The organism is Paraburkholderia sp. D1E (assembly GCF_052682275.1).
The window spans coordinates 9,299,969-9,357,639 of the sequence record NZ_JBQYMB010000001.1; the positions used below are offsets into that span (position 1 = coordinate 9,299,969).

Sequence of the window (57,671 nt, forward strand, 5' to 3'; positions counted from 1 at the left end):
CGCACACCACCCAGCGACACTTCCGGACGCGGCATATCGCCGTGCGGGCCGCTGCGGCGCATCACGGCGCGGATGCGCGCTTCGAGTTCGGTGGGTTCGAACGGCTTCAGCATGTAGTCGTCCGCGCCCGAATTCAGGCCTTGCACACGGTCGTTCAACTCGTCGCGCGCGGTGAGGATGATCACCGGCGTATGACGATTGCTCTGACGGAAGCGCGCAAGCAGCGTCATGCCGTCGATACCGGGCAGGCCCAGATCGAGGATCACCAGCTCATGGCGGTTTTGGGTAAGGGCCTGTTCGGCGAAAATGCCGTCATGGACCATGTCGACGGTAAAGCCGGCTTGTTCGAGACTGCTTTGGATGCCGCGTGCGATGGGGCGGTCATCTTCGATCAGAAGGAGTCGCATGGATTTCGCTCAAGTACAATGGTTTTAGGCGTTTGGGCAAGCGGTTCGCCGGGGCGCCTGCTGCACAGGTAACGTGCGGCGTGGCCGTGCCGAACTGGCACGAAGCGGCCACGGAGCAGCTATCGAGCAGCCATGAAGTAGCCATAAAGCGGCCACCGAGCGATCACGAAGTCATGTCCGAGATAACGATTCACGAACTGGAAGCCGCGATCAACTTCTGGCGCGCCCGCTCACCTTCAAGCGGCGACGAACTCGTTCTGTGCAAGGAGGCAAGCGCGCTCTCCAAGCCGTATGCGCTGATGATTGTACAGCGTCAGCACACGCTATCACCGGATCGTTTAGACGGGATTGCCAGGCAAGCGTGGGATTCTTACGTGCGCCTTAATAATAGCCTGTAGAACTGAAGGTTTGAGCGCCAGATTGCCTGCAATGCCCTTTCATTACCACCAGATTGTTCGATGCAGCGTGCTTCGAGGCACCTGATCGCCTGTATTAAGCAGTAATACTGTCGATAAATTGGGCCAATTTGATGTCCCGTTCAGTCAAGCCATTGGCCTCGTGTGTTGACAGTGTGATTTCCACCTTGCTATACACGTTGAACCATTCCGGGTGGTGGTCCATCTCCTGCGCCTTGATCGCCACGCGTGTCATGAAGCCAAATGCTTCGTTGAAGTCGGCGAACGTGAAGTGGCGCTGGATTGCGTCGCGTCCCGCTAAGGCTTGCCAGCCGTTCAGTTCCGCAATCTGCGTAGCGCGTTCTTCGGAAGTCAGTTTATGAATCATGGTGCTACCTCGTTAATCTGAACAGGCGCGCCAGTGGGCGTGCGCACCCGCTATTTTTTCACGGATGCCGTCAGCCTGCAGCCGCCCTGCTCAGTTCAGGCTGTGTTTCAGATGTCGCCGTCGGTTTGCCAGCTTTCCTGCGAGCCGCGCGTGATGACGTGATCGTGCTCGAGCACGTTGCCAGCCGCGAATGCCGGTTCTGCAGCCAGCTTCGCGAGCAGCGGCGCGAAATCGGTTTGCGCGACGCCGAACAATTGCGCGAAGTCGTCGATCACGAAGTAGGTTTTCTGGAACGTATCGATGCGGTAGCGCGTGCGCATCACGCGCTCGAGGTCGAAGCCAAGCCGGTTCGGCGCCGCGCTTTGCTGACTGTAGAGCGTCTCGCCTTTGCTCGACACAATGCCCGCGCCGTAGATCTTCACGCCGTTCGGACTCGCCGCGTCGCGGATCAGGCCGAACTCGACTGTGTACCAATAGAGCCGCGCGAGCAGCGGCAGGGCGCCGGCATCATTGGCGGCGAGCGCGGCGCGGCCGTACGCGTGCATATAGTCTGCGAATACGGGATTGATCAGCAACGGCACGTGGCCGAACAGATCGTGAAAACAGTCCGGCTCCTGCAGATAATCGAGCTGGTCCGGCCGGCGCATCCACCATGTCACCGGAAAGCGTCGATTCGCCAGATGCTCGAAGAACACCTGATCGGGCACGAGTCCGGGCACGGCGACGATTTGCCAGCCCGTCGCGGGCGTCAGCTTTGCGTTGATTTCGTCGAAGGCGGGCACGCGATCGAGCGGCATGCCGATACGGTCGACGCCTGCCAGAAACTCATTGCACACGCGGCCCTTGAGCAACGCGGTCTGGCGTGCATAAAGTTGTTGCCATGCAGCGTGGTCGATTGCGCCATATCGCGCGGTCGGCTGGTCGATCGTGAAATCGGCGCGGGTTTCGAGGCCGGCGTCGAATTGCTCCTTGAGTTTGGCGGTGTTGGCTGTGGACATGTTGATGCGCGCTCTGCGGTGACTGCGGTTGAAACGGTGATGCAAGTGTAGAGCGGCAGGCGTGCGGAAAGGGCGCAATGATGGCGTCACGATGCATCAATATGCAATAATCGTGCATCAATAACGGGTTTAATGCGGATATCGATCATGTTAGAACTCGATCACTTCGATCTCGCGCTGCTGGACGTTCTTCAGCGCTTCGGCCGGGCCACGCATCAGCAATTGGCTGAGCAGGTGCCGCTGTCACCGTCGCAGATTGGGCGGCGTTTACAGCGCTTAGAGCAGGTCGGTGTGGTGGACGGTTATCGCGTCGTGCTGCGGCCGGAAAAACTCGGGCTTGGCGTGACGGCTTTTACCAGTCTGAAGTTGAAGCATCACGGCGATTCGATCATCGAGCAATTCCAGCAACAGATCGAGGTGCTATCGGAAGTACTGGAATGCCACGCGGTGGTCGGTGACGCCGATTATCTGCTGCGCATCGTCGCGCCCGATCTGAATTATCTCTCGACGTTCGTGATGAAAAAGTTGATGCGTGTACCGGGCGTCGACAGCGTGCGCTCCAATATCGTGTTGACCACGTTCAAGCGCAATGGCCCGTTGCCGCTCGGCCATCTGTCGCCGGGGGCGGCCGCCGCTTGATGCGGCGCCTTCCTTGCCTTTCAGGTTTTCAGGGTTTTTAGGGTCGCTGTTCCCGGATTGATGTCGCCGCGACCCATGATGCTTAAGTTTTACGCAGCTTGCTTCGGCTCGCTGTCCGGGCTCAGCAAATCCACGTAAGCCACCGCTACCAGATCCGATTCCGGCACGCCGAGGGTCGCGAACATCGCGTGTGCTTCGGCGTGGCCGCTCTCTTCGTCGTCGTCCTGAGCCAGTACGACTTCGAGCTCGACGAAGTCGCCGAGACCATCGACCCGATCCAGATGAATCCGCGTACGGCCCGTCAGATAGACGTGACGTTCCTTCGTGACGATGCCACGTGTGGTCAGCGCCGTGGCGAGCAGCGCGTGCATGGCTTCAGGGTTGGTCACCGGGCTGCGCGTGTAATACGACGCTTTTGGGCCGTCGCGGTCGTCGCGCTGATAGAAGATCAGTTCGGCCGGTGTGCCGTCATCGAACTGGCGCAGCTTCAGGCGGCCACGCGGCACGTCGTAGAAAAAGTCCTGCTGGCGAAAGATCAGTGGGGCGTCTGGTGCGAGCTTCGCGGCGCGTTCGCGCAGTTGCTCGAAATGCTGGGCGCGGGCTTTGATTTCAATATTGCGTGCCATGTCAGGCTCCTGTCGAAGGATGGCGTGGTCGGCAGCTTCCGGTGTTGCCGGGGCGAAGCTGCCGGGAAGAACAAAGTCAGACGGAACAAAAAAACGACGCGGGGCCGGCGCGTGAGCGCGAACCCCCAATCTAACAAAAAGCGCGTGACGGTGTCGTTTCAGATAACGAGGCCGACGAGGATGGCTTGCCAATGTGACTTGCGAGATCGGCTAGCGCTGACCACCCACGCACGGCGATCGGCAACGGCGACCAGCAGGGACCGCTAGGGATGCCACCCTAAAGAGGCAGTCAGCGACGTATCCATCGGCCGGGCCGGGCCGTACCGCTACGCGGCTGTCATGAGCGTGGCTCATATCGCTCCCGTTTTGCTCGCAGGCACGCGTTGATTCTCGCTCTCAAGTCGCCCATTGCTGCTCGATCAGCTTCAATGCGGCGGCGATCGCCGGTTCGTCCTTGCGTTCCGCCAGCGTGATAAAGCTGAGCTGGGTCGGCACGGTGACGCCTTCGACGATGGTCAACGCGTGCGCATGGGCTTCGGCGATCGCAGTGGCGTCGCGCGCGAGCGTTAGACCGACGCCTGACTTGACCAGATCGAGCATTGACGGCTCCTGATCCACTTCAGCCACCTTAACCGGTTTTGCGCCGGCTTCACCAAAGCAGCGCGTCAACAATCTATTGTGCGCGGACGCGGGTGGCGTCCAGATCCACGGCAGTGCGGCGAGCGAGCGCCAGTCGCGCGCGCCTTTCACACGATCTTTCCAGCCCGCCGGGGCCAGCACGCGGTACTGGAAATGCGTGAGCGTGACGGCGTGAAAGGCAGCGCCGTCGCGGGTATCGTCATCGGATGGAAGGCCGATGTAGTAGCCCACATCCAGTTCGCCCGCGCGAACCTGCTCCAGCACCCAGCCCGACATGCCGTGGCGCAAGGCCGTTTCGATGTGCGGCCAGGTTTCCACCAGTTGCTTGAGAAAGCCGCCGAGGCGCAGAAAGGCTGGGTCGAGAATCGTGCCGATCCGCAATCGGCCGCGCACTTCGTGGCGCAGCGACGCCGCCGCGCGTTGCATGTCGCTCGCGGCGCCCAGCGCACGTTCGGCATAGGGCAGCAGGGCCTGGCCGTCGCGTGTCAGCGAAAGCCCATGCGAGGTCCGCGTGAACAGCGTCACGCCGAGCGTCTCCTGCAAATGCTTGATTTGCAGGCTGACGGCAGGTTGGGTCAGGTGAAGCTGCACCGCGGCACGCGTGAGGTTGCCCTCGCGTGCGACGGTGACGAACGCCCGTAGCAGAGTCAGATCCATATCCTGATATTAGCCCGGCTTATAGCGCAGTTGAGCATTACTCATTGGATTTGTCACCTCGAAGCGCCGTACGCTTGCGTTCATCACGCCGGTTGTGATGGGCGGAAGACATTCATAGGAAGAGGACAGGAAGATGAGCGAGACATATCAGGACGAGACCGTCCGGAGCGAGACGGGTGCACGCGTGCTGACCCATTTCATCAACGGCAAGACTATCGACGGCACGAGCGGCCGTTTTGGCGACGTCTTCAATCCCGCGCTGGGCAGCGTGAGTGCGCGCGTGCCGCTGGCGAGCGTCGCTGAAGTAGACGCGGCGGTCGCTGCCGCCAATGCCGCGTTTCCTGCATGGAGCGAAACCGCGCCGATCAAGCGGGCGCGCGTGCTGTTCAAGTTCAAGGAGTTGCTCGACCGTCACCATGACGAACTGGCGGAGTTGATTACCCGCGAGCACGGCAAGGTGTTTTCGGATGCGAAGGGCGAGGTGATGCGTGGCATCGAGATCGTCGAATTCGCGTGCGGCATTCCAAATCTGCTGAAGACCGATTTCACCGACCAGATTGGCGGCGGCATCGACAATTGGAATCTGCGTCAGCCGCTGGGCGTGGTCGCCGGCATTACGCCGTTCAATTTCCCGATGATGGTGCCGTGCTGGATGTTTCCGGTGGCGATCGCATGCGGCAACACGTTTGTGCTGAAGCCGTCGGAGCGTGATCCGTCTGCTTCGATTCGATTGGCTGAACTGTTCAAAGAGGCGGGTTTGCCGGATGGCGTGTTCAACGTCGTGCATGGCGACAAGGTGGCGGTCGATGCATTGCTCGTGCATCCTGAGGTGAGCGCATTGTCGTTTGTCGGTTCGACGCCGATTGCCGAGTACATCTATACGGAGGGCACGAAGCACGGCAAGCGCGTGCAGGCTTTGGGCGGTGCGAAGAATCATCTCGTGGTGATGCCGGACGCGGATCTCGATCAGGCTGTCGACGCACTGATCGGCGCGGCGTATGGTTCGGCGGGCGAGCGTTGCATGGCGATTTCGGTGGCTGTTGCCGTCGGGCATATCGCCGATGAACTGATCGAGCGACTGACGCCGCGAGTAAAGAGCCTGAAGATTCTGAACGGCATGGAGCCGGAAGCCGAGATGGGGCCGTTGGTGACAGCGGTGCATCGCGAGAAAGTGACTGGTTATATTGATGCCGGTGTTGCCGCTGGTGCGAAGCTGGTAGTGGATGGGCGTGGCCATGAGGTGGCGGGACATGAGAAGGGGTTCTTTCTCGGCGGCACGTTGTTCGATGATGTCTCGACCGATATGAAGATTTACCGTGAAGAGATTTTTGGTCCGGTGCTGTGTGTTGTACGGGTGCCGGATTTTGCTTCTGCTGTTGAGTTGATTAACGCTAACGAGTTTGCTAACGGGGTGTCGTTGTTTACCTCCGACGGCGGGGTGGCTCGCGCTTTTGCGCGGCGGATCGAGATTGGGATGGTTGGCATTAACGTGCCGATTCCTGTGCCGATGGCGTGGCATTCTTTTGGTGGATGGAAGCGGTCTCTTTTTGGTGATCACCATGCCTATGGGGAGGAGGGTGTGCGGTTCTACACGCGGTATAAGAGCATTATGCAGAGGTGGCCCGATAGCATCGGGAAGGGGGCTGAGTTCACTATGCCCGTGGCTAAATAGGTTTGTTGTTTTGCCTGCGGCGGTGGTTTTTTCTTGATCTGGCTTCGGTGGCCTGCCCTTGATTTGGTTGCCTTGCGCGGCACTTATTGTTGTATGCCATATGCCTATGGCGTTGGCCTTTCCTTGAATTGATATTGGTCTATTAGCGTTCGCCCCTGTGCGGGGCGGCACTTACTTTCTTTGCCGCCGCAAAGAAAGATAAGCAAAGAAAGCGGCTCACCCCGTCAGCTTATAAGTGGGTCCCCCGCGCAGTTGCGGTAGTGGTGCATCTGGAATCCGGGCTCTCGCACATTCGGCCGTGATGACAAAGCGCTCTTCAGCTCCCACTCCGCACTGCGTGCGTCGCGGATGGGTCTGCCAGGGAAACCCGGGACTTCGTTGAAGTACGGGGGAGCCATCGGCTTCGCCTCGGCGACGACGGTGTTGCATGGGAAACCGAGGGGGCGTTAAGTGGCGGTAGGGGCCATGGTTTTGCCTCGGCGGAGCATCGAGTGGAGCGCGAGTGTGGAACACAGCAATCGGTTTTATGAGCTGCGCTTCGGCGCGCGCAGCGCCGCCGGAAGAATGACGGCCTTGTCACTCACGCCGAATGTGCGAGGGCACGAATTCCAGATGCACCACTACCGCAACTGCGCGGGGGACCCGCTTATAAGCTGACGGTGTGAGCCGCTTTCTTTGCTTATCTTTCTTTGCGGCGGCAAAGAAAGTAAGTGCCGCCCCGCACAGGGGCAAACGCTAATAGATCACTAACAAAACAAGGAAAGGCCAACGCCGCAGGCATACAGAAACGAGCACCCGGCAGGCAGACAGATCAAGAAAAGGCCAACGCTGCAGGCGTACAGACCGACCAAACGCCGAGCAGGCAAAAAAGCTTAGGAGACTAAACAAATGAGCAACATCGAAAAATCGCCACCGGCAATCCGCCGCCTGGAGGGCGAATTCGACTACATCATAGTAGGCGCCGGCACGGCAGGTTGCGTACTGGCCAACCGCCTATCAGAAGACCCAGAAATACAAGTCCTACTGTTAGAAGCCGGCGGCAAAGACGACTATCATTGGATCCACGTGCCGGTAGGCTACCTCTACTGCATCGGCAATCCCCGCACGGATTGGCTCTACAAAACCCAATCGGAACCGGGCCTGAACGGCCGTTCCCTCTCATACCCACGAGGCAGAGTATTGGGCGGCAGCTCATCTATCAACGGCATGATCTACATGCGCGGCCAGCGCGAGGACTACGACGAATGGGCCCGCGTCACCAACGACAGTTCCTGGTCCTGGAACTCGGTCCTCCCCATCTTCAAACGCAGCGAAGACCACCACGCCGGCGCGTCCGAATCGCATGGAGCAGGCGGCCCATGGCGCGTTGAAAAGCAACGTCTGAAATGGAAGATCCTCGAAGAGTTTTCACACGCTGCGCAACAAGCCGGCATACCCGCCACCGACGACTTCAATCGCGGCGACAACACCGGCGTCGGTTACTTCGACGTCAATCAGAAACGCGGTATCCGTTGGAATGCGTCGAAAGCTTTCTTGCGTCCGGCGCTCAGGCGCCCGAATCTCACTGTCATCACCGGTGCGCACACCCAGCGCGTCGTGTTCGAAGGACGCCGCTGCGCCGGTGTCGAATATCGTGGCGACAACACCGACTTCATCGCCAAAGCCCGCTGTGAAGTAATCCTCAGTTCTGGTGCAGTCAACTCGCCGCAATTGCTCGAACTTTCCGGCATCGGCAATGGCGCACGTCTGCAGAATCTCGGCATCGAGGTCGTGAAGGATCTGCGTGGCGTCGGTGAAAATCTGCAGGACCATCTGCAATTGCGGATGGCGTATAAAGTCGACGGCGTACGCACGCTCAATACCGCCTCCGCGCATTGGTGGGGCAAGCTGATGATTGGCATGCAGTACGCGCTCTTTCAAAGCGGTCCCATGTCGATGTCGCCATCGCAACTCGGCGCATTCGCCAAATCCGATCCGGACGATCGCTCGCTCACGCGCCCCGACCTCGAGTACCACGTGCAGCCGCTGTCGCTCGATCGCTTCGGTGAACCGTTGCATCGCTTCAATGCGTTCACCGCGTCGGTGTGCCAGTTGCGGCCGACCTCGCGCGGCAGCATTCACATTGAATCAGCCGATGCTTCAGCACCGCCGTTGATTGCGCCGAATTATCTGTCCACCGATTACGACCGGCACGTCGCCGCCAACGCATTGCGTCTCACGCGCCGCATTGCCGCGGCACCTGCGCTCGCGCCCTATCGGCCGCAAGAGATTCTGCCTGGTATCCAGTACCAGACCGAAGAAGAACTTCAGCAGGCCGCGGGCGCGGTCGGCACCACGATCTTTCATCCGGTCGGCACCTGCCGTATGGGCACCTCCGACGATCCTGGCGCGGTAGTCGACAACCGCCTGCGAGTTATCGGTGTTGACGGTTTGCGTGTGGTCGATGCGTCGGTCATGCCATTCATTACCTCGGGCAACACCAATTCGCCGACGCTAATGATTGCCGAGCGCGCCAGCGACATGATCCGCGAAGACCGTCGCGCACGCGTGGCCGGCAGCGTTGCGGTTCAGTCAAGCGCTGCGCCGTCCATGTCCGCTATGTGACACGCAGTGTGACAACGGGAGCCGAGTCGCGCGGGGCGTGCCTCGGACTTCCTCCGGCATGCTTCGAGCAAGGTCGAAGCACCCTTCGAGTATTCCCCGGGGCCGTCCCGAGCAAGGGCCAAGACCCACTCGAACACCCCTCCAGCCTGCCTGGGTCCGCCTCAAGCAGTCGTCATCCACTAAGTGCAAATCCCGATGAATGCGCTGCATCATTGGCGCGACAATGGCAGCCATGCTGCGTGCCGCCCCATGGATTACCGTCCGGATTGGTGCAGCACGCCAACGAGCGGCACGGGGTGCCCTCGTCGTAAAAAGTCGCGCAGCCGTTCGCGCGGAAGATCGTAATGCTTCGCCTTACTCCGTATGGAAGGGAACATGATTCTCGGCGATACGATTCTCGAAACGCGCGGTCTCACCCGCGAGTTCAAAGGCTTTATCGCCGTGAACGGGGTGAACCTGCGCGTGCGCCGTGGCTCGATCCATGCGCTGATCGGCCCTAATGGGGCAGGCAAGACCACCTGCTTTAACCTGCTCACCAAATTTCTCGAACCGACAGCGGGCCAGATCGTCTTCAATGGAATCGACATCACCAATGAGCGCCCGGCGCAAATCGCCCGCCGCGGCATCATCCGGTCGTTTCAGATATCGGCGGTATTTCCGCATCTGACCGCATTACAAAACGTGCGTATTGGCTTGCAGCGCGTGCTCGGCACGGCATTTCATTTCTGGAAGAGCGAACGCACGCTGCGCCAACTCGACGACCGGGCGATGGACTTGCTCACCCAGGTCGGACTGACCGATTTCGCCGACGTGCTCACGGTAGAACTGTCCTACGGCCGCAAGCGCGCGCTGGAAATCGCCACCACGCTTGCGATGGAGCCCGAGTTGATGCTGCTCGACGAGCCGACGCAAGGCATGGGCCATGAAGACGTCGATCGTGTCACCGCACTGATCAAGAAAGTATCGAGCGGCCGCACGATCCTGATGGTCGAGCACAACATGAACGTGATCGCCGGTATCTCCGACACCATCACCGTGCTGCAACGGGGTGAAGTGCTCGCCGAAGGGAGCTACGCCGAGGTGTCGAAGAACCCGCTCGTGATGCAAGCCTATATGGGCAGCGCAGACGCGGCGCTCGCTGGAGCCCACGCATGAATACGATTGCGGAGCGCGAAAGCCTCGAAGTGAGTGGCACGGCCGGTGGCGCACCCGCGCTGGAGATTGCAGGTTTGCAGGCCTGGTATGGGGAGTCCCATATCCTGCATGGTGTCGATCTGACGGTGAACCGCGGTGAAGTCGTGACGCTGCTCGGCCGCAACGGCGCAGGCCGTACCACGACGCTGCGCGCGATCATGGGCCTGACCGGTCGCCGCACCGGTTCGATCCGTATCGGCGGACGCGAAACCATCAATCTGCCCACGCATCGCATCGCCCATTGCGGCATCGGTTATTGCCCGGAAGAGCGCGGCATTTTTTCGAGCCTCTCGTGTGAGGAAAATCTGCTGTTGCCGCCGCCCGTCGGCGACAAGGCGCACATGATGTCGGTCGAAGAAATCTATTCGATGTTTCCGAATCTGCAGGAACGCCGCATGAGCCAGGGTACGCGGCTCTCGGGCGGCGAGCAGCAGATGCTGGCGGTCGCGCGCATTCTGCGCACGGGGGCGAGTTTGCTGCTGCTCGACGAAATCTCGGAAGGTCTCGCGCCGGTGATCGTGCAGGCGCTCGCCCGCATGATCATGACGCTCAAGGCGCGCGGCTACACGGTTGTGATGGTCGAACAGAATTTCCGCTTTGCCGCGCCACTCGCCGATCGCTTCTACGTGATGGAGCACGGTGCGATCGTGGAGCACTTCGGGGCCGCTGAGCTCGAAACCAAGATGCCAGTACTGCACGACCTACTGGGCGTATAAAAAGCGTCCGATTGCCTCTGATAACCACAAGCGAAGAAACCAGGAGACAGGAATGAAAAAGAACCCACTCGCGCGGCTTGCCACACTGTGTTTCGCGGTTGCCGCCGGCGCCGCGTTGACGATGAGCAGCGCGCAAGCGGCTGACGATGCGGTGAAGATCGGCTTCATCACCGATCTGTCGGGTCTGTACGCGGACATCGACGGCCAGGGTGGCCTCGAAGCGATCCGCATGGCAATTGCCGATTTCGGCGGCAAGGTCAACGGCAAGCCGATTACGCTGGTCTACGCGGATCACCAGAACAAGGCGGATATTGCCTCCTCGCGGGCGCGTGAATGGTTCGACCGTGACGGCGTCGATATGCTGATCGGCGGCACGAATTCGGCGACCGGTCTGGCGATGAACACGGTGGCGGGCGAGAAGCACAAGGTCTACATCAACGTCGGCGCCGGCGCCGACACGCTCACCAACGAGCAATGCACGCCGTACACGATTCACTACGCGTATGACACGACAGCGCTCGCCAACGGCACGGGTTCGGCGGTGACCAAACAGGGCGGCAAGACGTGGTACTTCCTGACGGCTGACTACGCTTTCGGCAAGGCGCTGGAAAAAGCGACTTCAGACGTCGTGAAAGCGAATGGCGGTCAGGTGCTGGGCGCCGTGCGGGCGCCGCTGTCGGCCTCGGATTTCTCGTCGTTCCTGTTGCAGGCTCAGGCCTCGAAGGCGCAGATTCTCGGCCTCGCGAATGCCGGCGGCGATACGGTCAACTCGATCAAAGCCGCGAAGGAATTCGGTCTGACCAAGACGATGAAGCTGGCTGCGCTCCTGATGTTCATCGACGATGTGCACAGTCTGGGTCTGGAAACGACACAAGGTCTCGTGTTGACGGACAGCTGGTACTGGAACAAGGACGCCGCCACGCGCAAGTGGGCACAGCGCTACTTCGACAAGATGAAGAAGATGCCGTCGAGCCTGCAGGCGGCTGACTACTCGGCGACCATGACCTATCTGAACGCGGTTAAAGCGGTCGGCTCGACCGACACCGACAAGGTGATGGCGCAACTACGGAAAACGAAGATCGACGACTTCTATGCGAAGGGCTACATCCGTCAGGACGGCAGCATGGTCCACGACATGTACCTGATGCAGGTGAAGACGCCGGCCGAATCCAAAGAGCCGTGGGACTACTACAAGATCATGGCGACGATCCCGGGCGAACAGGCATTCACGACCAAGGCACAGACGCGCTGCGCGTTGTGGAAATAAGCGCAGTGATAACCAGCAAACCGTCTATGTTCCCGTCTTGACGGGTAATTCGGGGCGGATTGTTGGTACACAGCCTGGCGGCAAATCGTTTCATATGCCGCGAGCGATCGGTGAATGGCTCGTCGATCGCTCGCCGGCTGGATCGTGCTTAACCGATCTTACCTGGGCGTTGGCTTAAGGGATTAAGGCTTCAATGGAAATCTTTGGCGTTCCGCTACCGGCAATGCTGAGCCAGCTGTTGCTGGGGCTCGTGAACGGCTCGTTCTACGCGATTCTGAGCCTGGGTCTGGCCGTGATCTTCGGCCTGCTCAACGTGATCAATTTCGCGCATGGCGCGTTGTTCATGCTTGGCGCGATGCTCGCGTGGATGGGCCTGTCGTATTTCGGTCTGCCGTACTGGGTGATGCTGGTGCTCGCGCCGCTGATCGTCGGCGTGTTCGGCATGGTGATCGAACGCTCGATGCTGCGCTGGCTGTACAAGCTCGATCACCTCTATGGGCTGCTGCTCACCTTTGGACTCACGCTGGTTGTCGAAGGGGTGTTCCGTTCGGTCTACGGTTCTTCCGGCCAGCCGTACGACGTGCCGTCGGCACTCTCCGGCGCGACCGATCTCGGCTTCATGTACTTGCCGAACTATCGCGCGTGGGTGGTGGTAGCGTCGCTCGTGGTCTGCTTCGCGACGTGGTTCGTGATCGAGAAGACGCGCCTCGGCGCTTACCTGCGCGCGGGCACCGAAAATCCGAAGCTGGTCGAGGCGTTTGGTGTCAACGTGCCGTTGATGATCACGCTCACGTACGGCTTCGGCGTCGCACTGGCAGCGTTCGCCGGCGTGCTTGCCGCGCCTGTGATTCAGGTCTCGCCGTTGATGGGCCAGCCGATGATCATCACTGTGTTCGCGGTGGTCGTGATCGGCGGCATGGGTTCGATCATGGGCTCCATTCTTACCGGCCTGATGCTAGGTGTAATCGAAGGGCTGACGCGCGTGTTTTACCCGGAAGCGTCGGCGACCGTCGTCTTCGTGATCATGGCGCTCGTGTTGCTGGTGCGCCCGGCGGGTCTCTTCGGCAAGGAAAAATGATGCAGAGAAAAATGCTCTATGGTCTGCTGCTGATCGCGCTTCTCGCGGTGCCCGTGCTCGGCATCTATCCGCTATTCGTCATGAAGGTGCTGTGTTTTGCGTTGTTCGCCGCGGCCTTCAATTTGCTGATCGGCTACACCGGTTTGCTTTCGTTCGGTCACGCGATGTTTCTCGCTTCAGCCGGTTACGTCACCGGCTACGCGATGCAGACGCTCGGTTTCTCTCCGGAACTCGGCGTACTGGCCGGCACCGCTGCGGCGACGGTACTCGGGTTGGTGGTCGGCCTGTTTGCGATCCGCCGGCAGGGCATCTACTTCGCGATGGTGACACTGGCGCTCGCGCAAATGGTCTACTTCGTATTTTTGCAGGCGCCGTTCACGCACGGTGAGGACGGCTTGCAAGGCGTACCGCGCGGCAGGCTGTTCGGCTTGCTGGATCTGTCGTCGGACGTGACGCTGTACTTTGTCGTGCTGGCCGTGATGGTGCTGGCATTCCTGCTGATCGTGCGGATCGTGCATTCGCCGTTTGGGCAGGTGCTGGTGGCGATCAAGGAGAACGAGCCGCGCGCCGTGTCGCTTGGTTATGACACCGATCGCTTCAAGCTGCTGGCTTTTATTCTGTCCGCAGGGATCGCCGGTCTGGCGGGCTCGCTCAAGGTGCTGGTGCAAGGCTTCGAGACGCTGAGTGACGCCTACTGGACCATGTCGGGCCTCGTGATCCTGATGACGCTCGTTGGCGGCATGGGCACGCTGTTCGGGCCGCTGCTCGGCGCGGCGCTGATCGTCGCGCTCGAAGACCGGCTCGGCGATATCGGCACGGCGCTGGCTGCATCGACGGGGGTCGAATGGTTCCGGTCGCTAGGTGAATCGGTAACCATCGTCACGGGCCTGATTTTCATTGCCTGTGTGCTGGCGTTCAGACGCGGCATCGTCGGTGAGATCGTCGCACGCGTGCGGCCATTGCGAGCCTGAAACGGCACCGGATTTTAAATTGCTTTGGCATCCGATATAATTCGGCAGCCTTGAAGTCGGCTGGGCGGGTCCTTTATTGTGCGCAGTTGACCCCCGCGACCCAAGCTGCACCAAACGTGCCCCAAATTTGTGCCGCAGTGCACCACTAGGGTAATTGCTAGTTGTAGTCACCCAGGTGCTCGTTTAATCTTCATGCAGTTCTGATGCACCACGAATTTTGCAGGTGGAGAACGAGGAGACAATGAGGCACTCAGTGCCCAGACGAAAGCGCTGTTGGATTGATATCCAGCAGCGCTTTTTATTTGTGCTTTTCGTAATTCGCCATTCAAATCTTCCGCTAATTCGGTGACCCTTTTTTATTCATCGAATCACTCCCGATTTCACTCGTTGCCACCCTGCAAATTGCTTGCAGCGCGGGGCTTTTGTCCGCTAAACTTGCCATTCACCGACCGCTTGGTCGGCGAATAAAATCTGCGCATTTGAATTCAAATGAATAACGGGGTAGATAGGGGAGCGGGATGACGTCGGCATTGCGTTGGATCAGCGCGGCATGGGTCGCCACCGGAGTATCCGCAATATGGAGCGGCCATGCATTCGCTGACGTGAAAATCGGCGTCACGATGTCGGCAACGGGGCCTGCTTCCCACGGCATCTTCAACATGAGCACGAACGATCACGCCGGCCTCGACCAGCGTGGCGCGTGCGATGGTGGCGATCGTCGGCGGCAAGTGGCAGCTGTCCGGCGACTGAGCGCAGACGAAGCGATACGGAATCCCATTAAACAAGGCGCGTGCAGTTGACGCGTCTTTTTTATTGCCCGCGTCTGATGAATCGCGGTGCGTGAAGCGCGTTGGACGAGTGAAGGGCGGGCGGTCAAAGTACCGACAAAGCGGACTGTTTCAGGACAAACCCGTATTCGGGCGACAGTCTATTGACCATGGATGATGCAGAACGCAATACTACTAACATATTAGTGTTTAACGTATAAGAAATCGCAGCAGTGGTTCGCAGCAGGGAGTAGCACCAGAACGGAGAAGGCATTGGCGCTAAGCAGGGAAAACCATGCTTGGCATGCCTGAACCCTATAACTAGATTCAGACACCCGGCCCGTGAGCCGGATTCAGATACGCGCTTCAAAGCGTTTGGAGACTTGCAATGAAAAAGACAAAGCAATGGGTACGCACCGGTATCGCGATGGCGTTGATGTGCGGCGCGGGCGCTGCCTTCGCGCAGGTGAAAATCGGCGTCACGCTATCCACTACGGGGCCGGCTGCATCGCTCGGGATTCCTGAAAAGAACACGATCGCGCTGCTGCCGAAAGAGATTGGCGGCAAGACCGTGCAATACATCATCCTCGATGATGCATCGGACACCGGCAAGGCCGTGCAGAACACGCGCAAGCTGATCGACGAAGACCACGTCGACGCCATCATCGGTTCGACTGTTACGCCAAATTCGCTGGCGATGCTCGACCCCGCGGCCGAAGGCAAGACGCCGGTGATCTCGCTGGCGGCATCAGCCGCGATCATTTCGCCGATGGACGCCAAGCGCGCATGGGCCTTCAAGCCGCCACAAAACGACAGCCTGATGGCTGACGCAATCGCCGACTACATGGAGCGTCACGGCGTGAAGACGGTTGGCTTCATCGGCTTTGCGGATGCGTACGGCGACGGCTGGAACAACGTTTTCACAGCCGCGGCCGCGGCCCATCATCTGAAGATCGTCTCCAATGAACGCTTTAACCGCACCGATGCATCGGTGACCGGCCAGGTGCTGAAGACGATGGGCGCGAACCCGGATGCGGTGCTGATCGCGGGCGCGGGTACGCCGTCGGCGCTGCCGGCCAAGACGCTCAAGGAGCGCGGCTACAAGGGCAAGGTCTACCAGACGCACGGCGTCGCCAACAACGATTTCCTGCGCGTGTGCGGGAAGGATTGCGAAGGCGAGTTCCTGCCGGCTGGCCCGATCCTCGTGGCGGATCAACTGCCGGAATCGAATCCGGTGAAGAAGTCGTCGGAAGCGTACAAGGCAGCGTATGAGAAAGCTTATGGCGCGGGCTCGGTGGCGACCTTCGGCGGTCACGCATGGGATGCCGGCCAGATGCTGCAAGCTGCGATTCCGGTCGCGCTGAAGACCGCTCAGCCGGGCACTGAAGCGTTCCGCGTGGCATTGCGCGGTGCGCTTGAAAACATCAAGGAGTTGCCGGTCTCGCACGGCATCATGAACACCACGACCACCGACCACAACGGCCTCGACAAGCGCGCACGCGTGATCGTGCAGATCGTCGACGGCAAGTGGAAGTTGCAGAACGACTAATAACAAAAGCGATACGCGCCTCTCGCGCAACCTGCGGCACGCCATGCCGCATTGCCATTCTGTTCGATGACAATGGCAACGACCGCCGCGCCATGTTCCGGCGCGGCGGTCGCCTTTTCTGGCATTGCAGGTCAGTGACCGGCCGCGGGTCCGCCGCCACGACTGTTTCCCGGTTTCGATTTCGACGCTTCAGGACGAGGAAGTATGGATCTATCAATTGCGGCGATCCTCGCGCAGGACGGCATCACCACCGGCGCCATCTACGCGCTGCTCGCGCTTGCGCTGGTGCTGGTGTTCTCCGTGACGCGGGTGATCTTTATCCCGCAGGGCGAGTTTGTTTCGTATGGCGCGCTGACGCTCGCCGCATTGCAGACACAGAAATTTCCGGCGACGTGCTGGTTGCTGATGGCGATGGGCGCGGCATGTTTTGTCGTCGAGATTGCGGGGCTGGTGCGGCATCCCGAACGGCGTCGCCACGCGGCGCGCACGCTGGCGATGCTGGTCGGCAAATACCTGCTGTTCCCGATCGCGGTTTACGCGCTCACGCAAGGCGTTTTCCTGCATCCACTGCCGATGCTCGCGCAAATCGCGCTGACGCTGCTGATCGTGATTCCGATGGGGCCGTTCGTCTACCGGCTCGCGTATGAACCGATCGCGGAGGCGACCACGCTGCTGCTGCTGATTGTGGCGGTAGCGGTGCACTTCGCGATGGTCGGCCTCGGGCTCGTGATGTTCGGTGCGGAGGGTTCACGCACCACGGCGTTCTCCGATGCGACCTTCAACCTCGGCACGTTGTCGATTTCCGGACAAAGCCTGTGGGTGGTGGGCACGGCGGTGGTGTTGATCGGCGCGCTGTATCTGTACTTCGATCGCTCGATTTCCGGCAAGGCTTTGCGCGCGACGTCGGTGAACCGGCTCGGCGCACGGCTCGTCGGCATCGGCACGACGCAGGCAGGGCGCCTCGCGTTCACGCTCGCTGCGGGCCTCGGTGCGCTGTGCGGCATCCTTGTCGCACCCTTGACCACCATCTACTACGACTCGGGCTTCCTGATGGGTTTGAAGGGCTTCGTAGGCGCGATTATCGGCGGCCTGGTCAGCTATCCGCTGGCTGCGGCGGGCGCGATCCTGGTCGGTCTGCTGGAGTCGTATTCGTCGTTCTGGGCGAGCGCTTATAAGGAAGTGATCGTGTTCACGCTGATCATTCCGGTGCTGCTATGGCGGAGTCTGGCCAGCCCGCACTCGGAAGAGGAAGAGGAGTGACACGATGAAACGGATCATGCAAAACAAGTTCTTCTGGCTGTTCCTCGTGGTGCTGTTCGCGTTGCCGGTGTTGCCGCATCCGATCCATGTGCCTGAGTACTGGGTGACGCTGCTCAACTACATCGGCCTGTATTCGATCGTCGCGATCGGTCTCGTGCTGCTGACAGGTATCGGCGGGATGACGAGCTTCGGTCAGGCAGCGTTCGTCGGCATCGGCGCGTATGCGACCGCGTATCTGACGACGACTTACGGCGTGTCGCCGTGGCTCGCGCTGATCGCGGGCGTGGTGGTGACGGCATTGATCGCGCTGATGCTGGGGCTCGTGACAATGCGGCTATCCGGCCACTTTCTGCCGCTCGGTACGATCGCGTGGGGGCTCGCGCTGTTCTATCTGTTCGGCAACCTGGAGATGCTTGGCAAGTACGACGGCATTAACGGAATTCCAGTGCTGAATGTTTTTGGCATCAACCTGGAGTCGGGTCGCCATATCTACTACCTGATCTGGGTGGTGGTGCTCGGTGCGGTAATTTCTGTTCAGAATCTGCTTAATAGCCGGCCAGGGCGGGCGATTCGCGCATTGCGCGGCGGCGGCATGATGGCCGAAGCAATGGGCGTCAACACGGCGTGGATGCGCGTGGTGATCTTCGTCTACGCCGCAGTGTTGGCGTCGATTTCGGGGTTCCTTTACGCGCACTTGCAACGCGCGGTGAATCCGACACCGTTTGGTCTGAACCATGGCATCGAGTTCCTGTTCATGGCGGTGGTGGGCGGCGTCTCGCACGTCTGGGGCGCAGTGCTTGGTGCAGCGATTCTGACCATTTTGCAGGACTATCTGCAAACGCTGCTGCCGAAGCTGCTGGGCGAGAACGGTAACTTCGAAGTGATTGTGTTCGGCATTCTGATGGTGCTGTTGCTGCAATACGCTCGCCAAGGTGTCTGGCCGTTTGTCGCGCGGTTTTTCCCGAAGGGGCCACGCGCACATTTATCGGATCATGCGGAGCCTTTGCCGCAGCGCAGCAAGCCGGCCGCGGGCGAAAGCCTTTTGACGGTGAATAAGGCACGCAAGCAGTTCGGCGGGCTGGTCGCGGTGAACGATGTCAGCTTCGAGGTGAAAGCAGGGCAGATCATCGGTTTGATCGGCCCGAACGGCGCGGGCAAATCGACTACCTTCAACCTGGTCACGGGCGTGCTGCAGGCGACGAGCGGCGAAATTACGTTCCGCGGCGAACGTATCGATTCACTGAGTTCACGTGAAATCGTCAAGCGCGGCATTGGCCGCACCTTCCAGCACGTCAAGCTGCTGCCTGGTATGACGGTGCTGGAGAACGTTGCGATCGGCGCGCATCTGCGTGGCCAGGCCGGCGTGTGGCGCAGCGTGGCGCGGCTGAACGGTGCGGAAGAAGCGCGCTTGATGGCCGAAGCGGCTCGCCAGATTCGTCGTGTCGGGCTCGAGCAGCATATGTACGACGAGGCGGGTAGCCTGGCGTTGGGGCAGCAACGAATTCTCGAAATCGCGCGCGCGTTGTGCTGTGACCCGACCCTGCTGCTGCTGGATGAGCCTGCCGCCGGTCTGCGTTATCAGGAAAAGCTGCAACTGGCGGATTTACTGCGCCGCCTCAAAGCCGAAGGTATGAGCGTGCTGCTGGTCGAACACGATATGGATTTCGTGATGAATCTCACCGATCGGTTGGTGGTGATGGAGTTCGGCACGCGCATCGCGGAAGGCTTGCCGCAGGACGTCCAGCAAGACCCGGCTGTGCTCGAAGCTTATCTGGGCGGGGTGGAGTGATGGAGAACACGATGAATGATGCTGCACCGATTCTCGACGTGAATGGGTTGTCGGTCCGCTATGGCAAGGTCGAAGCGCTGCACGGCGCGGCAATCAAGGTGCGGCCCGGCCAGATCGTCTCGGTGATTGGTCCGAACGGTGCGGGCAAGTCCACGTTGCTGAACGCGATCATGGGCGCATTGCCGACCACTGGTCATGCGAAGGGCTCGGTCCTGTATAAAGGTGAAGACGTCAGCGCGGTGCCGGTTGAAAAGCGGGTCGCGCGTGGTATGTGCCTGGTGCCGGAAAAGCGCGAGCTGTTCGCGTCGATGACCGTTGAAGATAATCTGGTCCTCGGCGCGTATCGGCGTAAGCGGGCAGGGGAGCGCAATTTTCTTGATCAACTCGAGCCAGTCTTTACGCTTTTTCCTCGTTTGAAAGAGCGCCGGAAGCAGGCCGCAGGGACGCTATCAGGCGGGGAGCGTCAAATGCTCGCGGTCGGGCGTGCATTGATGGGCAAGCCCGATCTGCTGATGCTCGACGAACCGAGCCTGGGTCTCGCGCCGCTGATCGTGAAGGAAATCTTCCACATTATTAGCGCACTGCGGCAGACCGGCGTCGCGACGCTACTGATCGAGCAGAACGCACGCGCGGCGCTGCAAATTTCTGACTACGGTTACGTGCTTGAAACCGGTGAACTGGCGCTGGAAGGACCCGCGACTGATCTGGCGCAGAATCCGCGTGTGATCGAAACGTATCTGGGGCTGGCTAAAAAAGTGGCTTAGTTCGCCGCTTCTACTCAGCTCGCTGTGGTTCAAAGCGGTGTGTTTCACGTGAAACACACCGCTTTTTTGTTGTCTGGCCATTCGGACGAAATTCGGGCCTAAACCGAACCCGTTATAATTCGCCCATACATTTTCCTCTGAAAGGCTCACGCGATGATCTGGCGTGAGATCCGCGATGCTTTTTCCCACAGAATTTGACGTAATCGTCGTCGGCGGCGGTCATGCGGGCACTGAGGCCGCTTTGGCCTCGGCACGCATGGGCAATACGACCCTCCTGCTGACGCATAACATCGAAACCCTAGGTCAGATGAGCTGCAACCCGTCCATTGGCGGGATTGGCAAGGGCCATCTGGTGAAGGAGGTCGATGCGCTCGGCGGTGCGATGGCGGCTGCGACGGACGAGGGGGGGATCCAGTTCCGCATCCTCAATTCGTCGAAGGGGCCTGCTGTTCGTGCGACGCGCGCGCAGGCGGACCGTCTGTTGTACAAACAGGCGATCCGACATCGGTTGGAGAATCAGCCGAACCTGTGGCTGTTCCAGCAGGCGGTCGACGATCTGATGGTGGAAGGCGACCGTGTCGTCGGTGCCGTGACGCAGGTGGGGATTCGCTTCCGCTCGCGCGCCGTTGTGCTGACGGCTGGGACGTTCCTCGACGGCAAGATTCACGTGGGTTTGAACAACTACACCGGTGGCCGCGCTGGCGATCCGGCAGCGGTGTCGCTGTCTGCGCGCCTCAAGGAATTGAAGCTGCCACAAGGCCGTCTCAAGACCGGAACGCCACCGCGTATCGACGGTCGGACGATCGATTTCTCGAAGCTTGAAGAGCAGCCCGGCGATCTGGATCCGGTGCCGGTTTTCTCATTTCTGGGGCGCGTCGAACAGCATCCGCGCCAAGTGCCGTGCTGGGTCACGCATACGAATGAGCGTACGCACGACATCATCCGTGGTGGTCTCGACCGCTCGCCGATGTATACGGGCGTGATCGAAGGGGTGGGCCCGCGGTATTGCCCGTCGATCGAGGACAAGATTCATCGCTTCGCATCCAAGGAATCGCATCAGATCTTCCTCGAACCGGAAGGGCTGACGACCAACGAGTTCTATCCCAATGGGATTTCCACCAGCCTGCCGTTCGACGTGCAACTGGAACTCGTGCGCTCGATGCGAGGTTTGGAGCAGGCGCATATTCTGCGACCGGGTTATGCGATCGAATACGACTACTTCGATCCGCGTGGGCTGAAGGCATCGCTGGAAACCAAGGCGATCAACGGGCTCTTCTTCGCGGGTCAGATCAATGGCACAACTGGCTATGAAGAGGCCGCTGCGCAAGGTTTGCTGGCGGGGATTAACGCCGGCCTGCAAGTGCAGGGCAAGGATGCATGGTGCCCGCGCCGCGATCAGGCATACCTAGGCGTTTTGGTCGACGATCTGGTGACGCGTGGTGTGTCCGAACCGTATCGCATGTTCACGAGCCGCGCCGAGTACCGTCTAAGCCTCCGCGAAGACAACGCCGATATGCGTCTGACGGAGATGGGCCGCGAACTGGGTATCGTCGACGATGTCCGGTGGGACGCATTCAGCCGCAAGCGCGACGCTGTTTCACGTGAAACAGAGCGCCTCCGTACGTCGTGGGTCAATCCTAAGACGTTATTGGCTGAAGAAGCGACTGCATTGCTCGGCAAGCCGATTGACCACGAATACAGTTTGGCCGATCTGCTCCGCCGCCCGGGCGTGACATATGACGGCGTCTGCGGCTTGCGCGCGGGAGCATGTGCTGCGCCTGAAACGCTGGCCGAAGACGACGTGTTGCGCGCCCAGATCAAGGAGCAGATCGAGATTGGCATCAAGTATCAAGGCTATATCGACCGGCAAGCTGATGAGATCGAGCGCAATGAGTCGCACGAAAGCACGCGTCTGCCGGAGGGTTTGGACTACGCCGAGGTAAGGGGGCTATCGTTCGAGGCGCGTCAGAAGCTGACGCAATTCCGCCCTGAGACTATCGGACAGGCGTCGCGTATTTCCGGTATTACCCCGGCGGCGATCTCCTTGCTGATGGTGCATCTGAAGCGTGGCTTGGGGCGCCGTTCGACGAAACCCGCCGAACCGGGCGCCGACAGCACGCCGGTGACGCAATGACGGTGAGTCTGAAGGGAAGTGGTAGCGAGGCATTGGCGCCGCTGTTAGCAGGCGGCGTCCGCGAACTCGGTCTCGATCTGAGTGACGCGCAACTCGGGAAATTGCTCGACTACGTAGCGCTGCTATCCAAGTGGAATGCTGTCTACAACCTGACGGCGATCCGTGATCCGCGACAAATGCTTATCCAGCACATCCTGGATTCGCTTTCGATCGTGCCGCACCTCGCTACGCGCGGTGCGTCCTCGGTGCTGGACGTGGGCTCTGGCGGCGGTTTGCCTGGTATCGTGCTCGCTATCGTGCTGCCCGACTGGACCGTCACCGTGAACGACATCGTTCACAAGAAGACGGCTTTTCAGGCTCAGGCCAAAGCTGAGCTCGGCCTGGCGAACCTGTCGGTCATCACGGGCCGCGTCGAGACTTTGCAGCCGGGCGCCGAAGTACCCGCAAAGTTCGACGTAATCGTGTCGCGCGCATTCGCAGAGCTCTCGGATTTCGTTACACTGGCCCGTCATCTGGTTGCGGAGCAGGGGGCGATCTGGGCGATGAAGGGTGTGCGTCCGGATGGCGAGATTGAGCGCCTGCCGGCGGGCGCTCACGTGGAACAGATCATTCGGCTGAACGTGCCGTTGCTCGACGCGGAGCGGCATCTGATCAAGGTGCTGGTGGATGCCGATAACTGACGGGCATCGCTAGGCTCGAGGCACGCACCGCATACCAGACGCGCTTTCTACTTTATTCAGCAGCAAAAGGGACACACCAACGATGGCAAAAATCTTCTGCGTTGCGAACCAGAAGGGCGGCGTCGGCAAGACGACGACGGCAGTCAATCTGGCCGCGAGCTTGGCAGCGCAGGGACAGCGAGTCCTTCTCATCGATCTGGACCCGCAGGGCAACGCCACGATGGGCAGCGGCATCGACAAGGCCGCATGCGCGAACACCGTCTATGAAGTGCTCGTGGATGGCGTGTCGGTGGCGGATGCGCGAGTACGCCCGGAAGCCGTCGGCTACGACGTGCTGCCCGCGAACCGGGAACTGGCCGGCGCCGAGGTCGAATTGGTCAGCGTGCAGAGCCGTGAGCGCCAGTTGAAGATTGCCTTGGCGGCAGTCGAAAGCGAATACGACTTTGTGCTGATCGACTGCCCGCCGGCTTTGTCGCTGCTAACGCTCAACGGCCTGTGTGCCGCGCATGGCGTGGTGATTCCGATGCAGTGCGAGTACTTCGCGCTCGAAGGCCTGTCCGATCTGGTCAACACGATCAAGCAGGTGCATGCGAACCTGAATCGCGATCTGAAGGTGATTGGTCTGCTGCGCGTGATGTTCGATCCGCGCATCACATTGCAACAGCAAGTCTCGGATCAGCTGAAAGAACACTTTGGCGACAAGGTGTTCGACGTGGTGATCCCGCGTAACGTGCGCCTTGCCGAGGCGCCTAGCTATGGGTTGCCGGGCGTTGTGTTCGATAAGGCATCGCGCGGTGCGCAGGCGTATGTGCAGTTCGGTGCAGAGATGATTGAGCGGGTGCGCACATTGAATGACGCGCCCCAGGCGTCCTAAGCGGATCGAGGAAGCACGATGAATGCAGTAGCAAGAAAGAAGGGGTTGGGCCGTGGTCTGGAAGCATTGCTTGGTGGCAGTGCGGATATTACAGAGGCCGTGGCGATCGAGGGTGCGCCGAACGTGCTGCCGCTCAGCAAGCTACAGGCCGGCAAGTACCAGCCGCGTACGCGCATGGACGAAGGCGCGTTGCAGGAATTGGCGGCCAGCATCCGTGCCCAAGGGGTGATGCAGCCGATCCTCGTGCGGCCGGTTTCGGTGGATAAGTACGAGATCATTGCCGGCGAGCGGCGTTTCCGCGCCGCGCGCCTTGCCGGCCTCGACGAGGTGCCGGTGCTGGTGAGGGACGTGCCTGATCAGGCCGCCGCGGCGATGGCGCTGATCGAGAATATCCAGCGCGAAGATCTGAATCCGCTAGAAGAAGCACAGGGTATTCAGCGCCTGCTCGACGAGTTTAATTTCACGCATGAGCAGGCAGCTGAATCGGTGGGCCGCTCACGCAGTGCCGTATCGAATCTGCTGCGTTTGCTTAACCTGGCAGCACCGGTGCAGACGATGTTGCTGGCCGGTGATCTGGACATGGGTCATGCACGTGCGCTACTGGCCGTCGATGCTGCGACGCAGATCACGCTGGCCAATCAGGTCGTCAACAAGCGCATGTCGGTACGTGAGACCGAAAAGCTGGTGACGGCGACTACCAAGGCTGCGCCCACGGTGAAGGCGCGTGCGAATCAGGACGGCGGCCGCGACACGCGGCGACTCGAAGAGGAGTTGTCCGATCTGCTTGCCGCCACGGTAAAGATCAAGCTCGGCCGACGCGGCCGCGGCCAGGTGCTGGTGGACTTCGGTGACCTGGACGCGCTGGAAGGCATTCTTGTCCGGTTGCGTGGTAACGCCACGGCGTGATCATGACAAGTTGAGTGTGGAAGGGCGCTGGACATGCTTGCGAATTATCTGGATGGTTGCTAGCAAGCCGTTTGGCGCACTTTGTGCGCTTTCAATGAGGGGTTTGGTTTTATCGGGCTTGCCGGCGTCACGCTCAAGGGGTGGTTTGACGAATTCCCTGATTGATCGGCACACCGTATTAGCGCTGGGTGGATTCCTGATTAAATTCAACGCAAAATAATCAGGAATGCTGAGGTATTGGTCTGTCAGGTCACTTTTGCAGTGAGGCAGCGTTGATTGTGTTGCGCGGGACTTGACTGAGCACAGCCTGGTCAGGCCGCAGCAGCGAAGAAGCGCACGTCGCTAGTTTTTTGTTCTCGATCCGGGCCGCGATGAAACGGTCGGCGCCGCGTGTGAATTGGTCGGACAGAGCAGGGCGGACGTCAGTACGAAGCCGGGCAAACCGACTGTGCTCGAAGTTGGTTACCTGGCCAGAAGCACCGGACCTGACACGGGCGCTGTTATTCGCCATTGAAGAACTCCCTGTACACAAGCGCCGTCCGACCCTTACCCGGCGCCGTCTTGGATGTCTATCAAAGTGGGCAAAAATTGCCGTCTGTTGCATTTTTGAGACGTCCGCAGCAGCGTCGAAACGACGCATCCACGCACTTCAGCCTCCTCGATTCAAGGCGCATGTTTTGCCACTCCCCGGCCGCCTTACATTTGCCGTGTACGGGGCGGTCGAAATCACGCTCCCGCATGGTGAAGGCCGTTTTCACGCAGGTTATTGAACGGCCTAAAGTCTTGAATTGCCTGCAACTATCGCTTACAATCGCCCGGATTTAATTGCACGGCAACCCCGTAAGCGCAGCGTAAGCTCGCGGGCTGGAACAAGACTTTCGGAACACTGCGATGGCGGTTAAAACGTCGAATCAGGCGCCACAGAATGGGCACGACGAACACCGCGCTGAACGCACCGATTCCGTTGCGTCTACCGGTCAGCACGTTACAACTGACGATGCGTGGGATGTCGAGCAACAAGATAACAATATCGTTCCGCTCACGCGGGTCGAGGCTGAAAAGCTGTTTGGCCCGAATGTGAGTCGTCCATCGCGTGTCACGCCTTTCAAGGTCGTGGCGGCGCAAATGGTTTTGTCCCTGGGTGCGACGCTGGTGTGGTGGCTGTTCTACAAGCCGCCGGGCGCTGCTGCGCTGTCCGCGTTCCTGGGGGGAGCGATCTGCTGGGTGCCGAGCGCGCTGTTCGCGGCACGTCTTAGAACGCTGAGCGGCGCCGAAACAGCGATGAGCTGGATGATCGGCGAAGCGCTCAAGATGGGGACAACGATCGCGATGTTTGTAGCCATCGCTTTCTGGTATCACGACGTACGCTGGGTGCCGCTGCTCGTGACTTACCTCATCGCGCTCAAGACTTACTGGATCGCCCTCGCGTGGCGCTAAGGTAGTAGCAAGAGTAAGCAACACAAAATTCAGGCTGGCGCGTAGCGCTGGCGTAAGGAGTGCGGATATGACACGATCCGCACCCGGCGTGTTCCCGCAATACAGAATTGCGGCGGGAACGGCCTAAGACGATTTTCGACAATTTGGGTGGCATTAACGATATGGCAGCTAGCGAAGGCACGCGCGCTCTGGATCCGTCCGAGTACATCGCGCACCACTTGCAGAACTTTTCCACCGCGCACCAGACGTCGATTTTCGACATTCATGTGTGGAATCTGGACACCCTTTTCTGGTCGATCGTTTGTGGTCTGGCCACGATCGCCATCCTGCATCTGGCGGCCCGCAAGGCGACGTCCGGCGTGCCGGGTCGTTTCCAGTGCGCGATCGAAATGCTGGTGGAGATGGTCGAGGATCAATCGAAGTCGATGATCCACGGCTCGCGCACCTTCATCGCCCCGCTGGCACTGACCGTGTTCGTCTGGGTCGCCTTGATGAACTCGCTCGACTTTATCCCCGTCGACCTGCCGGGCCGCGTGATCGGCTGGCTGGGGCTGTCGCAAGTTATCCCCCATCATCGCATCGTGCCGACGGCCGACCTGAACGGTACGCTCGGTATCGCACTCGGCGTGTTCGCGCTGATGATTTACTACAACTTCAAGATCAAGGGCGTAGGCGGCTTCGTGCATGAGCTGCTGTCGGCTCCGTTCGGCGCGCATCCGCTGCTGTGGATTCCGAACCTTGCATTGAACATCATCGAGTTCGTCGCAAAGACGGTTTCGCTCGGCATGCGGCTATTCGGCAACATGTACGCGGGCGAGCTGTTGTTCCTGCTGATTGCCCTGCTCGGCAGCATGTGGGGTTTCGGCGCGGACGCGTCAGTGCTCGGCTTTATCGGCCACGTCATCGCAGGCACGGTTTGGGCGATCTTCCACATCCTGATCGTTCTGCTGCAAGCATTCATTTTCATGATGCTGACGCTGGTGTACATCGGACAGGCACACGACAGCCACTAATCACGGCTTGTTGAACGACGAATTGTTTTAGTTTTGTTTTATTAAATCCCAGTTCCAACCAGTTCCAAAAGACTTTTCACAAAGGAGTGATCATGCAAGCTTTCATCGCCAACATCCAGGGTCTGACCGCCATCGGTATCGGCATCATCATCGGCCTGGGTGCAATCGGCGCCTGTATCGGTATTGGCCTGATGGGCGGCAAGTACATCGAAGCATGTGCTCGTCAGCCGGAATTGATGAACCCGCTGCAAACCAAGATGTTCCTGCTGGCTGGTCTGATCGATGCGGCTTTCCTGATTGGTGTTGGTGTGGCAATGCTGTTCGCGTTCGCGAACCCGCTGCTGTCGAAGCTGGCAGGCTGAGGTTCCTCGGAAGTTTGCGCCTGAGCTATAACTGGTAAAGGCGCAGGGCGGAACGGGCACTTAGGCGCTGATCGAATACAGAATCGATGAGCGCCTTGCCGTTTCACTTTCCGAACTAGCAACGTTTAAGGAAACACCGTGAATCTCAACGCAACCCTGTTTGCGCAAATGGTCGTGTTCCTGATCCTCGCGTGGTTCACGATGAAGTTCGTGTGGCCGCCGTTGATCAACGCCCTCGACGAGCGCTCGAAGAAGATTGCTGACGGTTTGTCTGCCGCTGAAAAGGGCAAGGCTGAACTCGAAGCCGCTCACAAGCGCGTCGACCAGGAACTCGCTCAGGCACGCAACGACGGTCAGCAACGTATTGCTGACGCGGAAAAGCGCGCTGTGACAGTCGCTGACGAAATCAAGGCTCAAGCACAAGCTGAAGCCGCTCGCATCATCGCGCAAGCGAAGGCCGACGCGGACCAGCAAGTCGTGAAGGCACGCGAAACGCTGCGCGGCGAAGTCGCTGCACTCGCCGTGAAGGGCGCTGAACAGATCCTGAAGCGCGAAGTCGACCAGGCAGCCCACGCTGACCTGCTGAATCAACTGAAAGCCGAGCTCTGATCATGGCCGAACTTGCAACCATCGCCCGTCCGTACGCAGAAGCGCTGTTTGGCGTGGCCGAAGCTGGTGACATCGCCGCCTGGTCCACGCTCGTGCAGGAGCTGGCACAGGTTGCGCGTCTGCCCGAAGTGCTGTCGATCGCCTCGAGCCCGAAAGTAAGCCGCGCCCAGGTCAGCGAACTGCTGCTGGTCGCGGTCAAGTCGCCGCTCAAGGACAACGCGCAAGCGAAGAATCTGGTGCAAATGCTGGTGGATAACCATCGCCTGCAATTGCTGCCGGAAATCGCTACGCAGTTCGAAGAGTTGAAGAACGCCCGCGAAGGAGCGGCAGATGTGCTGATCGTCAGCGCATTCCCGCTCGAAGGCGCGCAGTTGAACGAACTCGTCGCAGGTCTCGAACGCAAATTCAAGCGCAAGCTGAAGCCGACGGTCGAAGTCGACTCGTCGCTCATCGGCGGCGTGCGCGTGACGGTCGGCGACGAAGTGCTCGATACCTCGGTCCGCGCGCGGCTTGCCAGCATGCAGACGGCTCTGACGGCCTGAAGCGCATAAAGCGCTGAAGCGGCTGGCACGCAACAGAATTGACTATCAGGAGCGAATAATGCAACTCAATCCCTCTGAGATCAGTGAGCTGATCAAGAGCAGGATCCAGGGCCTTGAAGCGAGCGCAGACGTTCGCAACCAGGGCACCGTGATCTCCGTGACCGACGGTATCGTGCGTATTCACGGCCTGTCGGAAGTGATGCAGGGCGAAATGCTCGAATTTCCGGGCAACACCTTCGGTCTCGCACTGAACCTCGAGCGCGACTCGGTCGGCGCCGTGATTCTGGGTGAGTACGAACACATTTCGGAAGGCGACATCGTCAAGACGACGGGCCGCATTCTCGAAGTGCCGGTGGGTCCGGAACTGCTCGGCCGCGTGGTCGACGCACTCGGCAACCCGATCGACGGCAAGGGCCCGGTCAACGCGAAGAAGACCGACGCAATCGAAAAGATTGCTCCGGGCGTGATCTGGCGTAAGTCGGTTTCGGAGCCGGTTCAAACCGGTCTGAAGTCGATCGACGCGATGGTGCCGGTTGGCCGTGGTCAGCGTGAGCTGATCATCGGCGACCGCCAGTGCGGCAAGACCGCAGTCGCTGTCGACGCGATCATCAACCAGAAGGGCAAGAACCTCTTCTGTATCTACGTCGCGATCGGCCAGAAGGCTTCGTCGATCATGAACGTAGTGCGCAAGCTGGAAGAAACCGGCGCACTGGAATACACGATCGTCGTGGCCGCTTCGGCTTCGGAATCGGCTGCAATGCAGTACCTCGCGCCGTACGCCGGCTGCACGATGGGCGAATACTTCCGCGACCGCGGTCAAGATGCGCTGATCGTTTATGACGATTTGACCAAGCAAGCTTGGGCATACCGTCAGATCTCGCTGTTGCTGCGCCGCCCGCCGGGCCGCGAAGCTTACCCGGGTGACGTGTTCTATCTGCACTCGCGTCTCCTGGAACGTGCTGCTCGCGTCTCGGAAGAGTACGTCGAGAAGTTCACGAACGGCGAAGTGAAGGGCAAGAGCGGTTCGCTGACGGCACTGCCGGTCATTGAAACGCAAGCAGGCGACGTGACCGCATTCGTTCCGACGAACGTGATCTCGATTACCGACGGCCAGATCTTCCTGGAAACCGATCTCTTCAACGCAGGTATCCGCCCGGCAATTAACGCCGGCGTGTCGGTCTCGCGCGTTGGTGGTGCGGCTCAAACCAAGGTCGTGAAGAAGTTGTCGGGCGGTATTCGTACCGACCTCGCACAGTACCGTGAACTCGCAGCGTTCGCGCAGTTCGCATCGGACCTCGACGAGGCGACTCGTAAGCAGCTGGAGCGCGGCCGCCGCGTGACGGAGCTGCTGAAGCAGCCGCAGTATCAACCGCTGCAAGTATGGGAACTGGCGATCGCGCTGTTCGCTGCGAACAACGGTTACCTCGACGATCTGGAAGTTGCGCAAGTGCTGCCGTTTGAAAAGGGCCTGCGCGAATACCTGAAGTCGAGCCACGCTGACCTGGTCAAGCGCATCGAAGATACCAAGGAACTCTCGAAGGACGACGAAGCCCTGCTGCATACGGCTCTCAAAGACTTCAAGAAGTCCGGCGCTTATTGATCCGCGAGTGATCCGCAAGGCATAAACGGACCTTGAAGCGGCGCGGGCCGCAGGCAACTGAACCCGCGCTGCTTCGATCGCTTTGCATGGGACCCGAGTGCTGAAGCGCTAACTCGGGCCGACAAGGAGCAAGCAATGGCTGGAATGAAGGAAATTCGCGGCAAGATCAAGAGCGTGCAAAACACGCGCAAGATCACGAAAGCGATGGAGATGGTGGCCGCATCGAAGATGCGCCGCGCTCAGGAGCGCATGCGCGCTGCTCGCCCGTATGCCGACAAGGTCCGCGATATCGCTGCGCACATGAGCCGTGCGAACCCGGAGTATCGTCACCCGTTCATGGTGTCGAACGAAGGCGCGAAGACGGCCGGCATCATCCTCGTCACGACCGACAAAGGTCTGTGCGGCGGTATGAACACCAATGTGCTGCGTGCGTCGCTGCAGAAGTTCAAGGAACTGGAAGGCCAGGGCAAGACGGTCGAAGCAACTGCGATCGGCACCAAGGGTCTGGGTTTCCTGAATCGTCTGCGCGCCAAGGTGGTGTCGAATGTCGTGCATCTGGGCGACACGCCGCATCTGGAAAAGCTGATCGGCGCGGTGAAGGTGCAGCTCGACCTGTACTCGGAAGGCAAGGTTTCGGCGGTGTACCTCGCGTACACGCGCTTCGTCAATACGATGAAGCAGGAGCCGGTGATCGAGCAACTGCTGCCGCTGTCGGCAGATCAGTTCGAGCGCAAGGACGAAGACGGCACGACCCCGAGCACGCAGTGGGACTACATCTACGAGCCGGATGCACAGGCAGTGGTGGACGAACTGCTGGTGCGTTATGTCGAAGCGCTGGTCTATCAGGCCGTCGCGGAAAACATGGCATCGGAGCAGTCGGCACGAATGGTCGCAATGAAGGCCGCTTCGGATAATGCGAAGACGGTCATCAACGAACTGCAGCTCGTGTACAACAAGAGCCGTCAGGCCGCGATTACGAAAGAACTGTCGGAAATCGTCGGTGGCGCAGCGGCAGTCTGACCATAAGGGTCAGGCACGCCGCTTCGTGCGCGCCCGTGAGGCGCCCCCGTCTCGGCGGCCCCATCGAAATTGCGCCTTTGCGCGAGTGAAGAATTGAGTATCTAAAGGAAAAGCGATGAGTACTACTGCTTTGGTAGAAGGCAAGATCGTACAGTGCATCGGCGCGGTGATCGACGTGGAATTCCCGCGTGACCACATGCCGAAGATTTACGACGCGCTCATTCTCGACGGTTCGGAACTGACCCTCGAAGTCCAGCAGCAGCTGGGCGACGGCGTTGTCCGTACCATCTGTCTGGGTGCCTCGGACGGTCTGCGCCGCGGTACGACGGTGAAGAACACTGGCAAGCCGATCAGCGTGCCGGTTGGCAAGCCGACCCTCGGCCGGATCATGGACGTGCTGGGTCGCCCGATCGACGAAGCCGGCCCGATCAACTCGGAGGTGACGCGCGGTATTCACCAGAAGGCTCCGGCGTTCGACGAACTGTCGCCGTCGACGGAACTGCTCGAGACCGGCATCAAGGTTATCGACCTGATCTGCCCGTTCGCCAAGGGCGGTAAGGTTGGTCTGTTCGGTGGCGCCGGTGTGGGCAAGACCGTGAACATGATGGAACTGATCAACAACATCGCCAAGGAACACGGTGGTTACTCCGTGTTCGCCGGTGTTGGCGAGCGTACCCGCGAAGGGAACGACTTCTATCACGAAATGAAGGACTCGAACGTTCTCGACAAGGTCGCGCTGGTGTACGGCCAGATGAACGAGCCGCCGGGCAACCGTCTGCGCGTTGCGCTGACTGGTCTGACGATGGCTGAGCACTTCCGTGACGAAGGGCTCGACGTGCTGTTCTTCGTCGACAACATCTACCGTTTCACGCTGGCAGGCACGGAAGTGTCGGCACTGCTCGGCCGTATGCCGTCGGCAGTGGGTTATCAGCCTACTCTCGCTGAAGAAATGGGTAAGCTGCAAGAGCGTATTACGTCGACCAAGACCGGCTCGATCACGTCGGTTCAGGCCGTGTACGTCCCTGCGGATGACTTGACCGACCCGTCGCCGGCTACGACCTTCGGTCACCTGGACGCAACCGTCGTGTTGTCGCGTGACATCGCTTCGCTGGGTATCTACCCGGCAGTGGACCCGCTCGATTCGACCTCGCGTCAGATCGACCCGAACGTGATCGGTGAAGAGCACTACGCGATCACGCGCGGCGTGCAGCAAACGCTGCAGCGCTACAAGGAATTGCGCGACATTATCGCGATTCTGGGCATGGACGAACTGGCGCCGGAAGACAAGCTCGCCGTGGCGCGCGCTCGTAAGATCCAGCGTTTCCTGTCGCAGCCGTTCCACGTCGCTGAAGTGTTCACGGGCTCGCCGGGCAAGTACGTGCCGCTGAAAGAAACGATCCGTGGTTTCAAGATGATCGTAGAAGGCGAATGCGATCACCTGCCGGAACAAGCGTTCTACATGGTCGGCACAATCGACGAAGCCTTCGAAAAGGCCAAGAAGATCCAGTAAAGGTCGGGTGTAACGAAGCGGGCGCCGCTCGCGCCGAAATACTACCCAAACGGTAGCATTTCGCGAAAACGGCGCCTCTTACTACGCTCAACCAGGAGTCGACACTTATGGCAACAATCAAGGTAGACGTCGTCAGCGCGGAAGAGCAGATCTTCTCGGGCCAGGCGAAGTTCGTCGCGCTGCCGGGCGAAGCAGGTGAACTCGGCATTCTGCCGGGCCACACGCCGCTCATCACGCGGATTCGTCCGGGTGCGGTGCGCATCGAAGCTGAAAACGGTGAAGAAGAGTTTGTCTTCGTCGCCGGGGGCATCCTCGAAATCCAGCCAGGCGCTGTGACGGTTCTCGCCGACACGGCGATCCGCGGCAAGGATCTCGACGAAGCCAAGGCCGAAGATGCACGCAAGCGTGCGGAAGAAGCGCTACAGAACACGGGTTCGAACCTCGAATACGCAACCGCGCAAGCGGAACTGGCGTATGCGACGGCTCAGCTCGCTGCGATCCAGCGTCTGCGCAAGCTGCGCGGGCAGAATTAGGCACTACGTATCAGAGAAAAAGCAGCCTCTACGGCTGCTTTTTTTTGACCTCTACTTGACGTTTACGGAAAGGTCAGCAAAATCGTATGCTTGGATTGGACGTTGGGCAATTACACCTCCGGCAGCCAGCGCTGTCGCAGAGGGCGGGTAACACTTGATGCCGTACGGACATACGCCGGTGGCACAATCGGTTTCAAATTCATTTCAATAGACTGGGCGAGCTTCCGGTCACGGAGACAACACCATGGCAACGCACATGTCAGGCGTAGGAGCACTCATCGAACCCAAGGACAACCTGTCGTATGTTCGCGGGTCGACCGAGATTCCGTTGAGTGGCGCGCCGCTAGGCCAATTTCTGCGCGACACCGCAGCGCGCTTCCCGGACCGTCCGGCCGTGGTATTTCGCGAACAGCGTATTCGCTGGACGTGGAAGGAGTTCTCTGAAGAGATCGACGTGCTGGCGTCAGGGCTGCTTGCGCTTGGTATCGAGAAGGGCGACCGGGTGGGCATCTGGTCGCCGAACCGTGTGGAATGGCTGCTCACGCAGTTCGCGACCGCGCGCATCGGCGCCGTACTCGTCAATATCAACCCAGCTTACCGGCTCGCGGAACTCGAATATGCGTTGAACAAGGTCGGCTGCAAGGCGATCATCGCTGCCGAGCGGTTCAAGACGTCGATGTACCTCGAGATGCTTCAGGAACTCGCGCCGGAACTGGCGACGCAAGCGCCGGGGGAACTGCGCGCCGCTCGGTTGCCGGCATTGCGCTACGTGATTCGCATGTGCGACACGGAAACACCCGGCATGCTGACTTTTTCCGACGTGATCGAACGGGGCCGCGCGACACTAGACGTCGCGAAGCTCGACGCCATCGGCGCGACACTCTCCTGCCACGAACCGATCAACATTCAGTTCACCAGCGGTACGACGGGCAATCCGAAGGGCGCGACGCTCACCCATAGCAACGTCGTCAACAATGCGCGCTATATCGCGATGGCGATGCGTCTAACGGAGCAGGACGCCCTGTGCATTCCCGTCCCGCTCTATCACTGTTTCGGGATGGTGTTGGCGGTTCTGGCATGCGTATCGGTCGGTGCGAATATGGTGTTCCCGGGCGAAGGCTTCGACCCGGCTGCGACCCTGGCCGCCGTCGCCGAAGAGCAGTGCACCGCGCTGCATGGCGTGCCGACGATGTTCATCGCCGAACTTGATCATCCGAACTTCGCCACCTACGACTTTTCGCGCCTGCGCACCGGCATCATGGCCGGCTCGCCGTGCCCGATCGAGACGATGAAGAAGGTCGTCTCGAGGATGCATCTGAACGAGATCACCATTGCCTATGGCATGACGGAAACGAGCCCGGTGTCTTTCCAGAGTTCGACCACCGATCCGCTCGACAAGCGCACCACGACCGTCGGGCGGATCCAGCCGCATCTGGAAGTGAAGATCGTCGACCCGCTCGGCGAAATCGTGCCGGTGGGCGAGACGGGCGAGCTGTGCACCAAGGGCTACTCGGTGATGCAGGGCTACTGGGGTGACGAAGCGAAGACGCGAGAGAGCATTGTTGACGGCTGGATGCATACGGGCGATCTGGCCACGCTCGATGCCGACGGCTACTGCAACATCGTCGGTCGACTGAAGGACATGCTGATTCGCGGTGGTGAAAACATCTACCCGCGTGAGATCGAAGAGTTTCTGTTCCGTCATCCGAAAATCCAGAGCGTGCAGGTGTTTGGCGTGCCCGATTCGAAGTACGGCGAGGAAGTGTGTGCGTGGATCGTATTGCGTTCAGGAGAGCAGGCCACTGCCGAGGAAATCCAGCAGTTCTGCCAAGGCCAGATCGCGCACTACAAGGTGCCGAAGTACATCCGCTTCGTCGATGAATTGCCCATGACGGTGACCGGCAAAGTGCAGAAGTTCATCATGCGTGAACGGATGATCAGCGAGTTGAAGGTGCAGGAAGGTAAGACGGCCTGACGGACATGCTGGTTCGGCGCTGCGCGAAGATTCACGCAGCGCCGGCCGACATTTTTTGGGGAAAACCGTTTGCTGTAGGAAAAACCAGCTAGCGGGAAAATGCGCGGTTGGAAACCCGCAAAATCGAACCGCTACGAAGCTCGCAAACGTTTGACCAGACGAAAAAAAAGCGGGCCTGGAGCCCGCTAAAAACCACACGCTACGGGGTTAGCGCGAGGAGACCAAAGGTGGGACCAACTGAGACGACGACCCTACGTCGACTACGGCCCCAGCAGGGATGCCCCTTTACAGGGCTTCGGCATACGCCGACCGGCAAGTGCATCGTATCCGCTCACACCACGCACCCAGCCACATCCGTGTTGAAACCGTTGAGGGCATTGTGGGCGAATTAACCTACGAGCGCGGTAACAAAGTGTTTCAGGTTGTAACGCCCGCCAGATAAGGCGTTGCGGGATTTATTTCCAATCTCAACTGTTTCAAACGTATTTTTTACCGATGACTCATGCGCAATTTCATACGCCTGATTGATGCTATTCGTGACGCATACTGCGGCGTAATTCGTTCAGTCGATTCCGCATGAAATGGTTGCACGTTCATCTTTTTTGGAGCGAATCGACTGTGTTACAGGCGTTTTTCCGGCGTCACGAAGTTGCCAGATTTGCGGGCGATCGCGCGCGTTGCACCGCAACATCCTCCGCAGATGGGAAAGATGCGCAAAGGCCCGGTTCGTTGGGCCTCGTTCAACCGCATTGTTTGGATTTTGCTTAACACCCTGGGGGCCGGTTACACGATTGTGTCAGCCATGCGGACCTATTAATCGACCAGGCTGCGCCTGCCTTCCCATCGAGCGGAACGCAGGCGGACCTCTGCAAGGATCACTTCAGCCACTTGTCCGAGATTGCCTGATATTCGCCGGTTGCTCGCGCCAGGTGCAACCATTGATCCACGTATTGCTGGAACGTCACATCGCCGCGCGGCAGCAGCCAGGCCTTCTCGCCGTACTGGAACGGCTTTTCCGGATGCACCGAGCAAAGACCCGGATTCAGCTTTTGCTGCAACAAGGTCTCCGACGCGTCCGTGACCATCACATCGGCCTTTCCGGCGAGGATCTGTTTGAAGATCGTCACGTTGTCCGGATAGACGGTCAGGTTCGCATGCGGGAAATACTGCTTGGCGAAACGCTCGTTAGTGCCGCCCGGATTGACGATCACGCGAGTCGCCGGCTGGTCGATCTGCGCCACCGTTTGATATTTGTTGACGTCGTCACACCGAACGATCGGCGTCTTGCCGTCGACCATGTACGCCTGCGTGAAAAAGGCGCGCTTCTGGCGCTCGAGCGTTGGCGAAACACCGCCCACACCAATGTCGCATTTCGCAACGAAGTCGTTCATCAGGTTCGACCACGACGTCTTGACGAATTCCGCCTTTACTCCGAGCGATTTGGCGAGCGATTCGGTCATGTCGATATCGATGCCTTCGAACTGGCCGTCCGGCTTGTAAAACGAGTACGGCTTGTAGTCGCCGGTTGTACAGGCGCGCAATGTGCCGCGGGCGAGGATTTCGTCGAGCCGTGAGGGCGCCGCGGCGGTGGCGGTGGCGGTGGCGCTGGTCTGCGCCTGGGCCACGCCTGCGTGCATCAATACACCGGCCAGAATGCCGAGCAGTGTGAGTGCTGCCTTGTTCATCGAGTCTCCTTGGTTGCGCGTAATTGTTTGGTAAGGCCGGTGGATGATAGCCCGGCAATTCGCGCTTGAACATTGGCCCTTCAGCCAGGTCATGGCGTCGCACGGGTCAGCAAAAAAGCCGGCCGCAAGCAACGCGCGCGCGAGTTATTGCCTGCATCAAGCGCGATGCAGCGAGCCGGGTCCGGTAAAATGCCCCTTTGCCTTCAGTCGTACGCAACGTGGCCCATAAACTCCTGAACGACACTTTCCTGCGCGCGCTGCTGCGCCAGCCGACCGACTACACACCGATCTGGCTGATGCGGCAGGCTGGCCGCTATCTGCCGGAATACAACGCCACGCGGAGTCGCGCGGGCAGTTTTCTCGACTTGGCCAAGAACCCGGCGTACGCAACGGAAGTCACGCTGCAACCGCTCGAGCGCTATCCGCTCGACGCCGCGATCCTGTTCTCCGACATCCTGACGGTGCCGGACGCCATGGGCCTGGGTCTCGAGTTTGTCGCTGGCGAGGGTCCGCAATTCGCCCGGCCGGTGCGCACCGAAGACGATGTGGCACGCCTCGCGGTGCCGGATATCGACGCCACGCTGCGCTACGTGACCGACGCGGTACGCGAAATCCGCACCGCGCTCACCGACACGCAAGGCCGTCAACGCGTGCCGCTGATCGGGTTTTCCGGCAGCCCATGGACGCTGGCGTGCTACATGGTCGAAGGCAGTGGGTCGGCGGATTTCCGCACGGTCAAATCGATGCTGTACGCGCGCCCGGACCTGATGCACCGTATTCTCGACGTCAACGCCAGATCGGTTGCGGCTTACCTGAATGCGCAGATCGAAGCCGGCGCGCAAGCCGTGATGATTTTCGACACGTGGGGCGGGGCGCTCGCGGACGGCGTCTACCAACGCTTCTCATTGAAATACATCCAGCAGGTGGTGAGCCAGTTGAAGCGCGATCACGACGGCGAAAAAGTGCCGGTGATCACCTTCACGAAGGGCGGTGGTTTGTGGCTCGACGAGATTGCCGATATCGGTGTGGATGCGGTCGGTCTCGACTGGACAGTGAACCTGGGCAAGGCACGCGAGCGCGTGGGTAGCAAGGTGGCGCTGCAAGGCAACATCGATCCTTCGGTGCTGTTTGCTCCGCCGGCTTCGATCCGCATGGAAGCGCGCGCGGTGCTCGATAGTTTCGGCAATCATCCCGGCCACGTTTTCAATCTCGGCCACGGCATTTCACAATTCACGCCGCCGGAGAATGTCGCCGAACTCGTGGACGAAGTGCATCGTCATAGCCGTGCGATTCGCAGCGGCGCGCATGCACCAAGCTGAGGCCGTAAACGTTGCCATTTTTGCTGCAATGCAGCGAACTGGGCTCTTGCTCTAAGGGAAAAATTGCAGTCAATGGGCCGTCAGATGGCGGTCCCGCGAAAGTCAAGACTTGACTTATGCACATTGATCACGCTGCGGCGCGGTAGAAGCTTTAGTCGTGTCCTGACTCTTGCACATTGCGGGCGCATTTGATCCAAGCCTTGTCTGGCAAGGGTTTCACGGGGCCGTGACAAAGTGTGTGGAATCCCACAGAAGGCCGCTGCGGCGCGGTTCCAAGCCCTTCTGGGCGAAGTTCTCAACAAAGTTATCCACAGGCAAGCGGACCGATTGCAATTGTTCAGCCGAATCCAAAACTTAGCGCCGAAATTGAAGTTTTACTTTAACTTCGATGGGTTCGCCGTTTGCTCGACATACGCCGTGATGCGGCGTCATGCCGCATCCGTTCATCCGATCCATACCGCCGCGTGAGTGACGTGTTCGTCCGCGTCGCGCTGGATCATCCGCTGCCGACTTTGTTCGACTATCGCTGCGACACACCCGAGCGTATCGCGCCGGGCATGCTGGTGAGCGTGCCGTTTGGCAAGCGCCATGTGGTGGGTCTCGTATGCGAAGTGACCACTCACAGTGACGTGCCCGCTGACCGTCTGCGGGCGGTCGACCATGTTTGCACAGCCTGCCCGCCGGTGTCGGCCGAATGGCTGGCGCTCACGGCCTTCGCCGCCGACTACTATCAGCGCGGCCTCGGGGAAGTGGCATTGCCCGCTTTGCCGCAAGCGCTGCGCGATGCCTCGCGCTGGTCGCGTCTGTTCGCACCGGAAGAGCGTTACAGCCTGACGGTGGAGGGGAGCGCCGCGTTGCCGGAAATTTTGCCTGCGCGCGCCAGCGCGTTGCGCAAGCTTGCCCAAGCCCTGGCCGAGGCCGAGTTTCTGATTGCCGCCGACGCTCGCGCGCTCCACCCCAAAGCCATTGCAACCCTGGACGCCTGGCAGGCCGAAGGCTGGGTTGCGCTGGAGGTGATCGAAGCCGCCGAAGTGCTCGCCACTCCCGCATCGCCGGATACCCCCGCACCCACCTTACCCACCCTCACCGACGAACAGGCAACCGCAGTCGAAGCGATCCGCGACGCGAACGGCTTCGCGCCGTTCCTGCTGCACGGCGTGACGGGCAGCGGCAAGACTGAGGTATATCTGCGCGCGCTCGCCGAGATTCTGGCGGCGAAGCCTGACGCGCAGGCACTCGTCCTCGTCCCTGAAATCAATCTGACGCCGCAGTTCGAGTCGGCTTTCCGGGCGCGCTTTGCCGCGCTCGAAGGCACGTCGATCGTCACGCTGCACAGCGGTCTTGCAGAAGGCGAACGCGCCCGCAACTGGTTCGCCGCGCACACCGGCCGCGCCCGCATCGTGCTCGGCACGCGGCTGGCGGTGCTTGCATCGTTGCCGAAACTCGCGATCATCGTCGTCGACGAGGAACACGATCCGGCTTACAAGCAGCAAGAAGGCTTGCGCTATTCGGCGCGTGATCTGGCGATCTATCGCGCCAAACAACTCGATTTGCCGGTCGTGCTCGGCTCGGCCACGCCGTCGCTGGAAAGCTGGTGGCAGGCGGATCAGGGGCGCTACAAGCGTCTCACCCTGTCGCGCCGTGCCGTCGCCGAAGCTGTCCTGCCGACTGTCAGGCTGGTCGATCTGGAAGAGGAGCGGCGACGCGGCCGGGCCTCGGTAGAGGGTTTGTCTGGGCCGCTGATCGCCGCGCTGAAGGCGAGGCTCGAGCGTGGCGAGCAAAGTCTTGTGTTCCTGAACCGGCGCGGTTACGCGCCGCAGCTTGCCTGCGACGCCTGCGGCTGGGTCGCCGGCTGTCCGCGTTGCAGTGCCTACGTCGTTTTGCACAAACCCGAACGCGCACTGCGCTGCCACCACTGCGGCTGGGAATCGCGCATTCCACGCGCGTGTCCGGACTGCGGCAATGTGGACATTGCGCCGATGGGACGCGGCACGCAGCGCGTCGAAGAAACGCTGGCAAGCGCAGTGCCCGGCGCTCGCGTGCTCCGCATCGACGCCGACAGCACGCGCCGCAAAGGCAGTGCACAGGCGCTGTTTTCCGATGTCCACGCAGGCGAGGTCGACATCCTCGTCGGTACGCAGATGATCGCGAAGGGCCACGACTTCCAGCGAGTGTCGCTGGTCGGCGTGCTGAACGCCGACACCGCCTTGTTCTCACACGACTTCCGCGCGAGCGAACGCCTCTTCGCGCAATTGATGCAGGTAAGCGGCCGTGCCGGCCGTGCCGGTTTGCCGGGCGATGTGCTGGTGCAGACGCGCTATCCGCGCCACGCGCTGTATCACGCGCTGGCGCGGCATGACTACGTCGGCTTCGCCAATTCGACATTGGCCGAGCGGCGCGATGCTCATCTGCCGCCGTTCGCCTACCAGGCCTTGCTGCGCGCCGAAGGCCGCACGCTCGAAGCCGCGCTCGCCTTCCTGCAGCAGGCCGCCGCCGCGCTGACGGAGATCCCGGCGGCCGGGCGCGTGACCGTCTATGACGCCGTGCCGCTCACCATCGTCAAAGTGATGCATGTGCATCGCGCGCAATTGCTGGTTGAGAGCGCGTCGCGGGCCGCGTTGCAGGCTACGTTGCGTGCGTGGCAACCGATGCTGCGTGGTGTGAAAGGCGTGCTGCGCTGGAATCTCGAAGTCGACCCGCTCGACATCTAACGCCTGTTGCCGGCCGCTTCGCGGCGTTACTCCTTTAAGTCATATTCATAGAGCGAATGGTCGTTTCGCTTTGCGACGTCGCTCGCCTATATTTCGCCGAATCGGCGCATGTTCAGGCAAAACTCAAAAATCCCGCGCCGATGCACCTTAACTTTCTCGGGGCATTTGCGATGAGCGATACCAACCAGACGCTGCCTACCGGCGCCGCGCCCGGCAAACCGCGCAGCGGCCACAGCACGCACGGTGGCGGACTCTTTTCGACTGAAGACTGGTGGGCTGTCTGGGTCGGCCTGCTGGTGATCGTGATTGCCTGGGCGCTGTTCGCCTCGGGCAGCAGCATCAAGTGGCTGGCGGTGGCGCCGGTCAAATGGTCGAGCGTGGGACAGGCCGCGCAGGACATCGGCAAGCATCTGCCGAACTATGTCGCGTTGTTCGTCGCGTTCGCATTGCTCTTCGGCGTGAGTCTCGCTGCGCTGAAACAGCGGGTCGGCGCTTTTCTGGCGTCGTTCCTGATCCTGTTCATTGCATCGGCGCTGATCTTCACGCTGGGCGCGTGGGTCAACGCGTCGAAATACAACCTTGAGCCGCCGCTCGTCGCGCTGGCGCTTGGTCTTTTGATTTCCAACGTATTCAAGTTGCCCGAGTGGTTTTCAGCGGGTTTGCGCGTGGAGTTTTACATCAAGGTCGGCATCGTGCTGCTCGGCGCGACGCTGCCGTTCACCTTGCTGGTGTGGGCGGGGCCGGTCGCGGTGGGGCAGGCGACCATCGTCTCGCTCGTGACGTTCTTCGTGATCTTCTTTGTCGGCAAGGCGCTCGGCCTCGACCGGCGGTTTGCGGCCGTGCTCGGCGTGGGCGGCGCGGTGTGCGGCGTGTCGGCAGCGATTGCGATTGCCGGCGCGGTGCGGGCCAAGCGCGAACAGGCGTCGGTGGCGATCACACTGGTCGTGTTGTGGGCCATCGTGATGATCTTCGTGCTGCCGTTCGCATCGCGGTCGTTGGGCCTATCGACGGCGGTGGCGGGCGCGTGGATCGGTACCTCCGAATTCGCCGACGCCGCGGGTATCGCGGCCGCGCAAGCCTACGGCGACTTCGCGAAGCACGCGGGCGGCGTGATTGCCGGCGCACCCGAGGCGTCGCTGCAGGCGTTCACGCTGATGAAGGTGGTCGGCCGGGATATCTGGATCGGTATCTGGGCATTCGTGCTGGCGATCGTTGCGACGACGCGCTGGGAATCGCAGGACAGCGGCGTTAAAGCCAAGGCCAATGCGAGTGAAATCTGGGCGCGTTTTCCGAAATTCGTGATCGGCTTCGTGATTGCGTCGGCGCTGGTGACGTGGATCGCCAGCCACTACTCGTTGACCGATTACCGCAAGGTTGTCACGCCCGAATTCGTTGCACCGGTCACCGCGCTGCGCACGTGGGCATTCACGTTCTGTTTCCTGAGCATCGGATTGACCACGCGCCTGCGTGCGCTGTCGGCGACCGGCCTGAAGCCGTTCCTCGCGTTTACGGCGGGCGTGGTCGTCAATATCGCCATCGGCTACGCGCTGTCCGCGCACGTGTTCGCACCGTACTGGAATAGCTTGGGGCAGGGCTCGTGATGAGCGAGGCTGTCCGCATAGCCGGCACGGCCCACGCACGCGGCGACGCGTGTGCGCCGCGCTGTGCAAGCTGCCGGTATCGCGCCGAAGATCGGCATTCACTGGAGCAGAGCATTCCGGGCCTCGCCGTGTTCGGTTCCGGGTTTGGCGCGAGTGTGGCGGATAGCCGGCTATGCCGTCTGCACGACCAGCTCGTTTCGCCCGACGACACCTGCGCTCAGTTCAAGCTGATGCCGCATCACTGACGTGCGTGCTTGCGTCGCCGCGGGTTGAACCGGGGCGGCGCAAATTCACTGCTCGCTGTTTCAGTTGCAACCGGCGGCGCTACGTCTATCGCCGGTCTTCCGTTTAATCGTTCAAAGCTGCCCGCGCATCGCCAGCCGATGCGCGCGACGCCGGGCGTACGCCCTTTTCCGCAGCCGTGCGTTTGCCCGAGCCACCGCCTGTCGCGCCGCGGATAAACAGCACAGCGCAAGTCGCACACATCGCCCAGATACCCAATACCACCAACCACTTTTCCATTTCGCCAGTCCTCTAAAACCCCGTACCGTTTTTTTGTGCGTACCTTGCGGCCGCGACTACCCATGTCTGTATAACGGCACGCCGCGCAATCTGATAAGGGTAAAAGCGAAAAGAATCACGCCAGGGAAAGTACTGATCGCAACCGCCATCGCCACGTGCGGCGCCATCCTCCGCAAACCCCCACCGTACAAGGCTTTCACGAAGGTGCAACCATGCGTGGCGCATGGTTGCACCTTTTTATTGGGAAGCGTACGATTCGCTCAACTTTTAGTCTTTCGCCAGCGAATTCGTCTGGTCTCCGAAGAAGGAAACATGGCTAGCACCACCCTCGGCGTCAAGGTTGACGACCTCCTGCGTTCCCGGCTGAAAGATGCCGCTACTCGCCTCGAACGCACTCCGCACTGGCTGATCAAGCAGGCGATCTTCGCATACCTCGAAAAGATCGAGCACGGTCAGTTGCCGCCTGAATTGTCGGGCCACACCGGCTCGGCCGATCTGGCTGATGGCGCCACGGTGGAGCAGGAGGAAGACGGTGCGTCGCATCCATTCCTCGAATTTGCGCAGAACGTGCAACCGCAATCGGTGCTGCGCGCGGCTATTACCGCTGCGTACCGCCGTCCCGAGCCGGAATGCTTGCCGTTCCTGGTCGGCCAGGCGCGTCTGCCGGCGAATCTCGCGGTCGACGTGCAGGCCATGGCCGGCAAGCTGGTCGAAACGCTGCGCACCAAGAGCCGTGGCGGCGGTGTCGAAGGGCTGATCCACGAATTCTCGCTGTCGAGCCAGGAAGGCGTGGCGCTGATGTGCCTCGCCGAAGCGCTGCTGCGCATTCCCGATCGCGCCACGCGTGACGCGCTGATCCGCGACAAGATCAGCAAGGGCGACTGGAAATCGCACGTCGGCCAGGCGCCGTCGTTGTTCGTCAACGCCGCAACGTGGGGCCTGATGATCACCGGCAAGCTGGTGACGACCAATAGCGAAACGGGGCTCTCCTCGGCGCTGACGCGTCTGATCGGCAAGGGCGGCGAGCCGCTGATCAGGAAGGGCGTCGATATGGCGATGCGCCTGATGGGCGAGCAGTTCGTCACTGGCGAGAACATCTCCGAAGCATTGGCCAACAGCCGCAAGTACGAAGCACGCGGCTTCCGCTACTCGTACGACATGCTCGGCGAAGCGGCCACCACCGAAGCTGACGCGCAGCGCTATTACGCCTCGTACGAACAGGCGATCCATGCGATCGGCAAGGCGGCCGGCGGCCGTGGCATTTACGAAGGCCCGGGCATCTCGATCAAGCTGTCGGCGCTGCACGCACGCTATTCGCGTTCGCAGCAGGAACGCACGATGAGCGAACTGTTGCCGCGTGTGCGCTCGCTGGCGATCCTCGCGCGCCGCTACGACATCGGCCTGAACATCGACGCTGAAGAAGCTGACCGCCTCGAAATCTCGCTCGATCTGCTCGAAGCGCTGTGCTTCGATCCGGAACTGGCCGGCTGGAACGGCATCGGTTTCGTGGTGCAGGCGTATCAGAAGCGCTGTCCGTTCGTGATCGACTACCTGATCGATCTGGCGCGCCGCAGCCGTCACCGCATCATGGTCCGGCTCGTGAAGGGTGCGTACTGGGATACCGAAATCAAGCGTGCGCAGGTGGACGGCCTCGAAGGCTATCCGGTCTACACGCGCAAGATCTACACGGATGTGTCCTACGTCGCTTGCGCGAAGAAGCTGCTCGGCGCGCCGGATGCTGTCTATCCGCAATTCGCGACGCACAACGCGCACACACTGTCGGCGATCTATCACCTCGCGGGCAACAATTACTACCCGGGCCAGTACGAGTTCCAGTGCCTGCACGGCATGGGCGAACCGCTGTATGAAGAAGTCACCGGTCGCGACAAGCTGAACCGTCCGTGCCGCGTGTATGCGCCGGTCGGCACGCATGAAACGCTGCTCGCGTACCTCGTGCGCCGTCTGCTGGAAAACGGTGCGAACACGTCGTTCGTGAATCGCATCGCCGACGAAAGCGTCGCGATCAAGGACCTGATCGCCGATCCGGTCGACGAAGCGTCGAAGGTCGTCCCGCTCGGCGCGCCGCACGCGAAGATTCCGCTGCCGCGCAATCTGTTTGGCGCCGAGCGTCTCAATTCGATGGGTCTGGATCTGTCGAACGAACATCGTCTGGCGTCGCTGTCGTCGGCATTGCTGGCGAGCGCGCATCATCCGTGGCGGGCCACGCCGATGCTCGAAGACAACGAGATCGCGGTGGGCGTCGCACGCGATGTGCGCAACCCGGCCGATCATCGCGACCTCGTCGGCACGGTCGTCGAAGCAACATCGGAACACGTGAGCGCCGCATTGGCACACGCGGTCGCCGCCGCACCGATCTGGCAAGCCACACCGGTCGATGCGCGCGCCGATTGCCTCGCGCGTGCCGCCGATCTGCTCGAAGCGCAGATGCATACGCTGATGGGTCTCGTGGTGCGCGAAGCCGGCAAGTCGCTGGCGAACGCGGTCGCGGAAATCCGCGAAGCGATCGACTTCCTGCGCTATTACTCGATGCAGATCCGCAACGAGTTCTCCAACGATACGCACCGCCCGCTCGGTCCCGTGGTGTGTATCAGCCCGTGGAACTTCCCGCTGGCGATTTTCATGGGCCAGGTGGCCGCGGCGCTTGCAGCCGGCAACACCGTGCTCGCGAAGCCAGCCGAACAAACGCCGCTGATCGCCGCGCAAGCCGTGCGTATCCTGCGCGAAGCCGGTGTGCCGGCGGGCGCGGTGCAACTGCTGCCGGGCGACGGCGAAACGGTCGGCGCCGCGCTGGTGGCCGATCCACGCACCCGTGCGGTGATGTTCACCGGCTCGACCGAAGTCGCGCGTCTGATCAACAGAACGCTGTCGAACCGCCTCGACCCGGAAGGCAAGCCGATTCCGCTGATCGCCGAAACGGGCGGCCAGAACGCGATGATCGTCGATTCGTCGGCGCTCGCTGAGCAGGTGGTCGCGGACGTGCTGCAGTCGTCGTTCGATTCCGCCGGTCAACGGTGTTCCGCGCTGCGCGTTCTTTGTCTACAGGAAGATGTTGCGGACCGCACGCTGGAAATGCTGACGGGCGCGATGCGCGAACTGTCGGTGGGCAATCCGGATCGCCTGTCGATCGACGTTGGCCCGGTGATCGACCTCGACGCGAAGCGCGGCATCGACGCGCACGTCGCGGCGATGCGCGAGAAAGGCCGCAAGGTCGAGCAACTGCCGATGCCGGAAGGTGGCGCACAAGGCACGTTCGTTCCGCCGACGCTGATCGAACTCGACAGCATCGACGAATTGAAGCGAGAAGTGTTTGGCCCGGTGCTGCATGTGGTGCGTTACCGTCGCAGCCAGCTGGACAAACTGCTCGAACAGATCCGCTTGACCGGCTACGGCCTGACGCTCGGCATCCACACGCGGATCGACGAAACCATCGCGCACGTGATCAGCCGCGCGCATGTCGGCAACATCTACGTGAACCGCAATGTGATCGGTGCGGTGGTCGGGGTGCAGCCGTTCGGTGGTGAAGGGTTGTCGGGCACGGGTCCGAAAGCAGGTGGCGCGCTGTATCTGCAGCGTTTGCTGGCCACGCGTCCGGCTGGTTTGCCGAAATCGCTGGCGCAGTCGTTGATCGTCGAGGTGCCGCAAACGGGCTCGAACGGGGATAATCGCAGCGACAGTCCGTCCGCTGCCTTGACGGCGCTGCGTGACTGGCTGATCGGCGAACAGCAGCCGGTGCTGGCCGCACGCTGCGACGGTTATCTGTCGCATGTGCCGGCGGGCGCAACTGCGGTATTGTCGGGGCCCACTGGCGAGCGCAACACGTACACGTTGGGCGCACGCGGCACGGTCCTGTGTATCGCATCGACGGCGAGCGGTGCGCGCGTGCAGTTTGCCGCGGCACTGGCTACGGGAAATCGCGCATTGTTCGAAGGCGCGGCTGGTGAACAATTGGTGTCGCTGTTGCCTGCCGCGTTGAAGTCTTACGCAAGCGTGAAGAAAAGCGCTGACACGCCGTTCGAAGCGGTGCTGTTCGAAGGCGATAGCGACGAACTGCTGGCGCTGGTGAAGGAGGTTGCGAAACGGTCGGGGCCGATCGTCTCGGTGCAGGGCGTCGCGGCGCGCGCGCTGGAAAGCGGCGATGAGGACTACGCGCTCGAGCGTCTGTTGACGGAACGCTCGGTCAGCGTGAATACGGCAGCAGCAGGCGGTAATGCGAATTTGATGACGATCGGTTGAGCGAACCTCATCGATTACTTCAAGAAAATGCAGGGCCGCCCCCAAATTTTCTTGCCCCTCGGGGGCCTGGCGCGAAGCGACAGGTATGGGGGCGCTCAGTATTAAAACGGAAGCGGTACGGCGACCCCGAAAAACCGCTCCATCCACACCTGGTACCAAGGAGAAGCTATGCAACACAAGATGAAACAGCTGGCAGGCGCAGCACTGGTTGCGGCAATGTCGCTGGCGGGGACGGCCAACGCTCAATCGACCGAAGACGTGAAGATCGGCTTTGCCGGTCCGATGACGGGCGCACAGGCGCACTACGGTAAGGACTTCCAGAACGGCATCACGCTGGCTGTGGAAGACATGAACGCAACCAAGCCGGTGATCGGCGGCAAGCAGGTTCGCTTCGTGCTGGATTCGGCCGACGACCAGGCTGACCCGCGCACCGGTACGACCGTTGCACAGAAGCTGGTGGATGACGGCATCAAGGGCATGCTCGGCCACTTCAACTCGGGCACCACGATTCCGGCTTCGCGCATCTATGCGAACGCGGGCATCCCCGAAATCGCCATGGCGACGGCGCCTGAGTACACGCAACAAGGCTTCAAGACCACGTTCCGCATGATGACGTCCGACACGCAGCAAGGTTCGGTCGCCGGCACGTTCGCGGTGAAGACTCTGGGCATGAAGAAGATCGTGATCGTCGACGACCGCACGGCTTACGGCCAGGGTCTGGCAGATCAGTTCGAAAAAGCAGCGAAGGCAGCAGGCGGTCAGATCGTCGATCGTGAATACACGAACGACAAGGCTGTCGACTTCAAGTCGATCCTGACCAAGCTGAAGTCGGTCAACCCGGATCTGGTGTACTACGGCGGTGCGGATTCGCAAGCGGCACCGATGGTCAAGCAGATGAAGCAACTGGGCATCAAGGCTCCGTTGATGGGCGGCGAAATGGTTCACACGCCGACCTTCATCCAGCTCGCGGGTAACGCCGCTGACGGCACGGTGGCATCGCTCGCCGGCCTCCCGCTGGAAGAAATGCCGGGTGGCAAGGACTACGTCGCGAAGTACAAGAAGCGCTTCAACGAAGACGTGCAAACGTACTCGCCGTACGCTTACGACGGCGCAATGGCAATGTTCGACGCCATGAAGAAGGCTAACTCGACCGATCCGGCTAAGTACCTGCCGCTGCTCGCGAAGACCTCGATGCCGGCAGTGACGGCAGCGAACCTCGCGTACGACGGCAAGGGCGACCTGAAGAACGGCGGCATCACGCTGTACAAGGTTGTCGACGGCAAGTGGACGACGCTGCAAAGCGTGGGCGGGAAGTAAGCCGCCTTCGACACGGGCATCGCGCGCCGCGCGGTTCTGCAGCGGCGCGTATTCCAACTGGACGGCGTACGCGTTTCACACCCGTTCCAATCGAAACATCTGAAAACACCCCATGAGCCGATTTGGCTTGTGGGGTTTTTTTGCCTCGAGCCACGGCCTTTTATGCGCAATGAATAAAGCGCGTTTTAATGCGTGCTTATCGATTGGCATTTTCGAAAAAAAGAGGCCCTGCTTTATTAAGCACACCGATATTCTGCGGCGTGTCTTCTTCCTTATTTAGGGGATACATTTTCCGCATAGCTGCCGATTGTTTGATCCATGTCTAACCGTCTGATTTACGCTTAAGCGGCTAGGCGGTTAGTCTTCATCTGCCAGTTCAGATGTACGAATAAGTTAATTTGCATTTCTAATAATAGATGATTGAGAGAAATATCGTCCCGGTTATCTGACGAAGCGGCGCCTAAAGCACGCTCACCTTTATAGGTGCAGTGAGAGAAATGGAGTGTGGAGTGTCGATCAAGACGAAGTACGAAGTAACGCAGTGGCTGATCGCTTATACGCGAGAGCACTTCAACAGCGAATGGGACGGCACGACCGCGAGCCTGGCCGATCTTGGTATTGACTCGCTGTCCGGGGCGGACTTGGTCTGCTCTTTGGAGCGCTGGTGCGGCATCTCGATTCCCGCGGATTTTCTCGAGCGCGTCAGCAACTCTGACGAGCTCACGCAAGCGCTGCTCGAATTGGCGGAGCGGTCAAGGGCCGGGTCGACGCGTGGTCGGCCGTATGAACAGTTCGTGAACCCCTGGCTCGCGCAAAAGCTGCAGCAATTGAAAATCGACCGGTCTTTCGTCCGGGCAGATGGGCCATTTCTTTACGACGAGGACGGCAACCAGTACCTCGATTTTCTGGCGCAATACGGGGCCGTCCCGTTCGGTCACCATCCGAAAATAATCTGGGATGCGGTTAATGCGCTGCGTGAGGAAGCCGAGCCGGTCTTTGCGCAACCTTCTTTTCTCGTATCGGCTGGGCTGCTTGCGAAACGACTGATCGGACTTGCACCGTCAGGGCTTCGGTACGTGACGTTATCCAATAGCGGCGCCGAGGCGGTGGAGGCGGCGCTCAAAATGGCGCGTCACGCAACCGGTCGCACACGTATTCTCTCTACTCGAAATTCCTTCCACGGCAAAACGTTCGGCGCCTTGTCGGCCACTGGCAAGCCCGATTATCAGTCCCATTTCGGTCTGCCGATCCCGGGCTTCGACTACATCGAGTACGGCAATGCCAACGCGCTGGAAGCGCATCTCGCGTCCTGTGCTGACGCGTACGCGGCCTTCATTGTCGAGCCGATTCAGGGCGAGGGTGGTGTGCATGTACCGCCAAAGGGATATCTGGCCGAAGTCGAAGCGATCTGCCGCCGGCACGGCGTCTTGCTGATTGTCGACGAAGTGCAGACCGGGCTCGGCCGCACTGGCGCCATGTTCGCCTGTGAATACGAAGGCGTGCGCCCCGACATTTTGCTGTTGTCGAAAGCTTTGGGCGGTGGTCTCGTTCCCATTGGCGCCACGCTTTGCACTGAGGCCGTCTACCGCGAGAAATTTGCGCTGAAACATTCGTCGACGTTCGCGGGCAATGCGCTTGCGTCGCGCGTAGCCCTCGCCACGCTGGACAGGCTGACGCGCAACGAGGGCGAGTTGCTGCACCATGTCCGTACGGAAGGGGCCTATCTGAAACAACGGCTCGAAGCGCTGCGCGAGAGCTATCCCGAACTGATTGAAGAAATACGCGGGCAAGGCTTCATGCTGGGTGTTCGTTTCAGCTCGGATCGCACGCGCTGGCCGGAAAACTTTCTCGGCATTGCAGCTCAGGAAGGCGAGCTGGCGCAATTTGTCGCCAGCTACCTGCTCAACGTCGAACGGGTGCGCTTTGCGCCTACCCTCAACCGGGGTGACGTGCTGCGCGTTCAACCTCCGCTTACCACAACGCGCGAGCATTGCGACATGGCGGCTGATGCGCTCGGGCGCACGTTGAAGGTGTTGGCCAGCCGCAATACGGGTGCCTTTTATCGCGCACTGCTTCGGCGCGAGCCGCCGGCCTGCGAGGCAGTCGAGGCGCGGCATGCCAACCAATCGCGCACGCCGTCACCCGCCGCCCTTCCGGCTTCGTGCAATGAACATCACTTCGCGTTTCTGCTTCATCCACTCGACCCGCAGAGTTACGCGGACTACGACCAGAGTCTCAGCCTGCTCTCGGCCGAGGAGCTGAACGAGTTTGCGCAAAGCATGGACGGGATGATCGATCCTGTCGTTGGGTCGACCGTGCAGGTCGAATCTCGCACCGGCGCGAAGGCTCGAGGTGACTTCATCATGATCAGCCATACCGCCGCACAATTGCAACGCCTGCCACAGCGCGAGGCCATCGAGGTGCTGAACAAGGGCATCCGTCTCGCGTGCAAGCGGGGCGCGCAGATTGTCGGACTGGGCGCTTACACCTCGGTTGTCAGCGGCGGAGGCGTGCAGTTGCTGAATCCGGACGTGCCGTTGACATCGGGCAACTCGTACACCGTCGTGGCCGGTATCGAGGCGCTGGACGACGTGATCCGCCGCACCGGTCGTCAGTGGGATCGAAGCGCGGCCGCGGTCGTCGGCGCCGCCGGTGCGATTGGTTCGTGCATGGCGACGTTGCTGTCGCGGCGGGCCGCGTGCATTCTCCTTGTCGGCAATCCATCTCACACGTACGAAGTCGGTCGGGCGCGGCTCCTGCGTGTCGCTCGCATGATCGTGCAGGACGCCCTCTTGTCATCCGAGCAAGCGCTTCGTCCCGGCTCCATTGCCGCGCAAATCACGCAGATCGCCGCGGAGTTGGGCTCGTCACATGCTGATGAACTTATTAGGCAGCTCGAAGAGCGAAGGGCGCTCTGCCTGACCGGCGACATCGCTTCGTTGAGTTCGGCACACGTGGTGCTCGCTGCCACCAGTTTTCCCGGCGACGTCATCGAGGCGAGCTTGCTACGACCTGGCAGCATTGTGTGCGACATTTCCCGACCTCGCTCGATCCCGGCGTCGGTTGCCGAGCGTCGTCAGGATGTGCTCGTGATCGACGGCGGGATTATTGCACTACCCGGTTCACCGCGGATCGGACCGTACGGCATCGCGCCCGGTACGTCGTACGCCTGCATGGCCGAGACCATGCTGCTCGCCCTTGAAGGGCGTTTCGAAACCACCAGCATCGGCGATACGCTGAATATGCACGAGATCGCGCGGCAGCAACAACTCGCACGCAAACACGGATTTTCACTCGCGGGGTTGCAGAGTTTCGGTCAGCCACTCGCCCGCACTAATCTGCAGCGATTCATCGATTCCACCGCACAGCCTTCGCCGGCGCTCGTTTGAGTCGAGCATCGGCATCGACATTTCGAGGAGTTCCCATGATTGCTTCTAGCCTACCGCTTAAGCTTCTCGTTCCACCCGACCCCTACCGGAGTGCGAGCCTCGTCGAGGTGGTGCGTAACTACGCCGATACCGCACCGGGCGCCATGCCGTTCACTTTTATCGACTACGCGGGCGCTCGGCCGGAAGACCTGGCGATGACGTACCAACAGCTAGACCAGCGGGCAAGGCGCATAGCCGCGCTACTGCAGACTTCGGGCAAACCGGGTGATCGCGTCTTGCTGCTCTACCCGGCGGGGCTCGACTATCTATGTGCGTTGTTCGGCTGTCTCTATGCGGGGATGGTGGGCGTGCCAGCCTATCCACCGCTTAATCCGCGCCTGCGCGACCGGCTTGCCGCCGTTGCGGAAGATTGCGGCGCCAGCGCGGCGCTGACAACGGGGGCGGTGCTTGAGCTGGTCGGTGACCGGGCCGGGCCACCTGGCCGCCTGCGCTGGCTAGTCACCGATGCCGCGCTGGGTCATCTCGAAGACGCATGGCGCGATCCAGGTGTGACTCGAGACCGTGTGGCGATTCTGCAATATACGTCGGGCTCCACGGGCACGCCAAAAGGCGTGATCGTCACGCACGGCAACCTGTTGCACAACGTCTACCTGATCGCGTTGCATTTGCAATTCAGGCCTGACGATCACCATCTGACCTGGTTGCCGCCATATCACGACATGGGGCTGATTGGCGCAATGCTCGGCTCGTTCTGTGCAGGCGTGCCGGTCAGTTTCATGGCACCCGCCTCGTTCCTGCGCCGGCCGGAACGGTGGCTCGGCGAGTTGTCGAAACGGCGCTGCACGGTGAGCGGCGCGCCCAATTTCGCCTACGAGCTATGCATCGAAAAGATCCCTGAGGAGGCACTGGCCGCATTCGACCTGTCTAGCTGGCAGCTCGCCTACTCGGGCGCGGAACCGGTACGAGCCGACACGCTGAACCGTTTCGCCGAACGCTTCGGTGCACGCGGATTCCGGCGTGCAGCGTTCTATCCGTGCTACGGCATGGCGGAAACAACGCTATTCGTTACCGGCAAACGCCGCGACGAGCCGCCCCGCACGCTGACCATCGATAGCGTCGCTTATGCAAACGAAGCCCGTGCAGTAGTGCGCGAGGGTGCCTTGGCGGATCCATCGGTGAGTGAATTTGTGAGTTGCGGCGAGGTTGCAACGGACCTCGATCTGCGAGTGGTCGATCCGCATTCCGTGCTCGAGTTGAGCGAAGGACGTGTCGGAGAAATATGGGTGGCGGGGCCTTCTGTGACGTCGGGGTATTGGCGCAGCACACCCGGGACAGCGGGCATATTCGACGGTCACATTGCTGGGCGTGATCATGCATACCTGCGCACGGGCGACCTTGGTTTCATGCATAACGGCGAGCTTTATGTCAGCGGCCGGCTCAAGGATCTGATCATCATTCGCGGCGTCAATCACTATCCCCACGATATCGAACGCACGATCGATCTTTGCCATGACGCAGTTCGCCCAGGATGCGGCATTGCTTTCTGCATTACCGCGGGCAACGAAGATCATCTCGTGTTCGTGCAGGAAGTCGGACGTCGCGACGAAGCACGATCTGACGAAATTACCGCACGCATGCGTGACGTCATTTATTCGCAACACGGAATTCAGGCCTACGCGATCGTGCTGATCGCGAACGGAACCATTCCCAAAACGACGAGCGGCAAGCTGTCACGCCGGCCGTGCCGTACCCAGTTTCTGGAAGGACGCCTGCAGGTGATCTCGCAATGGATGAACCCTCGATTCGCCTGTATGGAGCAGGGCGTCGCTGAGCCTCCTCGGCATGCGATGCCAGCCTGAACCCGTTCGCTTATTTTCCCAGGAGGTATTCATGTCCGCGCTTTCGCCGAGTCCGGCTGCATTCACACCGGCTTTCGATCCTCTTATCCCCCATCCTGTCCATGTGCGGGATCCCTACATCGTCTACAAGCAATTGCGCGAGCACGCGCCAATGTACCGGTCGCCTCACGGCGTGTGGATCGCCAGCCGGCACGCCGAGATCTCGTTCATGCTGAAAGATGCCCATTTTGGGCGTGGCTACTTCTACTTCGAGAACATGGCTCAGCGGATGGGGCCCGGCATCGTCGAGCAGCCGGTCTACGCGTCGGCCCGGAACATGATGGTGATGAAAGACGGCGAAGACCATTTGCGCTTGCGGGAATTGGTCGCGCGAGCTTTCGCGCACAAGCGGATCGAGTCGATGCGTCCATTCATGCAGTCGGTGATGCACGATCTGATCGACGTGGCGCTCAAAAAATCGGCTTTCGACGTGATGCTCGACCTCGCCTTTCCGTTGCCGAGCGCCGTGATCTGCCAGATGATCGGCGTCCCAAAGCAGGACTGGCCGAAGTTCGGTCAACGCAAGGCCAATGGTTCCCGCGCGCTCGAACCCGCGCCGTTGAATCCGCTGGAAATGTTCGAACAGAACCAGGCCGTCGACGAGGCGCGTGATTATTTCGAGTGGTTGATCGACCTGCGCCGCCGCGAACCGGGTGACGACCTTACGTCGCAATTGAACGCAGCGGAGCAGCAAGGGCGAATTACGCATGCCGAGACGATCGACAACCTGCGAATGATGTTCGTCGGCGGGCAGGAAACAACGGTGAATACCATCGGCAACGGCCTGTTCGCCCTGTATGAGCATCCTGACCAGTTGCACACGCTCAAGCAGGACATGTCATTGCTTCCCGGCGCGGTGACCGAAATGGTGCGCTATGACTCGGCCGTACAGATGACACCGCGGCAGGCGCGCGAAGACATTGAAGTTGCAGGCTCGTCGATCAAGGCAGGGGAGACGATCTTGTGTATCGTCGCGTCCGCCAACCGCGATGAGAGCGCGTGGCCTCACGCCGGCCAGTTCGACATTACTCGCACGAGCAACTATCCGCTTTCATTTGGTGGCGGCCCGCACTACTGCCTTGGCGCGCATCTCGGTCAGGTCGAAACCGAAGTGGCGCTGCAAACCATCTTCGAACGCCTGCCCAATCTCAACCCGCAGATGGACAATCCGCGCTGGCTCCCCGGCACTGTCGTCTTCCGCGGGCTGCAGTCGTTGCCCGCCACCGCGTGACACGGAGATCGAGATGGTGCGCAAATTTCTCACTGGACTGGTCGCGATAGCGCTGGTCTTCGTCGTGCCGGCAGCGCTGATCCAGCCGCAGGCACTCCTTTCGTCGAAGCTCTGGGCAATGGTGGCCGCTGGGCTGCTCGCCTCGTTGACGCAGCCGGCCTACAGCCCGCTCGATCACGACGCCCCTCCCGAAGATCGGGGCACAGCAAAGCAGCTCGTGTGGACGGTCTATCTGACGCTGCTGTTTGGTGTCGTCGAATGCCTTCTGTGGCGGTATCCCGGCAGCATGGACTGGGACGCGCTTGCCATTGCCACCTACGCGGTCGCCATTGCCGGCGCCTTATTGCGCGCGTGGGCCGTGGCTGCGCTGGGGCGCTTCTTCACTTGGCACGTGCGCGTTCAGTCAGGCCAGCAGGTCGTTTCGAGCGGGCCCTATCGGATGTTGCGCCACCCGAGCTATACGGGCGCCTGGTTGCTCTACACGGGCATGTTGCTCGCCATGCACGCACCGATTGCGGCGGCGCTCGCCGGCGTTTTGCTGCTCGCCGCTTTTGTCAGGCGTATCCGCTACGAGGAAGGCCTGATGTTGCAGGCGTTTGGCGCGGAATACGTCACCTATAGCCGGCGCGTCAAGCGGCTGGTTCCACTCGTCTGGTAACCCTGGAAACACATCGCCATGTTGACTCTTCATCACTCACCGTTTTCCGTTGCATCCCAGAAGGTTCGGCTCGCGCTCGCCGAAAAGCAGCTCGATTGGGATGACCGTCTGGTTGACCTGTTAGCGGGCCAGCATTTGCAGGAAGATTTCCTGCGCCTGAACCCGCGAGCCGAAGTGCCGGTCCTCGAGCACGACGGTCACGTGCTTAACGAATCGTGGTTCATTTGTGAGTATCTCGAGGAAGCCTTTCTTCAGCATCCGTTGATGCCCGCCGCGCCGGTGCATCGTTATGCCGCGCGCCAATGGAATCACTGGATCGAGCGTGAGCTGCATCATGCGTCGGGCGTCGTAACGTATGCAGTGTTGGCGCGCCCGCTTTTACTGCAGCAGCCGCCCGAGGTGGTGGAAGCCTTACTGAAGGCGATACCGGACGCGTCGGTGCGCGCATGGCGCGCGAGCGTCCTGGAGCATGGCCTCGACGCGCCGCAACTGAAGGAAAGCATCAGCAGGCACCACGCGTTCGTCCGACGGATGGAGACGCAACTCGTCGACGCGCATGGGTGGCTCGCCGGGCCCGCTTGTAGTCTCGCCGATCTCGCTGCCTTGCCCTACGTCATGCGCGCCGATCACGTGGGCCTAGGCAGCCTGATGACCTTCGAAGAGTCGCCCAACCTTCGCTCCTGGTACCTTCGCATGCTCTCGCGGCCTTCCATGCAAGCGTCGTTCGTGCGCTACGTCGACGCGGACCTGCAAAGCCTCATGACTCAGCTCGTCGTCGCCGCGCATCCGAAGCTAGAACAACTCATACAAACGAGCGATTGACGGAGGGCGGGATGGATCAACGGAACTTGTTCGAAACGCCCGCGACGTACCGACTGGTGCGGTTGGAATATCTCATTGCGCTGGTCGTCTGCGTCGGACTGCTGATTGCCCACCGCACTGAGGTCCGCTGGTGGGCTTTCGTGTTGCTTTTCGCGTACATCGACGTTATTGGCTATCTTCCCGGCGCAGTGGCGCACCGGCGTGCGCACGGCAGGCGCATCCATCGGGTCTTCTACGTCCTTTACAACGTTGCCCACAGCGCGGTCACGGCGCTTCTGGTTGCGATAGTGTGGGCATGGTGGGTGCGACCGGAATGGGCGCTGCTCGCTATCCCGATCCATCTGTGCGGCGACCGGGCGCTGTTCGGCAACTTTCTGAAGCCGTTCGGCGTGAGCTTCGAACCCGCCGCGCATCCCGACTTCGAGCGTTTCCGCAGTAGCTATGTCAACGCGTGCGGCCGCAAGCCCGGGGGTCCTCATGGGACGTAACGCTTCGGCGCCTGCACTCGCCGATCAGGAAACCATCAAGGCCGTGCAGACGCTGCGAACCCATGCGGACCACCCCTCGGCGCTACTCGCGATCAACCGGCAAACCGCGCGCTTTTGCGCGCCCGGGATAGACGGCCTGATTGCCTATCGACTCGCGGGTCGCCGACATCTGGTGATGGTCGCCGGCATTGCGGCCGCGCA

At 60.7% G+C, this 57,671-nt stretch carries 47 protein-coding genes and 1 pseudogene (2 of these 48 running past the window's edge); 41 read left to right on the plus strand and 7 right to left on the minus strand.

Going from position 1 to position 57,671, the window contains the following annotated elements:
* On the minus strand, positions 1-407 hold the 5' portion of the coding sequence (locus tag ACUN0E_RS41745) for a response regulator transcription factor (RefSeq protein WP_028197606.1). Its footprint begins 280 nt before the window's first position; the window shows 407 of its 687 coding nt (coding positions 1-407); its start codon is at positions 405-407; its stop codon lies off the left edge, out of view.
* Positions 408-580: 173 nt separating this feature from the next.
* Here ACUN0E_RS41745 and ACUN0E_RS41750 point away from each other — a divergent pair, with 173 nt between their 5' ends.
* Positions 581-805, plus strand: a complete 225-nt coding sequence (locus tag ACUN0E_RS41750) for a DUF3717 domain-containing protein (RefSeq protein ID WP_408239286.1) — start codon at positions 581-583, stop codon at positions 803-805.
* Between the two features lie 94 nt (positions 806-899).
* Here ACUN0E_RS41750 and ACUN0E_RS41755 read toward each other — a convergent pair whose 3' ends face one another.
* Positions 900-1,190 carry a 4a-hydroxytetrahydrobiopterin dehydratase gene (locus ACUN0E_RS41755; protein WP_445570228.1) on the minus strand — a complete coding sequence of 97 codons (291 nt, stop codon included), beginning with the start codon at positions 1,188-1,190 and terminating at the stop codon, positions 900-902.
* Positions 1,191-1,297: 107 nt separating this feature from the next.
* Complete coding sequence (gene phhA, locus ACUN0E_RS41760; protein ID WP_445570229.1) at positions 1,298-2,188, minus strand: phenylalanine 4-monooxygenase; 891 nt, start codon at positions 2,186-2,188, stop codon at positions 1,298-1,300.
* A 147-nt stretch (positions 2,189-2,335) separates the two neighbouring features.
* Between phhA and ACUN0E_RS41765 the strand changes: the two genes are divergently transcribed.
* Positions 2,336-2,827 (plus strand): Lrp/AsnC family transcriptional regulator, encoded by a 492-nt coding sequence (locus ACUN0E_RS41765; RefSeq protein WP_408239220.1) that lies wholly within the window; start codon positions 2,336-2,338, stop codon positions 2,825-2,827.
* Positions 2,828-2,916: 89 nt separating this feature from the next.
* Here ACUN0E_RS41765 and ACUN0E_RS41770 read toward each other — a convergent pair whose 3' ends face one another.
* Complete coding sequence (locus ACUN0E_RS41770) at positions 2,917-3,453, minus strand: class IV adenylate cyclase (RefSeq protein ID WP_120302736.1); 537 nt, start codon at positions 3,451-3,453, stop codon at positions 2,917-2,919.
* Positions 3,454-3,849: 396 nt separating this feature from the next.
* Positions 3,850-4,749, minus strand: coding sequence for a LysR family transcriptional regulator (locus ACUN0E_RS41775; RefSeq protein ID WP_445570230.1), 900 nt, complete (start codon positions 4,747-4,749; stop codon positions 3,850-3,852).
* 133 nt (positions 4,750-4,882) lie between these two features.
* Here ACUN0E_RS41775 and ACUN0E_RS41780 point away from each other — a divergent pair, with 133 nt between their 5' ends.
* From ACUN0E_RS41780 to ACUN0E_RS41905, 26 genes and pseudogenes are all read left to right on the plus strand, one after another.
* A complete protein-coding gene (locus ACUN0E_RS41780; protein WP_445570231.1) occupies positions 4,883-6,421 on the plus strand; it encodes a CoA-acylating methylmalonate-semialdehyde dehydrogenase in 1,539 nt (512 codons plus the stop codon).
* An 888-nt stretch (positions 6,422-7,309) separates the two neighbouring features.
* Positions 7,310-9,025, plus strand: coding sequence for a GMC family oxidoreductase (locus tag ACUN0E_RS41785; RefSeq protein ID WP_445570232.1), 1,716 nt, complete (start codon positions 7,310-7,312; stop codon positions 9,023-9,025).
* A gap of 375 nt (positions 9,026-9,400) precedes the next feature.
* On the plus strand, positions 9,401-10,180 hold the full coding sequence (locus tag ACUN0E_RS41790; RefSeq protein ID WP_097390772.1) for an ABC transporter ATP-binding protein: 780 nt from the start codon (positions 9,401-9,403) through the stop codon (positions 10,178-10,180).
* On the plus strand, positions 10,177-10,935 hold the full coding sequence (locus tag ACUN0E_RS41795) for an ABC transporter ATP-binding protein (RefSeq protein WP_445570233.1): 759 nt from the start codon (positions 10,177-10,179) through the stop codon (positions 10,933-10,935). Before ACUN0E_RS41790 ends, ACUN0E_RS41795 begins: the two co-directional genes overlap by 4 nt.
* Positions 10,936-10,987: 52 nt before the next feature.
* On the plus strand, positions 10,988-12,202 hold the full coding sequence (locus tag ACUN0E_RS41800; protein WP_445570234.1) for an ABC transporter substrate-binding protein: 1,215 nt from the start codon (positions 10,988-10,990) through the stop codon (positions 12,200-12,202).
* A 193-nt stretch (positions 12,203-12,395) separates the two neighbouring features.
* Positions 12,396-13,280, plus strand: coding sequence for a branched-chain amino acid ABC transporter permease (locus tag ACUN0E_RS41805; protein ID WP_408393308.1), 885 nt, complete (start codon positions 12,396-12,398; stop codon positions 13,278-13,280).
* Positions 13,280-14,251 (plus strand): branched-chain amino acid ABC transporter permease, encoded by a 972-nt coding sequence (locus tag ACUN0E_RS41810; protein ID WP_408239289.1) that lies wholly within the window; start codon positions 13,280-13,282, stop codon positions 14,249-14,251. Before ACUN0E_RS41805 ends, ACUN0E_RS41810 begins: the two co-directional genes overlap by 1 nt.
* A gap of 518 nt (positions 14,252-14,769) precedes the next feature.
* A pseudogene (locus ACUN0E_RS41815) lies at positions 14,770-14,905 on the plus strand (ABC transporter substrate-binding protein); the annotation flags it as partial.
* Between the two features lie 501 nt (positions 14,906-15,406).
* On the plus strand, positions 15,407-16,567 hold the full coding sequence (locus ACUN0E_RS41820) for an ABC transporter substrate-binding protein (RefSeq protein ID WP_120346424.1): 1,161 nt from the start codon (positions 15,407-15,409) through the stop codon (positions 16,565-16,567).
* 204 nt (positions 16,568-16,771) lie between these two features.
* The gene (locus ACUN0E_RS41825; RefSeq protein ID WP_408239246.1) at positions 16,772-17,827 is read left to right on the plus strand and encodes a branched-chain amino acid ABC transporter permease; all 1,056 of its coding nucleotides are present in this window, start codon (positions 16,772-16,774) and stop codon (positions 17,825-17,827) included.
* A 4-nt stretch (positions 17,828-17,831) separates the two neighbouring features.
* The gene (locus ACUN0E_RS41830) at positions 17,832-19,616 is read left to right on the plus strand and encodes a branched-chain amino acid ABC transporter ATP-binding protein/permease (RefSeq protein ID WP_445570235.1); all 1,785 of its coding nucleotides are present in this window, start codon (positions 17,832-17,834) and stop codon (positions 19,614-19,616) included.
* Positions 19,617-19,627: 11 nt separating this feature from the next.
* On the plus strand, positions 19,628-20,380 hold the full coding sequence (locus tag ACUN0E_RS41835) for an ABC transporter ATP-binding protein (protein WP_445570236.1): 753 nt from the start codon (positions 19,628-19,630) through the stop codon (positions 20,378-20,380).
* Between the two features lie 175 nt (positions 20,381-20,555).
* On the plus strand, positions 20,556-22,514 hold the full coding sequence (gene mnmG / locus ACUN0E_RS41840) for a tRNA uridine-5-carboxymethylaminomethyl(34) synthesis enzyme MnmG (RefSeq protein WP_445570237.1): 1,959 nt from the start codon (positions 20,556-20,558) through the stop codon (positions 22,512-22,514).
* On the plus strand, positions 22,511-23,194 hold the full coding sequence (gene rsmG / locus ACUN0E_RS41845; RefSeq protein WP_408239258.1) for a 16S rRNA (guanine(527)-N(7))-methyltransferase RsmG: 684 nt from the start codon (positions 22,511-22,513) through the stop codon (positions 23,192-23,194). Before mnmG ends, rsmG begins: the two co-directional genes overlap by 4 nt.
* 82 nt (positions 23,195-23,276) lie before the next feature.
* Positions 23,277-24,068: a ParA family protein gene (locus tag ACUN0E_RS41850; protein ID WP_408239261.1), complete on the plus strand. Its 792-nt coding sequence runs from the start codon at positions 23,277-23,279 to the stop codon at positions 24,066-24,068.
* An 18-nt stretch (positions 24,069-24,086) separates the two neighbouring features.
* A complete protein-coding gene (locus ACUN0E_RS41855; RefSeq protein WP_445570238.1) occupies positions 24,087-24,974 on the plus strand; it encodes a ParB/RepB/Spo0J family partition protein in 888 nt (295 codons plus the stop codon).
* An 891-nt stretch (positions 24,975-25,865) separates the two neighbouring features.
* Positions 25,866-26,411 (plus strand): ATP synthase subunit I, encoded by a 546-nt coding sequence (locus ACUN0E_RS41860; protein WP_408220199.1) that lies wholly within the window; start codon positions 25,866-25,868, stop codon positions 26,409-26,411.
* Positions 26,412-26,572: 161 nt separating this feature from the next.
* Complete coding sequence (gene atpB, locus ACUN0E_RS41865; RefSeq protein WP_172309461.1) at positions 26,573-27,424, plus strand: F0F1 ATP synthase subunit A; 852 nt, start codon at positions 26,573-26,575, stop codon at positions 27,422-27,424.
* Positions 27,425-27,516: 92 nt separating this feature from the next.
* Entirely contained in the window at positions 27,517-27,786 is a 270-nt protein-coding gene (atpE, locus tag ACUN0E_RS41870) for a F0F1 ATP synthase subunit C (protein ID WP_007180033.1), read from the plus strand.
* 138 nt (positions 27,787-27,924) lie between these two features.
* On the plus strand, positions 27,925-28,395 hold the full coding sequence (locus ACUN0E_RS41875; RefSeq protein ID WP_074281809.1) for a F0F1 ATP synthase subunit B: 471 nt from the start codon (positions 27,925-27,927) through the stop codon (positions 28,393-28,395).
* A gap of 2 nt (positions 28,396-28,397) precedes the next feature.
* On the plus strand, positions 28,398-28,937 hold the full coding sequence (locus ACUN0E_RS41880; protein WP_445570239.1) for a F0F1 ATP synthase subunit delta: 540 nt from the start codon (positions 28,398-28,400) through the stop codon (positions 28,935-28,937).
* Between the two features lie 58 nt (positions 28,938-28,995).
* On the plus strand, positions 28,996-30,537 hold the full coding sequence (gene atpA / locus ACUN0E_RS41885) for a F0F1 ATP synthase subunit alpha (RefSeq protein WP_408239270.1): 1,542 nt from the start codon (positions 28,996-28,998) through the stop codon (positions 30,535-30,537).
* Between the two features lie 135 nt (positions 30,538-30,672).
* The gene (gene atpG / locus ACUN0E_RS41890) at positions 30,673-31,557 is read left to right on the plus strand and encodes a F0F1 ATP synthase subunit gamma (RefSeq protein WP_179735230.1); all 885 of its coding nucleotides are present in this window, start codon (positions 30,673-30,675) and stop codon (positions 31,555-31,557) included.
* Positions 31,558-31,672: 115 nt separating this feature from the next.
* On the plus strand, positions 31,673-33,067 hold the full coding sequence (gene atpD, locus ACUN0E_RS41895) for a F0F1 ATP synthase subunit beta (protein ID WP_445570240.1): 1,395 nt from the start codon (positions 31,673-31,675) through the stop codon (positions 33,065-33,067).
* Between the two features lie 107 nt (positions 33,068-33,174).
* The gene (locus tag ACUN0E_RS41900; protein ID WP_012434800.1) at positions 33,175-33,600 is read left to right on the plus strand and encodes a F0F1 ATP synthase subunit epsilon; all 426 of its coding nucleotides are present in this window, start codon (positions 33,175-33,177) and stop codon (positions 33,598-33,600) included.
* Positions 33,601-33,844: 244 nt separating this feature from the next.
* On the plus strand, positions 33,845-35,575 hold the full coding sequence (locus tag ACUN0E_RS41905; RefSeq protein ID WP_445570241.1) for an AMP-binding protein: 1,731 nt from the start codon (positions 33,845-33,847) through the stop codon (positions 35,573-35,575).
* Between the two features lie 875 nt (positions 35,576-36,450).
* Here ACUN0E_RS41905 and ACUN0E_RS41910 read toward each other — a convergent pair.
* Positions 36,451-37,260: a transporter substrate-binding domain-containing protein gene (locus ACUN0E_RS41910; protein ID WP_445570242.1), complete on the minus strand. Its 810-nt coding sequence runs from the start codon at positions 37,258-37,260 to the stop codon at positions 36,451-36,453.
* A gap of 218 nt (positions 37,261-37,478) precedes the next feature.
* Here ACUN0E_RS41910 and hemE point away from each other — a divergent pair, with 218 nt between their 5' ends.
* The 4 genes from hemE to ACUN0E_RS41930 all read left to right on the plus strand — a co-directional run bounded on the left by hemE (position 37,479) and on the right by ACUN0E_RS41930 (position 43,136).
* On the plus strand, positions 37,479-38,579 hold the full coding sequence (gene hemE, locus ACUN0E_RS41915; protein WP_445570243.1) for a uroporphyrinogen decarboxylase: 1,101 nt from the start codon (positions 37,479-37,481) through the stop codon (positions 38,577-38,579).
* A gap of 464 nt (positions 38,580-39,043) precedes the next feature.
* Positions 39,044-41,290 (plus strand): primosomal protein N', encoded by a 2,247-nt coding sequence (locus tag ACUN0E_RS41920; RefSeq protein ID WP_445570244.1) that lies wholly within the window; start codon positions 39,044-39,046, stop codon positions 41,288-41,290.
* Positions 41,291-41,460: 170 nt separating this feature from the next.
* Positions 41,461-42,891 (plus strand): YeiH family protein, encoded by a 1,431-nt coding sequence (locus ACUN0E_RS41925; protein ID WP_445570245.1) that lies wholly within the window; start codon positions 41,461-41,463, stop codon positions 42,889-42,891.
* Entirely contained in the window at positions 42,891-43,136 is a 246-nt protein-coding gene (locus ACUN0E_RS41930; RefSeq protein WP_445570246.1) for a hypothetical protein, read from the plus strand. The genes ACUN0E_RS41925 and ACUN0E_RS41930 overlap by 1 nt, the downstream gene beginning before the upstream one ends.
* A 103-nt stretch (positions 43,137-43,239) precedes the next feature.
* Here ACUN0E_RS41930 and ACUN0E_RS41935 read toward each other — a convergent pair whose 3' ends face one another.
* On the minus strand, positions 43,240-43,413 hold the full coding sequence (locus ACUN0E_RS41935) for a hypothetical protein (RefSeq protein ID WP_408225970.1): 174 nt from the start codon (positions 43,411-43,413) through the stop codon (positions 43,240-43,242).
* A gap of 312 nt (positions 43,414-43,725) precedes the next feature.
* On the opposite strand from ACUN0E_RS41935, the gene putA reads away from it, so the two are divergent.
* The 9 genes from putA to ACUN0E_RS41980 all read left to right on the plus strand — a co-directional run.
* A complete protein-coding gene (gene putA, locus ACUN0E_RS41940; protein WP_445570247.1) occupies positions 43,726-47,667 on the plus strand; it encodes a trifunctional transcriptional regulator/proline dehydrogenase/L-glutamate gamma-semialdehyde dehydrogenase in 3,942 nt (1,313 codons plus the stop codon).
* A 168-nt stretch (positions 47,668-47,835) separates the two neighbouring features.
* Positions 47,836-48,984 (plus strand): branched-chain amino acid ABC transporter substrate-binding protein, encoded by a 1,149-nt coding sequence (locus tag ACUN0E_RS41945; RefSeq protein ID WP_408218669.1) that lies wholly within the window; start codon positions 47,836-47,838, stop codon positions 48,982-48,984.
* A gap of 509 nt (positions 48,985-49,493) precedes the next feature.
* Positions 49,494-52,373 (plus strand): aminotransferase class III-fold pyridoxal phosphate-dependent enzyme, encoded by a 2,880-nt coding sequence (locus ACUN0E_RS41950; protein WP_445570248.1) that lies wholly within the window; start codon positions 49,494-49,496, stop codon positions 52,371-52,373.
* Between the two features lie 35 nt (positions 52,374-52,408).
* A complete protein-coding gene (locus tag ACUN0E_RS41955) occupies positions 52,409-54,232 on the plus strand; it encodes a fatty acyl-AMP ligase (RefSeq protein WP_445570249.1) in 1,824 nt (607 codons plus the stop codon).
* 31 nt (positions 54,233-54,263) lie between these two features.
* Positions 54,264-55,502 (plus strand): cytochrome P450, encoded by a 1,239-nt coding sequence (locus tag ACUN0E_RS41960; RefSeq protein WP_408334861.1) that lies wholly within the window; start codon positions 54,264-54,266, stop codon positions 55,500-55,502.
* Between the two features lie 13 nt (positions 55,503-55,515).
* Positions 55,516-56,160 carry a methyltransferase family protein gene (locus tag ACUN0E_RS41965; RefSeq protein WP_445570250.1) on the plus strand — a complete coding sequence of 215 codons (645 nt, stop codon included), beginning with the start codon at positions 55,516-55,518 and terminating at the stop codon, positions 56,158-56,160.
* A gap of 18 nt (positions 56,161-56,178) precedes the next feature.
* Positions 56,179-56,982 (plus strand): glutathione S-transferase family protein, encoded by an 804-nt coding sequence (locus tag ACUN0E_RS41970; protein ID WP_445570251.1) that lies wholly within the window; start codon positions 56,179-56,181, stop codon positions 56,980-56,982.
* Between the two features lie 11 nt (positions 56,983-56,993).
* Positions 56,994-57,470: a hypothetical protein gene (locus tag ACUN0E_RS41975; RefSeq protein WP_408334858.1), complete on the plus strand. Its 477-nt coding sequence runs from the start codon at positions 56,994-56,996 to the stop codon at positions 57,468-57,470.
* Positions 57,460-57,671, plus strand: partial view of a DUF2156 domain-containing protein gene (locus ACUN0E_RS41980; RefSeq protein WP_408225995.1) — the start only. The gene runs 826 nt beyond the window's last position; only the first 212 of its 1,038 coding nucleotides appear in the window; the start codon lies at positions 57,460-57,462; its stop codon lies beyond the right edge, outside the window. The genes ACUN0E_RS41975 and ACUN0E_RS41980 overlap by 11 nt, the downstream gene beginning before the upstream one ends.

Bases quoted from the DNA above. Each gene is read 5' to 3' on its own strand.
- ACUN0E_RS41910 (WP_445570242.1), bottom strand. From the start codon at position 37,260: ATGAACAAGGCAGCACTCACACTGCTCGGCATTCTGGCCGGTGTATTG.
- atpG (WP_179735230.1), top strand. From the start codon at position 30,673: ATGGCTGGAATGAAGGAAATTCGCGGCAAGATCAAGAGCGTGCAAAAC.
- ACUN0E_RS41960 (WP_408334861.1), top strand. From the start codon at position 54,264: ATGTCCGCGCTTTCGCCGAGTCCGGCTGCATTCACACCGGCTTTCGAT.
- mnmG (WP_445570237.1), top strand. From the start codon at position 20,556: ATGCTTTTTCCCACAGAATTTGACGTAATCGTCGTCGGCGGCGGTCAT.
- ACUN0E_RS41785 (WP_445570232.1), top strand. From the start codon at position 7,310: ATGAGCAACATCGAAAAATCGCCACCGGCAATCCGCCGCCTGGAGGGC.
- atpD (WP_445570240.1), top strand. From the start codon at position 31,673: ATGAGTACTACTGCTTTGGTAGAAGGCAAGATCGTACAGTGCATCGGC.
- ACUN0E_RS41965 (WP_445570250.1), top strand. From the start codon at position 55,516: ATGGTGCGCAAATTTCTCACTGGACTGGTCGCGATAGCGCTGGTCTTC.
- ACUN0E_RS41795 (WP_445570233.1), top strand. From the start codon at position 10,177: ATGAATACGATTGCGGAGCGCGAAAGCCTCGAAGTGAGTGGCACGGCC.
- ACUN0E_RS41830 (WP_445570235.1), top strand. From the start codon at position 17,832: ATGAAACGGATCATGCAAAACAAGTTCTTCTGGCTGTTCCTCGTGGTG.
- ACUN0E_RS41975 (WP_408334858.1), top strand. From the start codon at position 56,994: ATGGATCAACGGAACTTGTTCGAAACGCCCGCGACGTACCGACTGGTG.
- ACUN0E_RS41925 (WP_445570245.1), top strand. From the start codon at position 41,461: ATGAGCGATACCAACCAGACGCTGCCTACCGGCGCCGCGCCCGGCAAA.
- ACUN0E_RS41860 (WP_408220199.1), top strand. From the start codon at position 25,866: ATGGCGGTTAAAACGTCGAATCAGGCGCCACAGAATGGGCACGACGAA.
- ACUN0E_RS41880 (WP_445570239.1), top strand. From the start codon at position 28,398: ATGGCCGAACTTGCAACCATCGCCCGTCCGTACGCAGAAGCGCTGTTT.
- ACUN0E_RS41930 (WP_445570246.1), top strand. From the start codon at position 42,891: ATGAGCGAGGCTGTCCGCATAGCCGGCACGGCCCACGCACGCGGCGAC.
- putA (WP_445570247.1), top strand. From the start codon at position 43,726: ATGGCTAGCACCACCCTCGGCGTCAAGGTTGACGACCTCCTGCGTTCC.
- ACUN0E_RS41790 (WP_097390772.1), top strand. From the start codon at position 9,401: ATGATTCTCGGCGATACGATTCTCGAAACGCGCGGTCTCACCCGCGAG.
- ACUN0E_RS41955 (WP_445570249.1), top strand. From the start codon at position 52,409: ATGATTGCTTCTAGCCTACCGCTTAAGCTTCTCGTTCCACCCGACCCC.
- ACUN0E_RS41945 (WP_408218669.1), top strand. From the start codon at position 47,836: ATGCAACACAAGATGAAACAGCTGGCAGGCGCAGCACTGGTTGCGGCA.
- ACUN0E_RS41855 (WP_445570238.1), top strand. From the start codon at position 24,087: ATGAATGCAGTAGCAAGAAAGAAGGGGTTGGGCCGTGGTCTGGAAGCA.
- atpB (WP_172309461.1), top strand. From the start codon at position 26,573: ATGGCAGCTAGCGAAGGCACGCGCGCTCTGGATCCGTCCGAGTACATC.
- atpA (WP_408239270.1), top strand. From the start codon at position 28,996: ATGCAACTCAATCCCTCTGAGATCAGTGAGCTGATCAAGAGCAGGATC.
- rsmG (WP_408239258.1), top strand. From the start codon at position 22,511: ATGACGGTGAGTCTGAAGGGAAGTGGTAGCGAGGCATTGGCGCCGCTG.
- ACUN0E_RS41850 (WP_408239261.1), top strand. From the start codon at position 23,277: ATGGCAAAAATCTTCTGCGTTGCGAACCAGAAGGGCGGCGTCGGCAAG.
- ACUN0E_RS41765 (WP_408239220.1), top strand. From the start codon at position 2,336: ATGTTAGAACTCGATCACTTCGATCTCGCGCTGCTGGACGTTCTTCAG.
- ACUN0E_RS41825 (WP_408239246.1), top strand. From the start codon at position 16,772: ATGGATCTATCAATTGCGGCGATCCTCGCGCAGGACGGCATCACCACC.
- ACUN0E_RS41900 (WP_012434800.1), top strand. From the start codon at position 33,175: ATGGCAACAATCAAGGTAGACGTCGTCAGCGCGGAAGAGCAGATCTTC.
- ACUN0E_RS41905 (WP_445570241.1), top strand. From the start codon at position 33,845: ATGGCAACGCACATGTCAGGCGTAGGAGCACTCATCGAACCCAAGGAC.
- ACUN0E_RS41770 (WP_120302736.1), bottom strand. From the start codon at position 3,453: ATGGCACGCAATATTGAAATCAAAGCCCGCGCCCAGCATTTCGAGCAA.
- ACUN0E_RS41935 (WP_408225970.1), bottom strand. From the start codon at position 43,413: ATGGAAAAGTGGTTGGTGGTATTGGGTATCTGGGCGATGTGTGCGACT.
- ACUN0E_RS41810 (WP_408239289.1), top strand. From the start codon at position 13,280: ATGCAGAGAAAAATGCTCTATGGTCTGCTGCTGATCGCGCTTCTCGCG.
- ACUN0E_RS41835 (WP_445570236.1), top strand. From the start codon at position 19,628: ATGAATGATGCTGCACCGATTCTCGACGTGAATGGGTTGTCGGTCCGC.
- ACUN0E_RS41970 (WP_445570251.1), top strand. From the start codon at position 56,179: ATGTTGACTCTTCATCACTCACCGTTTTCCGTTGCATCCCAGAAGGTT.
- phhA (WP_445570229.1), bottom strand. From the start codon at position 2,188: ATGTCCACAGCCAACACCGCCAAACTCAAGGAGCAATTCGACGCCGGC.
- ACUN0E_RS41780 (WP_445570231.1), top strand. From the start codon at position 4,883: ATGAGCGAGACATATCAGGACGAGACCGTCCGGAGCGAGACGGGTGCA.
- ACUN0E_RS41750 (WP_408239286.1), top strand. From the start codon at position 581: ATGTCCGAGATAACGATTCACGAACTGGAAGCCGCGATCAACTTCTGG.
- atpE (WP_007180033.1), top strand. From the start codon at position 27,517: ATGCAAGCTTTCATCGCCAACATCCAGGGTCTGACCGCCATCGGTATC.
- ACUN0E_RS41755 (WP_445570228.1), bottom strand. From the start codon at position 1,190: ATGATTCATAAACTGACTTCCGAAGAACGCGCTACGCAGATTGCGGAA.
- ACUN0E_RS41820 (WP_120346424.1), top strand. From the start codon at position 15,407: ATGAAAAAGACAAAGCAATGGGTACGCACCGGTATCGCGATGGCGTTG.
- ACUN0E_RS41775 (WP_445570230.1), bottom strand. From the start codon at position 4,749: ATGGATCTGACTCTGCTACGGGCGTTCGTCACCGTCGCACGCGAGGGC.
- ACUN0E_RS41800 (WP_445570234.1), top strand. From the start codon at position 10,988: ATGAAAAAGAACCCACTCGCGCGGCTTGCCACACTGTGTTTCGCGGTT.
- ACUN0E_RS41805 (WP_408393308.1), top strand. From the start codon at position 12,396: ATGGAAATCTTTGGCGTTCCGCTACCGGCAATGCTGAGCCAGCTGTTG.